This is a genomic window from Nocardia sp. NPDC052254 (assembly GCF_040679495.1).
Classification (GTDB): Bacteria; Actinomycetota; Actinomycetes; order Mycobacteriales; family Mycobacteriaceae; genus Nocardia.
On record NZ_JBFAUW010000004.1, the window covers coordinates 338,134 to 395,804 of the forward strand.

54 protein-coding genes (2 of these 54 only partly in view) are annotated in these 57,671 nt (G+C 67.7%); 30 read left to right on the forward strand and 24 right to left on the reverse strand.

The window, feature by feature from the left end:
• Positions 1-14 carry the 3' portion of an MHYT domain-containing protein gene (locus tag AB0L57_RS13575; RefSeq protein WP_364961093.1) on the forward strand. Its footprint begins 862 nt before the window's first position, so only the last 14 of its 876 coding nucleotides appear in the window; its start codon lies off the left edge, out of view; the stop codon is at positions 12-14.
• 45 nt (positions 15-59) lie between these two features.
• Here the strand turns inward: AB0L57_RS13575 and AB0L57_RS13580 are convergent, their stop codons facing one another.
• From AB0L57_RS13580 to AB0L57_RS13590, 3 genes are all read right to left on the reverse strand, one after another.
• Entirely contained in the window at positions 60-335 is a 276-nt protein-coding gene (locus AB0L57_RS13580) for a hypothetical protein (RefSeq protein ID WP_364961095.1), read from the reverse strand.
• A gap of 171 nt (positions 336-506) precedes the next feature.
• Positions 507-1,070 (reverse strand): C40 family peptidase, encoded by a 564-nt coding sequence (locus AB0L57_RS13585; protein WP_364961097.1) that lies wholly within the window; start codon positions 1,068-1,070, stop codon positions 507-509.
• A 159-nt stretch (positions 1,071-1,229) separates the two neighbouring features.
• Positions 1,230-2,693, reverse strand: coding sequence for an amino acid permease (locus AB0L57_RS13590; protein ID WP_364961099.1), 1,464 nt, complete (start codon positions 2,691-2,693; stop codon positions 1,230-1,232).
• 158 nt (positions 2,694-2,851) lie between these two features.
• On the opposite strand from AB0L57_RS13590, the gene AB0L57_RS13595 reads away from it, so the two are divergent.
• The 4 genes from AB0L57_RS13595 to AB0L57_RS13610 all read left to right on the forward strand — a co-directional run bounded on the left by AB0L57_RS13595 (position 2,852) and on the right by AB0L57_RS13610 (position 7,385).
• Entirely contained in the window at positions 2,852-4,072 is a 1,221-nt protein-coding gene (locus AB0L57_RS13595) for a cytochrome P450 (protein WP_364961101.1), read from the forward strand.
• Positions 4,069-4,644, forward strand: coding sequence for a helix-turn-helix domain-containing protein (locus tag AB0L57_RS13600; protein ID WP_364961103.1), 576 nt, complete (start codon positions 4,069-4,071; stop codon positions 4,642-4,644). The genes AB0L57_RS13595 and AB0L57_RS13600 overlap by 4 nt, the downstream gene beginning before the upstream one ends.
• 76 nt (positions 4,645-4,720) lie before the next feature.
• On the forward strand, positions 4,721-6,514 hold the full coding sequence (locus tag AB0L57_RS13605) for an acyl-CoA dehydrogenase (protein WP_364961105.1): 1,794 nt from the start codon (positions 4,721-4,723) through the stop codon (positions 6,512-6,514).
• 76 nt (positions 6,515-6,590) lie between these two features.
• Positions 6,591-7,385 carry an RNA pseudouridine synthase gene (locus AB0L57_RS13610; RefSeq protein ID WP_364961107.1) on the forward strand — a complete coding sequence of 265 codons (795 nt, stop codon included), beginning with the start codon at positions 6,591-6,593 and terminating at the stop codon, positions 7,383-7,385.
• Between the two features lie 70 nt (positions 7,386-7,455).
• Here the strand turns inward: AB0L57_RS13610 and AB0L57_RS13615 are convergent, their stop codons facing one another.
• Entirely contained in the window at positions 7,456-7,980 is a 525-nt protein-coding gene (locus tag AB0L57_RS13615; protein WP_364961109.1) for a PadR family transcriptional regulator, read from the reverse strand.
• Between the two features lie 77 nt (positions 7,981-8,057).
• Between AB0L57_RS13615 and AB0L57_RS13620 the strand changes: the two genes are divergently transcribed.
• On the forward strand, positions 8,058-8,828 hold the full coding sequence (locus AB0L57_RS13620) for an alpha/beta hydrolase (protein WP_364961111.1): 771 nt from the start codon (positions 8,058-8,060) through the stop codon (positions 8,826-8,828).
• A 53-nt stretch (positions 8,829-8,881) separates the two neighbouring features.
• Here AB0L57_RS13620 and AB0L57_RS13625 read toward each other — a convergent pair whose 3' ends face one another.
• The gene (locus tag AB0L57_RS13625) at positions 8,882-9,541 is read right to left on the reverse strand and encodes a dihydrofolate reductase family protein (RefSeq protein ID WP_364961113.1); all 660 of its coding nucleotides are present in this window, start codon (positions 9,539-9,541) and stop codon (positions 8,882-8,884) included.
• An 89-nt stretch (positions 9,542-9,630) separates the two neighbouring features.
• On the opposite strand from AB0L57_RS13625, the gene AB0L57_RS13630 reads away from it, so the two are divergent.
• The 6 genes from AB0L57_RS13630 to AB0L57_RS13655 all read left to right on the forward strand — a co-directional run bounded on the left by AB0L57_RS13630 (position 9,631) and on the right by AB0L57_RS13655 (position 16,441).
• A complete protein-coding gene (locus tag AB0L57_RS13630) occupies positions 9,631-10,143 on the forward strand; it encodes a helix-turn-helix domain-containing protein (protein ID WP_364961115.1) in 513 nt (170 codons plus the stop codon).
• Positions 10,144-10,353: 210 nt separating this feature from the next.
• The gene (locus tag AB0L57_RS13635; RefSeq protein ID WP_364961117.1) at positions 10,354-11,133 is read left to right on the forward strand and encodes a metallophosphoesterase; all 780 of its coding nucleotides are present in this window, start codon (positions 10,354-10,356) and stop codon (positions 11,131-11,133) included.
• 67 nt (positions 11,134-11,200) lie between these two features.
• Entirely contained in the window at positions 11,201-12,673 is a 1,473-nt protein-coding gene (locus tag AB0L57_RS13640; protein WP_364961119.1) for an NAD(P)/FAD-dependent oxidoreductase, read from the forward strand.
• A 38-nt stretch (positions 12,674-12,711) separates the two neighbouring features.
• Positions 12,712-14,817, forward strand: a complete 2,106-nt coding sequence (locus AB0L57_RS13645) for an ATP-binding cassette domain-containing protein (RefSeq protein ID WP_364961120.1) — start codon at positions 12,712-12,714, stop codon at positions 14,815-14,817.
• Positions 14,814-15,545, forward strand: coding sequence for an energy-coupling factor transporter transmembrane protein EcfT (locus AB0L57_RS13650; RefSeq protein WP_364961122.1), 732 nt, complete (start codon positions 14,814-14,816; stop codon positions 15,543-15,545). Before AB0L57_RS13645 ends, AB0L57_RS13650 begins: the two co-directional genes overlap by 4 nt.
• 230 nt (positions 15,546-15,775) lie before the next feature.
• Entirely contained in the window at positions 15,776-16,441 is a 666-nt protein-coding gene (locus AB0L57_RS13655; RefSeq protein WP_364961124.1) for a DUF6861 domain-containing protein, read from the forward strand.
• 46 nt (positions 16,442-16,487) lie between these two features.
• Here the strand turns inward: AB0L57_RS13655 and AB0L57_RS13660 are convergent, their stop codons facing one another.
• From AB0L57_RS13660 to AB0L57_RS13675, 4 genes are all read right to left on the reverse strand, one after another.
• Positions 16,488-18,821, reverse strand: a complete 2,334-nt coding sequence (locus AB0L57_RS13660; RefSeq protein ID WP_364961125.1) for an ATP-dependent DNA ligase — start codon at positions 18,819-18,821, stop codon at positions 16,488-16,490.
• Between the two features lie 91 nt (positions 18,822-18,912).
• Positions 18,913-19,191: an antitoxin gene (locus tag AB0L57_RS13665; RefSeq protein WP_364961127.1), complete on the reverse strand. Its 279-nt coding sequence runs from the start codon at positions 19,189-19,191 to the stop codon at positions 18,913-18,915.
• Positions 19,192-19,223: 32 nt separating this feature from the next.
• A complete protein-coding gene (locus AB0L57_RS13670) occupies positions 19,224-20,360 on the reverse strand; it encodes an MBL fold metallo-hydrolase (RefSeq protein ID WP_364961371.1) in 1,137 nt (378 codons plus the stop codon).
• 14 nt (positions 20,361-20,374) lie between these two features.
• On the reverse strand, positions 20,375-21,100 hold the full coding sequence (locus AB0L57_RS13675) for an enoyl-CoA hydratase (RefSeq protein WP_364961129.1): 726 nt from the start codon (positions 21,098-21,100) through the stop codon (positions 20,375-20,377).
• Between the two features lie 76 nt (positions 21,101-21,176).
• Here AB0L57_RS13675 and AB0L57_RS13680 point away from each other — a divergent pair, with 76 nt between their 5' ends.
• A complete protein-coding gene (locus AB0L57_RS13680; RefSeq protein ID WP_364961373.1) occupies positions 21,177-22,505 on the forward strand; it encodes an NAD(P)-binding domain-containing protein in 1,329 nt (442 codons plus the stop codon).
• Between the two features lie 9 nt (positions 22,506-22,514).
• Here AB0L57_RS13680 and AB0L57_RS13685 read toward each other — a convergent pair whose 3' ends face one another.
• Positions 22,515-23,369 (reverse strand): aldo/keto reductase, encoded by an 855-nt coding sequence (locus AB0L57_RS13685; protein WP_364961131.1) that lies wholly within the window; start codon positions 23,367-23,369, stop codon positions 22,515-22,517.
• Between the two features lie 380 nt (positions 23,370-23,749).
• On the opposite strand from AB0L57_RS13685, the gene AB0L57_RS13690 reads away from it, so the two are divergent.
• Positions 23,750-24,193, forward strand: a complete 444-nt coding sequence (locus AB0L57_RS13690) for a hypothetical protein (protein WP_364961133.1) — start codon at positions 23,750-23,752, stop codon at positions 24,191-24,193.
• A 27-nt stretch (positions 24,194-24,220) separates the two neighbouring features.
• Here AB0L57_RS13690 and AB0L57_RS13695 read toward each other — a convergent pair whose 3' ends face one another.
• The 5 genes from AB0L57_RS13695 to AB0L57_RS13715 all read right to left on the reverse strand — a co-directional run bounded on the left by AB0L57_RS13695 (position 24,221) and on the right by AB0L57_RS13715 (position 31,038).
• Positions 24,221-25,816, reverse strand: coding sequence for a carboxyl transferase domain-containing protein (locus AB0L57_RS13695; RefSeq protein WP_364961135.1), 1,596 nt, complete (start codon positions 25,814-25,816; stop codon positions 24,221-24,223).
• A gap of 91 nt (positions 25,817-25,907) precedes the next feature.
• Complete coding sequence (locus AB0L57_RS13700; protein WP_025347065.1) at positions 25,908-26,510, reverse strand: ATP/GTP-binding protein; 603 nt, start codon at positions 26,508-26,510, stop codon at positions 25,908-25,910.
• The gene (locus AB0L57_RS13705) at positions 26,491-26,865 is read right to left on the reverse strand and encodes a DUF742 domain-containing protein (RefSeq protein ID WP_227984471.1); all 375 of its coding nucleotides are present in this window, start codon (positions 26,863-26,865) and stop codon (positions 26,491-26,493) included. The genes AB0L57_RS13700 and AB0L57_RS13705 overlap by 20 nt, the downstream gene beginning before the upstream one ends.
• 7 nt (positions 26,866-26,872) lie before the next feature.
• Positions 26,873-27,286 (reverse strand): roadblock/LC7 domain-containing protein, encoded by a 414-nt coding sequence (locus AB0L57_RS13710; protein ID WP_011207200.1) that lies wholly within the window; start codon positions 27,284-27,286, stop codon positions 26,873-26,875.
• Positions 27,283-31,038 carry an ATP-binding protein gene (locus AB0L57_RS13715; protein ID WP_364961137.1) on the reverse strand — a complete coding sequence of 1,252 codons (3,756 nt, stop codon included), beginning with the start codon at positions 31,036-31,038 and terminating at the stop codon, positions 27,283-27,285. The genes AB0L57_RS13710 and AB0L57_RS13715 overlap by 4 nt, the downstream gene beginning before the upstream one ends.
• A 327-nt stretch (positions 31,039-31,365) precedes the next feature.
• Here AB0L57_RS13715 and AB0L57_RS13720 point away from each other — a divergent pair, with 327 nt between their 5' ends.
• From AB0L57_RS13720 to AB0L57_RS13740, 5 genes are all read left to right on the forward strand, one after another.
• The gene (locus AB0L57_RS13720) at positions 31,366-33,444 is read left to right on the forward strand and encodes an AMP-binding protein (RefSeq protein WP_364961375.1); all 2,079 of its coding nucleotides are present in this window, start codon (positions 31,366-31,368) and stop codon (positions 33,442-33,444) included.
• A 109-nt stretch (positions 33,445-33,553) separates the two neighbouring features.
• Complete coding sequence (locus AB0L57_RS13725; protein WP_364961139.1) at positions 33,554-33,949, forward strand: hemophore-related protein; 396 nt, start codon at positions 33,554-33,556, stop codon at positions 33,947-33,949.
• A 73-nt stretch (positions 33,950-34,022) separates the two neighbouring features.
• Positions 34,023-34,736, forward strand: a complete 714-nt coding sequence (locus tag AB0L57_RS13730) for a response regulator transcription factor (RefSeq protein WP_364961377.1) — start codon at positions 34,023-34,025, stop codon at positions 34,734-34,736.
• A 22-nt stretch (positions 34,737-34,758) separates the two neighbouring features.
• On the forward strand, positions 34,759-36,138 hold the full coding sequence (locus AB0L57_RS13735; RefSeq protein ID WP_364961141.1) for a HAMP domain-containing sensor histidine kinase: 1,380 nt from the start codon (positions 34,759-34,761) through the stop codon (positions 36,136-36,138).
• A gap of 74 nt (positions 36,139-36,212) precedes the next feature.
• A complete protein-coding gene (locus AB0L57_RS13740) occupies positions 36,213-37,379 on the forward strand; it encodes a hypothetical protein (protein WP_364961143.1) in 1,167 nt (388 codons plus the stop codon).
• Between the two features lie 69 nt (positions 37,380-37,448).
• On the opposite strand, the gene AB0L57_RS13745 is transcribed toward AB0L57_RS13740, so the two are convergent.
• The gene (locus AB0L57_RS13745; protein ID WP_364961145.1) at positions 37,449-37,811 is read right to left on the reverse strand and encodes an FKBP-type peptidyl-prolyl cis-trans isomerase; all 363 of its coding nucleotides are present in this window, start codon (positions 37,809-37,811) and stop codon (positions 37,449-37,451) included.
• Positions 37,812-37,948: 137 nt separating this feature from the next.
• Here AB0L57_RS13745 and AB0L57_RS13750 point away from each other — a divergent pair, with 137 nt between their 5' ends.
• Together AB0L57_RS13750 and AB0L57_RS13755 are read left to right on the forward strand one after the other, a co-directional pair.
• Complete coding sequence (locus AB0L57_RS13750; RefSeq protein ID WP_364961147.1) at positions 37,949-38,752, forward strand: RNA methyltransferase; 804 nt, start codon at positions 37,949-37,951, stop codon at positions 38,750-38,752.
• A complete protein-coding gene (locus AB0L57_RS13755) occupies positions 38,749-39,051 on the forward strand; it encodes a DUF2537 domain-containing protein (RefSeq protein ID WP_364961148.1) in 303 nt (100 codons plus the stop codon). Before AB0L57_RS13750 ends, AB0L57_RS13755 begins: the two co-directional genes overlap by 4 nt.
• A 30-nt stretch (positions 39,052-39,081) precedes the next feature.
• Here AB0L57_RS13755 and AB0L57_RS13760 read toward each other — a convergent pair whose 3' ends face one another.
• The 3 genes from AB0L57_RS13760 to serC all read right to left on the reverse strand — a co-directional run bounded on the left by AB0L57_RS13760 (position 39,082) and on the right by serC (position 42,681).
• On the reverse strand, positions 39,082-39,816 hold the full coding sequence (locus tag AB0L57_RS13760) for a hypothetical protein (protein WP_364961150.1): 735 nt from the start codon (positions 39,814-39,816) through the stop codon (positions 39,082-39,084).
• A gap of 298 nt (positions 39,817-40,114) precedes the next feature.
• On the reverse strand, positions 40,115-41,257 hold the full coding sequence (gene sepH / locus AB0L57_RS13765) for a septation protein SepH (RefSeq protein ID WP_364961152.1): 1,143 nt from the start codon (positions 41,255-41,257) through the stop codon (positions 40,115-40,117).
• A gap of 299 nt (positions 41,258-41,556) precedes the next feature.
• Positions 41,557-42,681, reverse strand: a complete 1,125-nt coding sequence (gene serC, locus AB0L57_RS13770; protein WP_364961154.1) for a phosphoserine transaminase — start codon at positions 42,679-42,681, stop codon at positions 41,557-41,559.
• Positions 42,682-43,157: 476 nt separating this feature from the next.
• Here serC and AB0L57_RS13775 point away from each other — a divergent pair, with 476 nt between their 5' ends.
• Complete coding sequence (locus AB0L57_RS13775) at positions 43,158-43,574, forward strand: hypothetical protein (RefSeq protein WP_364961156.1); 417 nt, start codon at positions 43,158-43,160, stop codon at positions 43,572-43,574.
• Between the two features lie 30 nt (positions 43,575-43,604).
• Here AB0L57_RS13775 and AB0L57_RS13780 read toward each other — a convergent pair whose 3' ends face one another.
• Both AB0L57_RS13780 and AB0L57_RS13785 read right to left on the reverse strand, forming a co-directional pair.
• Entirely contained in the window at positions 43,605-44,501 is an 897-nt protein-coding gene (locus AB0L57_RS13780; protein WP_364961158.1) for a polysaccharide deacetylase family protein, read from the reverse strand.
• Positions 44,502-44,596: 95 nt separating this feature from the next.
• Positions 44,597-45,739 carry a citrate synthase 2 gene (locus tag AB0L57_RS13785; RefSeq protein ID WP_364961160.1) on the reverse strand — a complete coding sequence of 381 codons (1,143 nt, stop codon included), beginning with the start codon at positions 45,737-45,739 and terminating at the stop codon, positions 44,597-44,599.
• Between the two features lie 293 nt (positions 45,740-46,032).
• On the opposite strand from AB0L57_RS13785, the gene pdxH reads away from it, so the two are divergent.
• The 5 genes from pdxH to AB0L57_RS13810 all read left to right on the forward strand — a co-directional run bounded on the left by pdxH (position 46,033) and on the right by AB0L57_RS13810 (position 51,713).
• Positions 46,033-46,683, forward strand: coding sequence for a pyridoxamine 5'-phosphate oxidase (gene pdxH / locus AB0L57_RS13790; protein ID WP_364961379.1), 651 nt, complete (start codon positions 46,033-46,035; stop codon positions 46,681-46,683).
• Positions 46,684-46,822: 139 nt separating this feature from the next.
• Positions 46,823-48,115 carry an MFS transporter gene (locus AB0L57_RS13795; protein WP_364961162.1) on the forward strand — a complete coding sequence of 431 codons (1,293 nt, stop codon included), beginning with the start codon at positions 46,823-46,825 and terminating at the stop codon, positions 48,113-48,115.
• Positions 48,116-48,297: 182 nt separating this feature from the next.
• Entirely contained in the window at positions 48,298-49,632 is a 1,335-nt protein-coding gene (locus AB0L57_RS13800) for a citrate synthase (RefSeq protein ID WP_364961164.1), read from the forward strand.
• 406 nt (positions 49,633-50,038) lie between these two features.
• Positions 50,039-51,259: a GNAT family N-acetyltransferase gene (locus AB0L57_RS13805; protein WP_364961166.1), complete on the forward strand. Its 1,221-nt coding sequence runs from the start codon at positions 50,039-50,041 to the stop codon at positions 51,257-51,259.
• Positions 51,260-51,323: 64 nt separating this feature from the next.
• Entirely contained in the window at positions 51,324-51,713 is a 390-nt protein-coding gene (locus tag AB0L57_RS13810) for a YccF domain-containing protein (RefSeq protein ID WP_364961381.1), read from the forward strand.
• A gap of 4 nt (positions 51,714-51,717) precedes the next feature.
• Here the strand turns inward: AB0L57_RS13810 and AB0L57_RS13815 are convergent, their stop codons facing one another.
• Positions 51,718-52,155, reverse strand: a complete 438-nt coding sequence (locus tag AB0L57_RS13815; RefSeq protein ID WP_364961168.1) for a MarR family transcriptional regulator — start codon at positions 52,153-52,155, stop codon at positions 51,718-51,720.
• Positions 52,156-52,218: 63 nt separating this feature from the next.
• Between AB0L57_RS13815 and AB0L57_RS13820 the strand changes: the two genes are divergently transcribed.
• Positions 52,219-52,455: a DUF2530 domain-containing protein gene (locus AB0L57_RS13820; protein WP_364961170.1), complete on the forward strand. Its 237-nt coding sequence runs from the start codon at positions 52,219-52,221 to the stop codon at positions 52,453-52,455.
• 99 nt (positions 52,456-52,554) lie between these two features.
• Complete coding sequence (locus AB0L57_RS13825; protein ID WP_364961172.1) at positions 52,555-53,181, forward strand: TetR family transcriptional regulator; 627 nt, start codon at positions 52,555-52,557, stop codon at positions 53,179-53,181.
• Position 53,182: 1 nt separating this feature from the next.
• Here the strand turns inward: AB0L57_RS13825 and AB0L57_RS13830 are convergent, their stop codons facing one another.
• Both AB0L57_RS13830 and AB0L57_RS13835 read right to left on the reverse strand, forming a co-directional pair.
• A complete protein-coding gene (locus tag AB0L57_RS13830; protein ID WP_364961174.1) occupies positions 53,183-55,963 on the reverse strand; it encodes an ATP-binding protein in 2,781 nt (926 codons plus the stop codon).
• Positions 55,964-55,983: 20 nt separating this feature from the next.
• Positions 55,984-57,210 carry a DUF3027 domain-containing protein gene (locus AB0L57_RS13835; protein ID WP_364961176.1) on the reverse strand — a complete coding sequence of 409 codons (1,227 nt, stop codon included), beginning with the start codon at positions 57,208-57,210 and terminating at the stop codon, positions 55,984-55,986.
• Positions 57,211-57,227: 17 nt separating this feature from the next.
• Here AB0L57_RS13835 and AB0L57_RS13840 point away from each other — a divergent pair, with 17 nt between their 5' ends.
• Positions 57,228-57,671: the 5' portion of a glutaminyl-peptide cyclotransferase gene (locus AB0L57_RS13840; RefSeq protein WP_364961178.1), read on the forward strand. The gene runs 339 nt beyond the window's last position; only the first 444 of its 783 coding nucleotides appear in the window; it begins with the start codon at positions 57,228-57,230; its stop codon lies off the right edge, out of view.

The following is a 57,671-nucleotide window of genomic DNA, read 5'->3' on the forward strand; positions in this document are numbered from 1 at the left end:
CTCCGCACCGGTAACCACGACATCCGGCGGCCGGCCGAGCACCACGAGGGAGGGGCAGCTCAGCCGGCCGTTTTCCGGATCCACTCGTCGGCAGCCGATCTGGCATCGGCGACCGACCGCGCGCTGACCTCGCGCACCATCCGTCCATCGGAATCCGTGATCCGCCACGCGCACGTCGTGCGAGTGGTGGGCTGGACCGAACCGCGAGCGGAACCGAAATCCTTGACCAGCCACCACTTCGACGCATCACCGGCCAGGTCCCATCCGTCGACCGCGTCCGAGGGACGGATCGGTCCGAACGGGTCGTCGTCGCCGTGCACCGGGGTGTCGGCCACCGGCCCTCCTCCACGATTCGCGTTGCCGGGCAAACGGTGCCGACAGATACTGCGGGACAATTATGAGTAACCTCGCGTCACATTGTCGCGCACCATATCCCCGCAACGGATTCGAACCGTAGATCTCATACCCGGCCCGCGTGGCATGACCGTACCGGACCCCGTACCGGTTCAGTAGCGCCGGGCCCCTGTCACCGGCATCTGCGAAATGGGTGAACGCACCACGCCGGAACCGCTTCCGGCGGCATGCACCACGGTCCCGTCACCGGCGTAGAGCGCCGAATGACCGCCCCCGTAGAACGACACCAGATCGCCGGGCCGCAGCGCATCGGTGTCCACCGGCGTGCCGGCGGCGAGCTGGTCGTAGCTGGTGCGGGGAAGGTCCACCCCCACCTGCCGATATGCCCACTGCACCAGACCCGAGCAGTCGAAGGAGTCGGGGCCGGCCGCACCCGAGATGTAGGCCGATCCGAGCTTGGTCTCCGCCGCCGCGAGCGCTCGCTCACCGATCGATTGAATCGGTGCTGCCGGCGGCGGATTTCCTGGGAACAGTCCTGGAATTGTGAAGCCGGGCGGCAGAGAAATTCCGGGTATGACCGGGGCGGGTAATGGTGAATCCGCCTGCGCCGCGCCCGCAAATCCCGTCACGCCGGGGAGAACGATCAGCGCTGCCGCTGCTGACCAGGCGAAACGACGCGCAATACGGGTACATCGACCCTCATCGGTTCCTGCCATGATGCGTTCCTCCGAATCTCGTATCGAGAGCAGATTGAGCAAACACCACGGTGATCAGTCGATCGTCGAATCCGGGGAGCAATGATTCGCCAGGAACGCGCGTAAACCAAATACGAACACACCAATTCGTATAACGAACCGATAAATATGAGAAAACTGTCAGATTTCTCTTGTATCTCGATACAATCCCTGATCCAGAGCGGCTTCCGGCCGGTCCGCGGCACGCACGGCCAGCAACGAGTGCCGGCGGCTGTAGGCGAAGTAGACGACCAGCCCGATGGCGAACCAGATCGCGAATCGCAACCAGGTGGCCGGCTGCAGATACGTGACGAGCCAGATCGAGAACCCGATGCCGACCAGTGGCACCACCGGCATCCCCGGGGTACGGAAGGCGCGGGGCAGATCGGGCCGGCGGTAGCGCAGCACGATCACCGCGACGCAGACCACGATGAACGCCAGCAGGATTCCGATATTGGTCAGCTCGGCGGCCTGGCCGATCGGCAGCCAGCCCGCGATCGCCGCGGACGCGACCCCGACGATCCAGGTGATCCGGGTGGGCACCTGCCGGACCGGGTGGGTCTTGGCGAACCACGCGGGCAGCAACCCGTCTCGGCTCATCGAGTACCAGACGCGGGTGGCGCCGAGCATGAAGGTGAACAGCACCGTCATGATGCCGACGATCGCACCGGCGGCGATCAGGCTGCCCAGTCCCGGCAGGCCGACCGAGGCGAAGGCCGAGGACAGTCCACTCTCCGGATCGATTTCGGTGTAGCGCTGCATCCCGGTCAGCACCAGGCACACCAGCACGTAGAGCACCATGGAGATGGCCAGCGACAGCAGAATCGCCTTGGGCAGATGCCGTTTCGCGTCCACCGCCTCCTCGGCGGCGGTCGACATGGCGTCGTAACCGAAGACCGCGAAGAACACCGTCGCCGCCCCGGTGACCGCGCCGGACGCACCGAACGGGAAGTACGGGTGATAGTTCGCGGTATCGATGTGGAAGAACCCGACCGCGATCACCACCAGCACGACCGCGATCTTGATGCCCACCACGAAGGTCTCGAACCGCGCCGCCGCCCGGATCCCCAGGTTGAGCAGTGCGGCGATCAGCAGGCACAGCAGTGCCGCGAACAGATCCACGACGTGTCCGTGCCCGGTTCCCGGCGCACCCAGCATCCAGTCCGGGAGCGCGACATCGAACTGCCCCAACAGGAATTGGATGTAGCCGGAGATACCGATCGCCACCACCGACACGATCGCGGTGTACTCGAGCAGCAGATCCCAGCCGATGAACCAGCCCACCGGCTCACCCAGAACGGCGTATCCGTACGTGTAGGCCGATCCGGCGCGCGGGATCAGGCCGGCGAATTCGGCATAGGACAGCGCGGCGGCCGCACTGGCCACACCGGCGATCAGAAAGGACAGCAGTACCGCCGGCCCCGCGGTGTCGTGGGCGACCGAACCCGCCAGCGCGAAGATCCCGGCCCCGATGATGCCGCCGACACCGATCGCGGTCAGTTGCCACAACCCCAGCGTGCGACGCAGATTCGCCGGGGCCTCCTCGGTGATCTGGTCGATCGGCTTGCGCCGGAAGAATTCTCGCAGAGCGGGGCCGCTTCGCATGGGCGCTCCTTGTCCTCCGGGCGGCGCGGATGGACTCACAGTACCCACGGCCGTCCCGGGTCGCGCGGCGGTCGAGCGGACGTCGGCATCCCGGGCTCGATGCCATCTGACTGAAACAAGTTCTAGACATATACCTTGATTTGTCTTACATTCGATACATGAGCACCGCAATGTCTCATCCAGCTCATTTCACGCTGCGCTCCGGGGACACCTGGCGCGACCCGTGGCCGATGTACGCCGCACTCCGCGAATCCGACCCGGTCCACCGTGTGGTGCCGGCACAGCGGCCGGAGGACGACTACTACGTGCTGTCCCGGTACGCGGATGTGTATGCGGCAGTGCGTGATCCGGAGACCTTCTCCTCCGCGCAGGGGCTCACGGTCGACTACAACAACCTCAGCGAGATCGGGCTCGGAGAGAATCGCCCCTTCGTCTTCACCGATCCGCCGGAGCACACGGTCTTCCGCCGCCGGGTCGCCAAGGGATTCACGCCCCGGCAGGTGCAGGAGATCCGGCCCGCGGTCGAGAAGTTCGTGATCGAGCGGCTGGAAAGTCTGCGCGCGGCGGGTGGCGGCGATATCTCGGTGGAGCTGTTCAAACCACTACCGACCATGGTGGTGGCGCACTACCTGGGCGTGCCCGAGGCCGACCGGGCGAAGTTCGACGGCTGGAGCGAGGCGATCGTCGCGGCGTCGGCCACCGGCGGTATCGCGCACGCGCAGGACGCGATCGGCGAGCTGTCGCAGTACTTCATCGCCATGATCGACAAGCGCAAACTCGAACCGGCCGACGACACCGTCTCCCACCTGGTGGCCTCGGGTCTCGGCTCGGACGGTGATGTCGGCGAGATCCTGCAGATCATCGGCTTCGCCTTCACGATGATCACCGGCGGTAACGACACCACCACGGGCAACCTGGGTGGCGCGGTGCAACTGCTGACCACCGAACCGGAACAGCGCCGGCGCCTGCTCGACGATCCGGACCTGATCCCGGGCGCGGTCGACGAATTCCTGCGGATGACCTCACCGGTGCAGGGGCTGGCCCGTACCACCACCCGCGATGTGGAACTGCACGGCGTCACCATCCCCGCGGGCCGGCGCGTACTGATGCTGTACGCCTCGGCGAACCACGACCAGGACGAATACGGCTCGGACGCGAGCACACTCGATGTCACCCGGAATCCGAGGAACATCCTCACCTTCGGCAACGGCAACCATCACTGCCTGGGTTCGGCGGCGGCGCGTATGCAATCCACCGTCGCACTGCGGGAACTGCTGACCCGCTGCCCGGATTTCACGGTGGACCTCGACGCGGTGCGCTACACCCAGGGCAACTACGTGCGCTGGCCCGTCAGTGTCCCGTTCGTCCCGGGCGCATGACCGGCGGGCGGGACTGGCTGGCTCAGCCACGGTCGATGCAGGCCGCCGAACGTGTTCTCGACGCCGCGGCCCGGCTGTTCGCCGAGCAGGGTGTGGCGGCTACCCAGATGGGCGACATCGCCAAGGCGGCGGGCTGCTCACGCGCCACGCTGTACCGCTATTTCGACAGTCGGCAGGCGGTTCAGCTGGCCTATGTGCACCGCGAGGCACGGCGGGTGGGCGCCACCGTGGCCGCCGATATCGCGACGATCGGCGATCCGGGCGAGCGCGCGGTGGCCGGGGTGCTCGCGAGCCTGCGCGCGGTGCGCTCCGATCCCCTGCTGATCGCCTGGTTCCGGCCCGACGATGCCGGGCGAACGCTGGAGATGGCGCAGACCTCCCAGGTCATCGAGGCCATGGGCCGATCCCTGTTCGATCCGGAAACTCTGCCGGGAGCACGTGATTCGGCCCTGCTGGCACGCTGGCTGACCCGGATCATCGTCTCACTGCTCACGGTACCGGGGCAGAACGAGAGCGAGGAACGTGCGATGCTCGAGCTTTTCCTCGCACCGCTACTGGTCCCGCACCGCTGACCGGCAGGAAGCCGTTCCCGGAATCGGCGTCACCCGGTCCCTTGCGCACGGCGTCCCGGCCCACGAGGCTGGTGGTATGGATTCGCTCATCATGTCCGCGCGCGATCTCGACTTCCTGCTCTACGAGTGGCTCGACGTGACCGGGCTGACCGAGCGCGAGCGCTACCGCGAGCACAGCCGGGAGACCTTCGACCAGGTCCTCGCACTGAGCCGGGAACTGGCCGAGAAATACTTCGCCCCGCACAATCGCGAGGGTGACCTGCACGAACCCACCTTCGACGGCGAGAAGGTGCACATCATCCCCGAGGTGGCGGCGGCACTGTCGGCGTTCGGCGACGCCGGATTCGTCGGCGCCGCGATGGACGAGCGGATCGGCGGCATGCAGTTGCCACACACCGTCTTCACCGCCTGCATGTCCTGGTTCTATGCCGCCAATGTGGCCACCGCCAGTTACGCGCTGCTGACCATCGGCAATGCGAATCTGCTGGCCGCGCACGCCGATCCGGCACAGATCGACCGCTTCGTGCGCCCGATGCTCACCGGACGCTGGTTCGGCACGATGGCGCTGTCGGAACCACAGGCCGGCTCGTCGCTGGCCGACATCACCACCAAGGCGGTGCCCGCCGGTGACGGCAGCTACCGGCTGTTCGGCCGCAAGATGTGGATCTCCGGGGGCGATCACGATCTCTCGGAGAACATCGTGCATCTGGTACTCGCCCGCATCCCGGGTTCGGATACCGGCACCCGGGGCATCTCGCTGTTCATCGTGCCGAAATACCTTCCCGCCGAAGATGGTTCGCTCGGCGAGCGCAACGATGTGGTGCTCGCCGGGATCAATCACAAGATGGGCTGGCGGGGCACGGTCAACACCGCTCCGGTGTTCGGCGACGGCGCCTTCACCCCCGGTGGCGAATCGGGTGCGATCGGCTATCTGGTGGGCGAGCCCAATCGCGGGCTCACCTACATGTTCCACATGATGAACGAGGCCCGGCTGGGCGTGGGCCTGGCCGCCACCGCACTGGGCTACACCGGATATCTCAAGGCCCTCGACTATGCCCGCAATCGGCCGCAGGGCCGGGCGGTGGCGGCGAAGGGCGGCGGGCAGATCCCCATCGTGGCGCACCCCGATGTCCGGCGAATGTTGCTGGCGCAGAAGGCCTATGCGGAGGGCGCGCTGGGCCTGCAACTGTACTGCGCCACCCTGATCGACCGGCAGCGCAGCGCCCGCGACGCCGAGGAGACCAAGTACACGGGCCTGCTGCTGCGGGTACTGACCCCGATCGCCAAGAGCTGGCCGAGCCAGTGGTGCCTGGCCGCGAACGACCTCGCCATCCAGGTGCACGGCGGCGCCGGTTACACCCGTGACTACGACGTCGAACAGCACTACCGCGACAACCGGCTCAACCCGATTCACGAAGGGACACACGGTATTCAGAGCCTGGACCTGCTCGGTCGCGCGGTGACCGCCGACGGCGGGGCGGCGCTGACACTGCTGCTGGACACCATGGGCGAAACCGTCGATCGGGCCCGCGCCACCGGCGACGCCGAACTCGGCGACTTCGCCGATGCGCTGGCCGCGGCGGCCGGCCGGATCGCCACCACCACCGCGACGGTCTGGCGGGATGCGAACCCGGAAGCGGCGCTGGCCAATTCGTCGGCCTACCTGGAAGCGTTCGGACATGTGGTGCTGGCCTGGATCTGGCTCGAGCAGGCGGTGGCCGCGAGCGGCGGGACCGAGGACTTCCATCGCGGTAAGCGGGTCGCGGCGCGCTACTTCTATCACTGGGAATTGCCGCGCACCGCACCACTTTTCGATCTTCTGGACGGAATGGACCGCACCACCCTGGACCTGGACGACGCCTGGCTCTAGCACATCGGCACGGTCGCCGTACCGCCTCCTGGCGACAATCGGACATTGCGACGCCCTCTAGTCTGGCCTGGTGGAGATGGGATGGACGCAGCTGGCGCAGCAGTGCCTCGTCGAGGAGGACGAGGCGATCATCGCGCTGAACAAGCCCGCCGGCATCGCCGTGACCGGGGAACGGCACGACACCGATATGGTCGAGCTCGCCGCGGCCGAGGGCCGCACGCTGTATCCGGTGCACCGGATCGACAAGGTCACCTCGGGCCTGGTGCTGTTCGCCAAGGAGCTCAGCGCACACGGCAGCCTGACCAGGCAGTTCAACAAGCAGACCGCCGAGAAGCGGTATCTGGTGATCACCCCCGCCACCGATGTACCCGATACCGGCGTCATCGACCTGCCGCTGAGTGTGGGCCGCAAGAACCGGGTGCGCATCGCGGCCCCGCGCGAGACGATCCGCCGCGAGAACGACACCTGGACGGTTGCCGACGGCGATCTGCTGGCAGGGAAGAACTATCCGTCCCGCACCGAGTTCCGCACGATCGCCCGCACGGACCGGCACACGCTCGTCCTGGTCCGCCCCATCACCGGCCGCCGCCACCAGATCCGAGTGCACCTGGCCTGGATCGGATACCCCATCGCCGGCGATCCGTTGTTCGACAAATCCGATGCCTACTCGCGCACCCACCTGCACTCCTGGTCACTGAGCCTCGAAGCCCCCTGGCGCACCGACCCGAACCTCACCCTGCTCGCCACCCCGGGCGAGGATTTCTTCGGCACTCCCGCGGGCCCGATCGTCGACGACCCGGCCGCCCTGCTCGAAGGGATCACGAACGACCTCGGTGCGGTGGCCGGGAATCACCGATCCGGAGACCGCTGATCCGCGGCGCCCGCTCCAGCCGGCACGCCATCGAATCGCGGACCGGGAACAGCCCGAAAAGCCGCCCGCGTCAATCGATTTCCGCTTCCAGCTCCGCGATCTGGGTGCGCAACCACTCTTTGTCGGCGCGGCGGGTGGCGGCGCCGAGGGTGAGCATGCCGCGCCGGAACCGATCGGTCATATCGGCCGCCCGAAGTGGCCGTCCCTGCTCGTAGAACCAGCTGGCGGGCTGCTCGTAGAAGGTGAGCCGCCGCCGTAGCACCGCCACCTGCTCGGCCGGATCGGTGAGGTAGCCGAGAAAAGCGAGCAGGACGAAGAAGTTGTTTCGATCGGTGATCTCCACCTCGGACGGGTCGCGCAGCCGCCGCAACAACTCCGCGCGCCCGGCCTCGGTGAGCACGAGCAGCTGCCTGGCGCTTCCGGCGTCTGCCTGTTTGTCGACCATTCCGGCCGCGCGCAGCCGGTTGATGGCGGGATAGAGCGCACCGTCACTGACCGGCCGGATGTGCCCCGACAATCCGGAGATGCGTTGCCGCAGCTCGTAGGCGTGCATCGGCTGCTCGTAGAGAAAGCCCAAGATGCTCAGCTCCAGCATGCGCCCACCCTACTCTCTAATCGACATATCTCTAAAAGAGTTGCCTCGATTAGAGAGTCTCGATTAGAGTTAGTCGCATGAGCGATTACTTCACCACCCCCGATGGCGTCCGGCTGGCCTACGTCGATTCCGGCGGGCCCGGCAGTCCGGTGCTGGCACTGCATGGTGTCTACGGCCGGGGGCGCGGCTGGATGCCGTTGGCGCATCGGCTGAACCGCCGAATCATCGCCGTCGACCAGCGCGGCCACGGTCTGTCCGACAAGCCCGGCGACTATTCGCGCACGGCATTCGTGGCCGACACCGCGGCCGTCATCGAAGAACTGGGCCTGGGCCCGGTGCCGATCATCGGCCATTCCCTGGGCGCCATCAACGCCTACCAGCTGGCAGCACAGCGCCCGGACCTGGTCGAATCATTTGTGGCCCTGGACTTTCCGGCGTTCGCGGGCGTATTCGACGATCCCTGGCTGGACGAGCTTCCCGACCGGTTCTCCAGCCTGACCGAAATGCGGGACGCCATAGGGCGATTGCGACGGCCCGACGCGATACCGCACTTCCAGGAAAGCGCCGTGGAAGATGAGCGCGGCTGGTATTTCCTGTGGAACGCACCGGATATGCGGGCGGCCAAGCGCGGCGTCACCGGCGACTGGTGGCCGGACTGGACCGGCAGCTCACACCGGGCGTTACTACTACTCGGCGGCGACAGCCCGGTGGTACCGCCGGAGCACGCCCGGGAAATGATCCGGCGGCGACCCGGCACCGAACTGGCGGTGATCGACGGCGCCGGACACGATCTCTACCTGAGCCACGTGGACGAGACCGCGGAGATCATCGGCCAATTCCTGGCCTGAAGGTCGATCCCGCGGCCGCCGGGCACGATGCCGACACCGTCCGTGGCGGAACGCTATTCGCCACTGCGTCCGTGACGGTTCCAGAACTGGTGCACGACCCCGTTCGGCGTTGCCACCGACTCGATGTCGAATCGCTCGTGGATATTGCCGAGCCCTGCCCACAGCGAGGTTCCACCGCCCAGAACCACCGGCACGATCGCCAGGTGCATGAAGTCGACGAGGTCCGATTCCAGGAACTGGCGCACGGTCGACGGCCCGCCACCGATACGGATGTCGCCGCCGTCGGCGAGTTCGGTCGCGTGGTCGAGTGCCCCGGCGGCATCGGCGTCGACGAAGTGGAACGAGGTCCCGTTGTCGAAGGTGATCGGTTCGTGGGCGTGGTGGGTGAGGACCACGACGGGAGTCCGGAACGGCGGCTCGTCACCCCACCAGCCACGCCACCCGTCGGCGGGCCACGGACCGCGCTGCGGCCCGAATTTCCCGCGGCCCATGATCTCCACGCCGACACCCTGCCCCCAGACGCTGGTGAAGGTGCGATCAGCGGTGATCGGCGCATCCGCGGTGTGGACGCCCGCGATGACCCGGCCGTCGAATGTGCCGAACAACTCGCTCGCGCCACCGATCGGTTCATCGAAAGTGACGGTGCTGCCGGCGGCGTAACCGTCCAGCGAGACGTTGAGCAGATCGACACGAACTCTGGGGCGGCGCGACATGGTTCTCCCTAAGTGGTTGCGTTTCACAATCGCTTTACGGAGCATAGGGTAGTGGAGTTGTGTTTCGCAATCACTGTGGAGGTGGAGAGATGTTCCGGAGCCCGCGCTCGGGCTGCGCGATCAATGCCGCCGTCGAAGTACTCGGCGATCAATGGACGATCATCGTGTTGCGCGACATCATCTTCGGCGGACGCCGGCATTTCCGGGAACTGTTGTCCCGCAACGACGAAGGCATCGCGTCGAACATCCTGGCCGATCGCCTGCAGCGACTGGCCGCCTCCGGATTGCTCACCCGCGACGACGCGGTACGCGGACAGAAGGCCGCCTATCGGCTCACCGCCGCGGGCATCGACACCGTGCCGATCATGGTGGCACTGGGACGATGGGGCGCGCAGTACCGCGACACCACACCCGAGCTCACGATTCGCGCACAGCTTCTCGCCGATTCACCGGAATTGACCGCCGACCTCATGGATGAGCTTCGCGAAATCTACCTGGGCGTTCCACTCCCCCACCCCCAGCAGCAGCCGGCCTCCACCCGGCTGACCGACGCGTACGAAGACGTGCTCGCACGGCAGAGCGGCACCGGAACGCGAGCGTGATCCAGCAATACTTCACCGCTATAAGACGTGGCGAGCGTCATGCAGACTACACACCGTGATGCTTCTACCCTGAATAGGTGCCCCGGTGGCACGACAGGCGACCGATGCGAACGGCTCAGAGCCGCTGCCGCAGGGATTTCACGCGGGTTCGCGCACGGCCGCAACCCGGTGACGGGCGCAACGGTGCGATCCCACGAGAAAGCGGACGCCATGATTCTGTTGGCACAGATCAGCGATACCCATTTCGATCTGACCCCGCGTAATGCCGAACGTGTCGCCACGGTGCTCGGCTACCTGGAGCGATTACCGCGCCGGCCGGACGCTGTCCTCGTCACCGGCGATCTCACCGATTCCGGCACGCTCGCCCAGTACGAACAGGCCCGCAAGGTACTCAGCACCGATATTCCGATGTACGTACTGCCGGGCAATCACGACGATCGCACGAATCTGTGCCTCGGCCTGCTCGATGCGCCGGCGCCGGAGGGGCCGATCAACCAGGCCGTCGAGGTCGGCGGACTGACGGTCGCGATGCTGGACTCCACCATTCCGGGTTCCGGGGGCGGGGCGCTGGGTGAACGGACCTATGCCTGGCTGGACCGGCTGCTGGACCGCACACCCGCACACGCCCCGGTATTGATCGCGCTGCATCATCCGCCGATGCCGATGTTCTCCACGGTCGTCGATCCGATCCGGCTGGCCGATCCGCAGCGACTCGAACACCTGATCGCGAACGACCGCCGGATCCTCGGTGTCCTCGCCGGACACATGCATGCCATGGGCACCACCCTGTTCGGCGGGCGCCCGCTGGTGGTGGCGCCCAGCGTCGCCTCGGCGATCGGCGGCGCCTGGGAGGTCCGCACCCCGGGAGAGGTCCCGATCGACTACGCGCCGGACCCCTCGGTGCTGCTGCACGCCGTGGACGACGGGCGGCTCACCACCGTCGTGCGGACCGTGCCGATGGGCGGGCGGATCGCGGTCCAGCCCTGCTGAACCGGCCTCCCGGCCGGTGGCACGCGCCTACAGTGAGAGATACATTTCTCGAGCTCGAGGAGCGCGTATGTCCACGCCGTCGGTCATCGTCGTCGGAGCAGGCTTCGGTGGCCTCGGTGTGGCAATCGAGCTGCAGCGCAACGGATTCGACAAGATAACCATCCTGGAACGGGCCGCCGATCTGGGCGGGGTGTGGCGGGAGAACACCTATCCGGGCGCCGCCTGCGATGTGCCGTCGACGCTGTACTCGTTCTCCTACGAACCGAAGCCGGATTGGCCGCATCGCTACTCCGGGCAGGCCGACATTCTCGGCTACCTGCACACGGTGGCGGTGAAATATCGACTGCTGGATCGGATCGTCTTCGACACCGAGGTCACCGAGGCCCGGTTCGACGAATCCGCGCAGCGCTGGACGGTCCGCACCGCGAACGGCGCGGACCGCACCGCCGATGTGCTGATCTGCGCGGTCGGTCAGCTCTCCCGGCCGCGGATGCCGGATATCGCCGGAATCGACACGTTCACCGGTCCTTCCTTCCATTCGGCACAGTGGGATCACAGCGTGGAGCTGACCGGCAAACGGGTCGCGGTGATCGGAACCGGTGCCAGCGCAATCCAATTCGTGCCCGCCATCGCGCCGGAGGTCGAGCGGCTGACCCTGTTCCAGCGCACCGCGGCCTGGGTGGTGCGCCGCACCGACCGCAACTATCGACCGATGCATCACGCACTGTTCCGGCATGTGCCCGGACTGCGGCTGGCCCAGCGGCTGTGGGTGTGGTGCTTCCTGGAATTCTTCTCCTTGGGACTGACCGCCATCCCGCCGATCCGGCGCATCGCGACCTGGCTGGGCACCCGGGCCCTGCGCGGTGACATCCCCGATGCGCGACTGCGGGAGAAATTGACCCCGGACTATCCGGTGCTGTGCAAACGGGTGCTGTTCTCCAACGAGTACTACCCCGCACTGGTACGCCCGAATGTCGACGTGGTGACCGAACATATCGCCGAGGTGGTGCCCGAGGGAGTCCGGACCGCCGACGGCACCGTCCACCCGGCCGATGTGATCGTCTACGGCACCGGTTTCAAGGGCAGTGAATTCCTTTGGCCGATAAAGGTGTTCGGGCGCGAGGGCGTCGAGCTCGACCGGATGTGGGACGAGGGTGCGCGCGCCTATCTCGGCATGGCGGTACCCGGATTTCCGAACATGTTCCTGATGTACGGCCCGAATACCAATCTGGGCACGGGCTCGATCCTCTACATGATCGAATGTCAGGCTCGTTACATCCGCCAGGCCGTGCGCTATCTGAGCGACCACCCCCACTCCCGGCTGGAGGTCCGCCCGGAGACGGCCGCCGCATTCGACGAACAGCTCCAGCGGCGCTTGCTGCGTACCCCGTGGACCGCCTGCTCGAGCTGGTATCGCAATGCCGCCGGCCGCATCACCAACAATTGGCCGGGCACCGTCACCGCCTACCGGCTGCGCACCCGCACCCTCGATCCGGCCGACTACCTGACCGGCCTCCCCGATTCGATCGGCATCCGATGACCCGTCCCCGGCGCTGCCGGTGCTGGCAGACTTGAGCCGTGACCGCGCCCTCCAGCACCGGCGACGAGCCGTATCGCCATCACGGCTCGCTACGCCCCATCGAACTCGCCACCGCGGCGGTCCTCGGCGGGGTGACCGTCGGTTTGGTGACAATCGGTTCGGTGGTGCCCTATGCCGCCGCGCTGAACATGGTCGCGGCGGTGCCGATGGGTCTGCTCGCCCAGCGATACCGGCTGCGAGCCACCGTCGGTGCGACGATCGCGGCCACTCTGGTGAGTTTCGTCGCGGGTGGGCTGGTCCCGGCCGCCACCCTGGTCGGTGCGGCGACCATCGGCGGCATCATCGGCACGGTGAAACGCCGGCACCGCGGGCTGTTCATGGTGCTGTTCACCGCCACCCTGGCCGGTCTGTGCTGGGCAGCGTTCTCGGTCGGGATGTTGTTCCTGTTCTCGGCGTCGCGGCGGCTGGTCTTCGACAATGTCCGCAACATCGCCGATGGCATCGACCACGTACTGACCCAGCGAGCCCACCTGGAATCGCTGGGCCGGCTGGTCATCACGGTCACCGACAGCGTGCTGGCCTGGTGGTGGCTCTACATCGGCGTGGCCGTCTTCGTGGGCATCGTGCTGACCGCGTTGTTGTCCTGGTTCGTTCTCGGCTCGGTACTCGACCGCCTGGAATGGCTGCCCGGGCGCGACAAATTGGACGCACCCGCGGACGATCGGCCGATCGCACCGCTGCCCGTGCGGCTGCGCGGTGTCTCGTTCCGGTATCCGGGTGCGCACGCCGACGCACTGACCGACGTCGATCTGACCGTCGAGAACGGGGAATTCGTCGCGGTGGTAGGCCACAACGGGTCCGGTAAATCCACCCTCACCCGGCTGCTCGCCGGGCGCCCGCCGACCGGTGGCGTCGTCGAACGCCCGGGTTCGGCCGGGCTCGGCCGGATCGGCGGCACCGCTCTGGTCCTGCAGCGGCCGGAGAGCCAGACGCTCGGCGTCCTCGTCGCCGACGATGTGGTGTGGGGGCTGGCACCCGAGGAGGCCCGCGCGGTCGATATCGACGCCCTGCTGTGCGAGGTCGGGCTCGGCGGCCTCGGCGGTGCCGAGACGACGTCGCTGTCCGGCGGTCAGCAGCAGCGCCTGGCGGTCGCGGCGGCGCTGGCCCGCAATCCGGCACTGCTGGTCGCCGACGAGGCCACCTCCATGATCGATCCGGACGGCCGCCGCGATCTGGTATCGCTGCTGTCCGGTCTGCCGGCCCGGCACGAGATGGCTGTCGTCCTGGTCACCCATCACGAGGCCGATGCGGCCGCGGCGGATCGGGTCATCCACCTGTCCGGCGGGCGCCAGGTCGAGCGCCTGCCGAGCTGGCCACGTCCGGCCCACAGCCTGCGCAGCCGCCCGATCGGCGAGCCGGTGCTGGAACTGCGCGGGGTCACCCACACCTACAACCGAGCCACCCCGTGGGCCGAAACAGCTCTGCGCGGTGTGGACCTCACCGTGTATCGCGGCGAGACACTGCTGGTCGTGGGCGGTAACGGCTCCGGTAAATCCACACTCGCCTGGATCATGGCCGGATTGGTGGTACCGACCTCGGGCGGTTGCCGGGTGCGCGATCATTCCGGCACGCGACCGGTCCACAGACGCATCGGCTCGGTCGAACTGGCCTTCCAGCATTCCCGGCTGCAACTGCAGCGCCAGACCGTGGGCGCGGAGATCGAGGACTGGGGCGGCCACGGCACCGGCTCCGGTGCGGTGGGCCGCGCGCTGGACGCGGTGGGACTGGACCGTGCGATGGCATCGCGTTCGATCGAGGAACTGTCCGGCGGTCAGGCCAAACGGGTGGTGCTCGCCGCGATCGTCGCGAGCCGCCCCCAGGTGGTGGTACTGGACGAGCCGCTCGCCGGACTCGACCCGCAGGGCCGCACCGAAGTGGTGGAACTTCTTGCCCGGCTACGTGATTCGGGACTGACACTGATCGTCATCTCACACGACGTGGCCGATATGGAGAATGTCTGCGACCGCACGGTTCACCTGCGGTCGGGGCAGATTCTCGAGACGATGGCCGCCACGGACCCCGTTCCGGCACCGCCCGTCACCCCGCGCCGCGAGCGCGGCGACGCACTGGGAGGTGCGCGATGAGCGTCGTGTTGTTGCGGGTGGTTCCGGTCGACAGCCCGATCCATCGATTGTGGGCCGGTACCAAGATGATCGCCGCGTTCGGAATCAGCGTACTGCTGATGTTCCTGCCCTCGTGGCCGGTACTCGGCGTGATGGTGGCGTTCGTGGTGATGATCGCTGTGCTGGCGCGTTTGCCGCTCGGCACACTGCCCCGGTTCCCGTGGTGGTTCTGGGCGCTGATCCTGCTGGGTGGTCTGCTCACCCTCCCCACCGGTGGCGCGGGAGTGCTGCGCTATGTCCAGATCACCGTGTTCGCGCTGATCATGCTCAGCACCTCGTTCCTGATCACCTGGACCACACCCATGAGCGAAATCGCGCCCGCCCTGGCGAAATTGGGGGCGCCGCTGCGCCGGTTGCGAATCCCGGTCGACGAGTGGGCCGTCGTGGTGGCGCTGACGCTGCGCGGGTTGCCGCTGCTGATGGATGAGATCCGCATTCTGCGCGCGGCCCGCCGGCTACGCCCCAAGGACGGCAATCGCGCATCGGCGAATCCGCTCGTGGACATCCTCACCGCGGCCATGGCGGTGTCGACCCGCCGAGCGGGCGAGCTGGGCGAGGCCATCACCGCCCGCGGCGGCACGGGTGAGCTCACCGCCCATCCGGCCACGCCCGGCCGCGCCGATTTCGTGGCTCTGACCGTGGTGATCGTGGTCTGTGGCGGCGCCGCGGCGCTGGCTGTTCTGCTGTAATCGAGCCACCCGCAAACAGTCGGCGATCAACGCTCGAAACGGGCAAACTCGCTCGACTTTTCGAATCACCTAGTCAGAGACATGAATTCGCTGAACTTTATGACCGGGTGAAGGTACGGTTACCTCCGTGAGTTAGCCGGACCACGGTTTCACGCGCACTTGTGTGTTGACGTCGGGGGTTTGTGGGTTCTCTGCGCGCGTCGTCTACGGCTGCCCGAATGTTCTTTCTGATGAAGATTGGAACCGGAATGATTCTGCGCAAGTTCGCTGCCGTCGTTCTGCCGGCAGTGGTGGCCGTTGCCCTCGGGGCAGGAACCGTCCACGCCGATAGCGGCACCCCCTCGGTGCACTACCGGACCGAGTTGATCGGGAACACCGTCGAAACCACGCTGGACGGTGGCTTCTTCCGGATCGGCACCGACGGCCGGACGGTCGATATCACCGATACCGCCGGCCATGCTCTGGTCACCCTTCCCCTGTCCTTCCGGCAGGATGGACTGGAATACCCACTGCCGCACCAGATTCGCGACGATGCGCGGGTCCTCGATCTGACAGCGGTGAAGGATTCGGCTCGAGCCCATCCCGTGCAGCTCACACCGGTGGCATCACTGGTCGAGAACCAGAGCGCGATGAACGCGTTCGCGACACAGTTCGGGATCGCCACCGCCATCGGCGGATTCGTCGGAACGGCGATCGGCGCGGCGATCGGCTTGGTGGTCGGAGCCTTGGCGGGCGGAATCGGCGCGATTCCGGGATTCATCACCGGCGCCAGTGTGGGCGCCATCATCGGGACCGTCGTGGTCGGGGGACCGACCCTGGTCATCGCCGCCATGGACCTCGTCGACACGCTCAACGCGGCGCCCGGAACGAGTAAGTGGAGCGGGCTCACCTACTGAGCTGCCCGCCCGGCGACCGGCACGGCGTCCACGCGGCGCCGTGCCACTACCGACCTGATTCCTTGTCCGTGCCCAACCAGGCCGGATGCCACAACCGCCCCGACTCCGTCCAATTCATGTACCGCACGGTGCCGGTCACCTGCGGAGTCACCCAGACCGCATCCTTTCGCTCGTCCGCGGTGAGCTCATTGGCGAACGGACTGGTGTCACGGCGCATCTCGCGCAGCCGAGCACTCAGCTCCGCCATCTCGCGATCGCCGAATCCGGTGCCGACCCGGCCGATGTAGTACAACTGCCCCTCGTGCCGCACGCCGACCAGCAGCGAGGCGAATTCCCTTGCGGCACTGCGTCGCCAGCCGCCCACGAGAACGTTCTGGGTGCGCCAGTTCCGCGTCTTGATCCACGCCTGCCCGCGCCGCCCCGGCAGGTAAACCGAATCCTTGCGCTTGGCCACCACCCCCTCGAGCCCGTGTTCGCGGCTGTACGCCAGCGCGTCGACGCCCGGCCCCGGCAGCTGCGGCGGAACGAAGAGCGCCGGTGAGCGCTTCGCCAGGGCCTCGAGCACCTGCCGCCGATCGGTGTAGCGCTTGCGCAGCAGCGAGGTGCCGTCCAGATACAGCACATCGAACGCGACCAGTACCGCCTGCGCCGCATTCGATTGCAGCAGTGCGAGATTGGCGACACCGCGCTCGTCGAACACCACCGCCTCACCGTCGAGGACGATTCGGTGCTCACCGAGCTCCCGGCCGAGCGCTGCCAGCCGAGGATAGCGATCGGTCACGGTGTTCCCGGCCCGGCTGCGCACCACGAGCGCACCTCGGTCGATCTCGGTGACGATCCGGAATCCATCCCACTTCGTCTCGAAAACCCATTCGCGCCCATCGAGTTTCGTCACATCACCGGGGGTCGCGAGCATCGGTGCCAGACCGCGCGGCATCGCGGCGGCGGCCGCACGGGCGCCGCCGCGCGTCCCGGTCCCACCGCCCACGGCCTCCGCATCGTCGGCGGGCGCATCGTGGCCCACGACGTCACCGGGGTCGTGGACCTGCGCCTTCATCAGATGCATCAACCACTGCGTACCGCCGGTGCGGATGAACGCGTACCGCCCGCTCAGCCGCCGGCCGTGGAATCGCACGATGACCTCGTCCGCACGCCACTTCTCGGTCTCGTAGGTGCCCGAATCCCAGATCGTCATCCGACCGGCGCCGTACTCACCGCGCGGAATATCGCCGTGGAAGTCCAGATATTCCAGCGGATGATCCTCGGTGTGCACGGCCAGGCGGTTCTCCGACGGCACCGTCGGTGGGCCCTTGGGCACCGCCCACGACACCAGCACACCGTCACGTTCCAGCCGCACATCCCAGTGCAGCCGCCGTGCGTGATGCTCCTGCACGACGAAACGATCCCCCGGTCCCGGATCGGGCCGGCCCGCCGGAACCGGTTCGGGGGTACGGTCCGCATCCCGCATCGAGCGATAGGTACCCAGCGGATCCGGCGGCTCGGCATCGGCATCCGGCGGCCGATCCAGACCGGACAGCAGATCGCCGTCCGCGCGCCACCGCTCGAGCACTTCACCGAAGGTCAAGTGGCGCAGTCGTTCCCGATCCTCGATCTCGTCCCAGCTGCGCGGCGCCGCGACGGTGGGATGCTCGCGGCCGCGCAGTGAATACGGCGCGATGGTGGTCTTCGACGGGTTGTTCTGACTCCAGTCGAGGAAGATCTTGCCGGGCCGGGCGGCCTTCGCCATCGTCGCGGTCACCAGCTCCGGATGCAGCTGCGCCAAACCGGTGGCCAGCTGTTTGGCGACCGTGGACGCACCACCGGAACTCAGCACCCGATCCAATGGCACATAGACGTGAATCCCCTTGCTCCCGCTGGTCACCGGATACGCGTCCAGTCCGGCATCGCGCACGGTATCGCGAATCCACAGGGCCACCACCGCACAATCGGCCAGTCCCACCCCCGGCCCCGGATCCAGATCGAACACCAGCCGGGTCACCGGCCCGGGGCGAGCGCCGGCGAAACGCCATTGCGGTACATGGATTTCCAGCGCCGCCTGCTGCCCGATCCAAGCCAGCCCCGCCACCGAATCGATGAGCGGATAGGTGACCCGGCGATCGGAGTGCTGGATCTGGCGGCGCGCGAGCCAGGCCGGGGCGTGCGCGGCCAGATTCTTCTCGAAGAACGACGACGCGTCCACACCGCTCGGCCACCGCTTGCGCGTGACCGGGCGATCGGCGATATGGGGCAGCAGCGCCGGGGCGATGGTGGTGAAGTAGTCGACCACCTCCCCCTTGGTGGTGCCGGTCGCCGGATACAGGACCTTGTCGAGGTTGGTCAGACCGACCTCGATACCCCCGTAATCGCGGCGCGCCGCCATATCCGCAGTGTAAAGCGACAACGGGCCCCGCCGGAGGAATGAACCTCCGAAACGGGACCCGTCATGAATCGGTGGGGCGACTCCGCCTCGCTCACGCCTCCGGCGGCTGCGGTGCCTGCGGCGGAGTGGCGGGTGGAGTCTGTGGCGGCGCGGCGGGCGGTTCGGCGGGCGGAGTGCTGCCGCCCTGCTCGGGAATGCCCTTCTTGATGGCGTCGGTGCCTTTGCCGATCTTGTCGGAGTACTTACCACCGGTCTTCTCGTCGATGAAACCGCCGGCCTTGTCGACGGCTCCGTGGATCTTCTCGGCGTTCTCGGAGGCGGCATCGCGCCCCTTACCCACCAGACCTTTCAGCGTGTCCATCAAACTCATGAGGCCCACTCCTCCACTCGTAGATTGAGTTTCTAACGCACATCTTCCCACCACGGGACCTGCGGTGATACCGCATTGGTATCTATCCGCTCCCCGGGAATCGGCACTGCTACCGGAGTACCCGCCGCATGGGCCGCCGACACAAGCCGGCGCACCGGTTCCGACCAACCGTGGAAGGCCAGATTGAAGGTTGCCCAGTGAATGGGGACCAGCGTCCCATGATGTGCGTCGCCGACGCAGACGTCGGCATGAGCGCGCACGGCCTCCTCCGGATTCATGTGCACATCGGGCCAGTGCACGTCGTAGGCACCGATCGGCAGCAGGGTCAGATCGAACGGACCGTAGGTCGCGCCGATCTCGGCGAAGGCTTTGGTGTAGCCGGTGTCGCCACCGAAGTAGGCCCGCCGATTCGGCCCCGCGAATACCCACGACGCCCACAGCGTGGTGTTGCGGGTGAGGCCCCGGCCGGAGAAATGCCGTGCCTCGGTACACGTCACGGTCAATTCCTCACGACCGGGCCGGGTGATGGATGTCGATGCGCCCCAATCCAATTCGATGATGCGCGATTCGGGCACCCGCCACTTGCGCAGATGCGCGCCGATGCCGATCGGCACCACGAACGGCGCCGTCTGACTCGTCACCAGCGCGCGCACGGTCTCGCGATCGAGGTGGTCGTAGTGATCGTGCGAGATCACCACCACGTCCACCGGCGGCAACGCCGACAGCGGCACCGGCACCGGATGCAGCCGCGCCGGGCCGACCAGCGGCGACGGCGACACCCGCTCACTCCACACCGGATCGGTGAGAACGCGATAGCCGTCCACCTCGATCAGTGCGGTGGCGTGGCCGAACCAGGTCACGGCCAGATCCGCCGCCTGTTCCGGATAACCGGCCGTGGCCAGGGGGATATCGGCCGGTGGCCGCCCCACATCGCGCCGGGTGAGCGCCGACAGCAGCAGCGACAGCCCGGAGCCGGCGACGATCTGCGAACTCGGCTCGGTGTTGTGGAACTGCCGATTGCGATAGCTCGCCGATCCGGCGGCCAGCGGCGCGACGGCGGCGGCGGATGCGCCCATCTCAGCGGGAATCCGCCAGGCCGCGCGGGCCACCCAGCGCAGTCCGACCACCCCGGCCGCTGCCAGCGCGGCACGGCGGGCCGCGGCGACCATTCCGGTGGCCCCCATCAGCGCCCCACGAACTTCGCCGAGCGCTTCTGCTCCCGTGCCAGCCGAGCTTCCTCTGCGTCGGCGCTGCGCCATGCGGCCTCCAGGGCATCTCGCTGTTCGACGGTGTCCGCCACTCGGGTGCCGTCGTCGTTGAAAACCAGTTTCAGATGCCGCAGCGACAGCGGCGCGAGCTCAGCGATGGACTTCGCCCATTCCTGCGCGTCGGCGAGGGTGCCGATGCGGTTGGCGAAGCCGAAAGTGTATGCGTCGGAAGCGGTCACCTGCTCCGCGCCCATCAGCATCGTGCGCGCGGGGCCACCGCCGATCAGCGCGGTCAGCCGCCGGATGGTCCAGCCGTCCACCGAGATGCCCAGCTTCGCGGCCGGTACCGCGATATAGGAGTCCGGGGTCATCACCCGCAGATCGGCGGCCAGCGCCAACTGCACACCCGCGCCCAGCGCACCACCGTTGATCGCGGCGACGACCGGCACCGGCACCGTTTCGACGGTCGCCAGCAGGTCGCGCAGCGAGTCCAGGAAATCCTGCGAGTACACGCCCGAGAGATCGGCGCCGGCGCTGAAGATCGGCCCCTGCCCGGTCAGCACGATCACCCGCGCATCGACCGCCGCCGCGGTGACGGCCTCCCGCAGTGCGGCCACCAACTCGTCGTTGAGGGCGTTGCGGCGCTGCGGGCGCTGCAATTCGATGGTGACCACGTCACCATCCCGGCTCACTGCCAGCATCCTGACCTCTCCCCATTCGCGCGGTGTGTTCGATCCGGCGGCACTCGATACGCACCCGCCGGTCGGTATCCACTGTATGCGTCGCGCGGTTGCCGCAGCGCACCCGACGCGTACTGTGACGGCGGTGACCGCACCCGATTTCGAGATAGTGGTGATCGGCGCCGGCCAGGCCGGTCTGTCGGTCGGCTATCACCTGCGCCGGCTCGGTCTGCGACCCGAACGCGATTTCGTCATCGTCGACCATTCCCCCGGCCCCGGCGGTGCCTGGCAATTCCGCTGGCCCTCACTGACTTTGAGTACCGTGAACCGGGTTCACGACCTGCCGGGTATGTCGTTCACCGAAACCCTGCCACCCGGTTCGGATTCGGTCTCGGCCGCGACCGCGGTGCCACACTATTTCGGACTGTACGAAAAGCAGTTCGACCTGCGGGTTCAGCGCCCGGTTTCGGTCCGGGTGGTGTGCGACCGGGCCACCAGCGCAACGTGTCCGGACGGCCAGGTGGACGGCCTGCTGCACGTCGAGGCCGAAGGCGGCGAAAAGCCTTCGGCAACAACGGCTTCCGTACCGGTGGAGCGCCCCGAGGCAACGGCTCCGGAGCCCGGCACGCATCCGGCGGACCTGGCACCGAGTGGATCGGGTGAATTCACCGAGCGCGCACCGTCCGACGACGTGACGAGCGACACGACACTGCGCACCCGCGGGCTGATCAACGCGACCGGCACCTGGGAGAAGCCGTTCATCCCGTACTACCCGGGCGCGGAGACCTTCGCCGGGCGGCAGTTGCACGCCCACGACTACCGCAGCGCCGCCGAATTCGCCGGCAAACACGTCGTGGTCGTGGGCGCGGGTATCTCCGCTGTCCAGCTACTGGATGAGATTTCCCAGGTCACCAGCACGACATGGGTGTCGCGGACCGAACCGGGCTGGCGCGAGGGCCCGTTCGATCCCGATGCCGGCCGGCGCGCGGTCGCGTTGGTCGAGGATCGGGTGCGACGCGGTCTGCCGCCGCGATCGGTGGTGTCGGTCACCGGACTGCCGGTCGACGACCGGATCCGTGCCGCCCGTGCCCGTGGCGTGCTGACCTGGCATCCGATCTTCGACCGCATCGAACCCGACGGCGTGCGCTGGTCCGACGGCACCTTCCGGCCTGCCCAGGTGATCCTGTGGGCGACCGGTTTCCGCAGCGCCCTCGACCACCTGGCACCGCTGCGCCTGCGCGGCCCCGGCGGCGGGATCACCATGACCGGTCGCCTCGCCACCCAGGTCGCCGCCGATCCGCGCATCCACCTGATCGGATACGGCCCCTCGGCGAGCACCATCGGCGCCAACCGCGCGGGCCGTGCGGCCGCGGTCGAGCTCACGCGCCATCTCGGGCTGGGACACTCCCCGCCCGCCAGGAGCTAGACGACCAGGTCAGTCCAGGCCGACCGCGAACGTATCGGGATCGGGCCCCACCCGGGTTCCGGTATCGAGCGCGTTGATCGTCGTCATCTGATCGGCGTCCAGTTCGAATCCGAAGACATCGAAGTTCTCCCGGATCCGGTCGGCGTGCACCGACTTCGGAATCACGATGTTGCCCAGCTGCAGATGCCAGCGGATGAGCACCTGCGCGGGTGTGCGGCCGATCTGCGCGGCGATGGCGCCGACCGTGGGATCCTTCAGCTCCTGGCCCTGCCCCAGCGGGCTCCAGGCCTCGGTGGCGATGCCGTTCTCCGCATGGAATGTGCGCAGTGTCGTCTGCGCCAGCGCCGGATGCAGCTCGATCTGATTGACCACCGGCACCTCACCGGTCTCACCGATCACCCGCTTCAGATGTTCGGGCTGGAAGTTCGAGACACCGATGGACCCGATCCGCCCCTGTGCCTTCAATGTCTGGAATGCGCGGAAGGTATCGACGTAACGGTCGGCCGTCGCGACCGGCCAGTGGATCAGATAGAGATCCAGATGGTCGAGCCCGAGCTTCGCCATGCTGGCGTCGAACGCCCGCAGCGTCGAGTCGTACCCCTGATCGGCGTTCCACAACTTGGTGGTGACGAACACCTCGTCCCGGGGCAACCCGGACTCGGCGATGGCCCGCCCCACCTCGGCCTCGTTCCCGTAGGCCGCCGCGGTATCGATACTGCGATACCCCGCCGCCAACGCCGAGGTCACAGCCTCGAAGGTCTGTCCCTCCGGTACCTGGAACACCCCGAACCCCAACCGAGGAATCAGATGACCGTCATTCAGGATCACCGACGGGACTGGGCCGCTCTCGCTGCGAAAGGTCACCGTTCCGACGGTAGAAGCGCTGGGCCGAAGCGTCAACGACGAGGTGAGGCGTGTTCGCGCCCAACCGTCTCCCACCAGGCCCGAGCTGCGCTCGTTGCCATTCGGACGGCCGTTGCCCCCCATTGCCCGCAGGGTAGCGACAGGCGCCGAGCAGGACTTCCATCCGGAGCCGCCGAGATGATCACCACCGGCCAGACGGTGTCCGCTCGCGACATCCACGACGAGGTCTGCGGCCGGGCACAGCTCGCGATGCCCGCAGCAACGCGCTTTCCAGCCACGAGAAACGTAAGCAGCTGTCGGTCAAACGGATTCGATAGTGTCGTCTACTGGACGGCAGAGTGGATGCCCGCGGGGGCGTTGTGCGGGAAGGACGTCAGCAGATGACGATGCGGCGGACGATAGCGAGATTCCTGGTATCGGCAGTGGCCGGAGTGCTGTGCTTCGGAATGGGGGCGACCGCGGCACAGGCCGATCCGCTGCCGCAGTGGGCGCCGTTCGGAACGACCTTGTACACCTTCGGTGACGCGAATTTCTGCACGGGAACCATCGCGGTGGGGGTGGAAGCCGCCCCCGGCATGCCGGGTCATGTCCTCGCACATGTCACCCCGTTGGGATATCAGCGGGGACCGTGCGGTAATCACGTGATGTTCGGCTGGGTGGGTTCGGCCGGGGCTCGGCACCAGGATGTGTATGTACGCACCGACGCCGCACCGGGCGCGACGGTGACGGTGGATCTGTGGATCGGAATGGGACCGGCCAAAATCATGGCCGATACCTGGCCGATACAGGGACCGTTCACGGAGTGGTATCTGTACGTCCCCTGATTCGGGATCGTGGACGGGCGCCCTCGTTCACCCCGGAAGTCCCAGCCGCCGATAGCGGTGGCGACGGTCGGCCCGCAGGGATTCGACCGGCTCCGCACGTAGCGCGGACAGTTCCGCCGCGATGACGGCGACCATGCGCCGCGCGAAATCGATCGGTTCCACCGCCGCATCGGGATACTCCGGGACGACACGATCGACCACACCGTCGGCCAGCAGGTCCGCGGACCGGATGCGTTGAGCCGCAGCCAGTTCGGGAGCATGATCGGTATCCCGGAACACGATGGCGCTGGCTCCCTCGGGTGGCAGCGGAGCCAGCCAGCCGTGCGTGGCGGCCAGGACTCGATCCGCGGGCAACAGCGCCAGTGCCCCGCCGCCGCTGCCCTGACCCAGCAGCACCGACACCGTCGGGGTGTCCAAGGTGACGAGATCGGCCAGACAGCGCGCGATTTCGGGGGCGAGGCCGCGTTCCTCCGCCTCCTTCGACAGGGCCGCACCGGCGGTGTCGATCACCAGAACCAGCGGCAGACGCAGCTCCGCGGCCAGATGCATGCTGCGGCGAGCCTCGCGCAATGCGGCCGGACCCATGGTGTTCTCACTGTTCCGGCCTGAGCGATCGTGGCCGAACACCACACACGGTTCGCCACGCAACCGAGCCAGAGCGTGCACCACCGTGCGATCGGATTCGCCCTGGCCCGTGCCGCTGAGTGGCACGCGATCGGTGACCTGCCGAAGTAGCTCGCGGATACCGGGACGAGTGGGATCACGGGAGATGCGGACCGACCGCCAGGCCGCGTCCGACCGGGAATCGGCGTCAGCGGAGCCGGTTTCATCGACCGACCCCGGCCCCGGACCGTTCGTGACGGCCGAATCCGATTGAATCACAGCGGATATCGACTCCACGGCCGCACGCTCACTTCCCGCCGATTCGCCGGCGAGTGAAACTTCCCGGCGCGCAGCCGAAACCGTCACATTCAGCACCCGGTGCGCGATCCGCCGGAACACCCGCACCGGAACGACCCCGTCGATGACTCCGTTGCGATACAGATTCTCGGCGACCTGCACCCCCTCCGGGAACGGCCGGTCGTAGAGGGCCTCGTACACGCGCGGACCGAGGAAGCCGATCAGCGCCCCCGGTTCGGCAAAGGTCATGTGCCCCAGCGAACCCCAGGACGCGAACACCCCGCCCATGGTCGGATTGCGCAGATACACCAGATAGGGATGGCCTGCCGACTTGTGCGCGGCGACCGCACCGGCGATCTTCACCATCTGCACGAAGGCAATCGTGCCCTCCTGCATACGGGTACCGCCGGAGGTGGGCGAGGCCAGCAGCGGCAGGCCCGCCGATGTGGCCCGCTCGATGACGGTGACGATTCGCTCGGCGGCCGCCACACCGATGGAGCCGGCGAGAAAACCGAATTCACACGCGATGATCGCGACCCGCCGGCCGCGCAACAGCCCCTCGCCGGTCAGCACCGATTCGTCGGTGCCACCGCGTTCGGCGGCAGCGGCCAGTTCCGAACGGTACTGCAGCGAGACGGCGATCTCGATCGGTTCTCGATCCCAGCTGTGATACGAACCGGGATCGAGCACACCGTCGAAAAACTCACGCGCGGAGATCTTCACGCTCCGAGCGTAACCACGTCAGCCCCCGCGACCGCTGCCGTGGCATCGTTCACCGACGCGACCGCCACGCATGCGGCCGGTCATCGGCGACTCAGTAGCCCTGGACCACCTTGCGCAACGCGTACTCGGTGACCGAGACCAGCGCCTGCTTCACCGGCTCGCGCCGGCGTGCGTCGATCGACATGATCGGCACGTCCGCCGGAACGGCCAGCGCCTGGCGGATGTCCTCCAGGGGATACCGCGGTGCGTCGTCGAACTCGTTGATGGCCACCAGGAACGGCAGCCCACGAGCCTCGAAGTAGTCGACGGCAGCGAAGCTGTCTTCGAGCCGTCTGGTGTCGATCAGCACTACCGCCCCGATGGCGCCGCGAATCAGGTCGTCCCACATGAACCAGAATCGGTACTGGCCGGGGGTGCCGAACAGATAAAGCACCAAATCATCGGCGAGGCTGATCCTGCCGAAGTCCATGGCCACCGTGGTGGTGGCCTTAGTCGGCACGGCTGCCAGGCTGTCCACGCCCACACTGGCGTTGGTCACCAAGGCCTCGGTGCGTAGCGGAACGATCTCCGATACGGCACCGACCAGAGTCGTCTTACCCACGCCGAATCCACCGGCGACCACGATCTTCGCGGAAGTCGGTTTGGCGCTACGGGTATCGACCTGGGCCGTCGAATCAAATACGCCGGAGTCCACTGAGAACCCTTTCGATCAGCTCGCGACGTTCATCGTCGCTCGAATCGTCTTTCAATGTCGCCGAAACTCGCACATGTCCCGCCTCGATGAGGTCGGCCACGAGCACTCGAGCCACCCCGATCGGAATACCCAGTCGGGCGGCCAGTTCCGCAACTGAGGGCGATTCTCGGCACAACTCCACGATTGACGTCTCGATATTGGTCAGTTCGAACTGCCGCTCGAAAGCGACCGGATGCGATGCGACAAGCGCCTCCAAAGCCAACTCGACCGTCGGCCGGGTACGTCCGGCCGTCAGCGAGTACGGCCGGACGAGGCTGGGCTCGGCGCTCCCCACGTGCTGGTTGTCTATGTCCATCCCACTATCAGGAACCCATCGTGACGCGAGGTGTGGCCTGGACTGTCTGGCCCACCCGCTCGACCAGTAGTGCCATTTCGTAGCCCACCTGGCCGATGTCGCAGGAAGTATTGGTCAGTACGGCCAGATAGGAACCGTCACCGACTGCCATGAGCAGTAGGTAGCCGTGTTCCATCTCGACCACCGACTGCAGCACGGTGCCGCCTTCGAACAGGTTCGAGACGCCGACTGAGAGGCTGGCCAAACCTGCGGTCACGGCCGACAGCTGCTCGGCACGGTCGACGGGCAATTGAGCGCTCGCGGCCATCAGCAGGCCGTCCGCCGAAACCAGCACGGCATGAGCGACGCCCGGGACCTCGTTGGCGAAGTTCGAAACCAGCCAATCCAGCTGACGGTTCGTACCACCTAGATCGGGGTTCATCGGTCTCCTTTATCTCCGGTTAGGTTCATTGCTCCCATTGCGCGGCCATCCCGGACGCCCTGCTGGTGACGACTCAGACTTGACCTGATCGACTCTGGGTCGCGGCTCGCCGTCCGATCAGCCCTTCCGGTGACACCACCGGGAACCAATCGGTTACCCGGATCGCGCTGAGGCAATCCGGCCGACGTCCGTTTCTCCGACGAGACCTCCACCGCCCGCCGGGCAGCCTGCCAACCTTCGTCACCTGGGGATTCGAAGGCGGCGGCGACTTGGGACCGGTCCGGATTCGGATCCGAGAGCCACGCCGACATCATCTCGGCGAAAATCGGGCTCCCTCCTTCCGACGGGCCGGCTTCGGCTGCGGGCTGCAGCCGGGTCTGGAAGAAGGAGGCTGTTTTCTCCGTGTTGGACCGGTAGCTGTGGCGACCGCGTTCACGACCGTCACCGCCGACGGCCCCCGAGTTCGCCTCTTCCGTGGAGCTTTCGTCCTGGGCGGCAGCGCGCCCCGGCAAGCTGAGCCCCGGTGTGGGTTCCGGACGCGGCGGCAGATCCGCACCGGGCCGACGCTGGGGCAGCCCGCCCGCGGCCGAACCGCGCTGCGGCAGACCACCGTTGCCGGAATCCCGCGGCGGCACACCGTCCGCCGATTCCCGCTGCGGCAGACCACTCGGGCCACTCGGGCCACTCGGGCTGCTGCCCGAATCCCGCTGTGGCAGACCACTCAGGCTACTCAGACTGCTGCCCGCGTCGCGCCGCGGCAAGCCGCTGTCCGAATCCCGCTGCGGCAGGGCACCGCCCGAATCACGCTGCGGCAGACCATTTCCGGAACCACGCTGCGGCAGCCCGGTGCCGGAGTCACGTTGCAGCCCGGTGACGCCGGAGTCACGTCCGGGCACGCTGTTGGCTCCCGGCATGCGCTGCGGCAGACCCCCGCTACCCGCGTCGGGCATCCGGGTGGTGGCGTCACCACGCTGCGGCAGGCCGTTACCGTTCGACGACTCCCGCTGGGGCAGACCGCCGCTCGCGGACTCGCGCTGCGGCAGACCAGCGTCCCTCGACGGTGCGCCGTTGGTTCCCGGCGTGCGCTGCGGCAGACCGTTGGCACCGAGCTCACGGGCGGGCGGTTTCGGTGCGGACTGTTCGTCGCCACCGGCCGATCCCGCGCCACGCTGCGGCAGGCCCGATCCACCGCGCTGCGGCAGACCGCCTCCCGGCTCACGCGGAGGCACGCGCGATCCGGAATCACGCTGCGGCAGCCCGCTGCCGCTCGGCGGCCGCTGTGGCAGGCCGGTCGGGCGGCCCGGACGCTGTGGCTGGCCAGCCGCACCCGGCTGGCGCTTGAGCATGTTGGCTGCCAGGCCCGAGGTCGGCGCCGGCGGCGTCGATCCACCGCGCTGCGGCAGACTCGTGGTCGGCTGCGCCGTCGGCGCCTGCGGTCCGTTGGCGCCCGGTTCACGCTGGGGCAGCCCCGACATACCCGATTCCGACATCCGGGCGGTGGCATCGCCACGCTGCCCGGGTTCGGCATCGGCCAGCGGATGCCGCGTGGACGGGCCGTTCGTACCGGGCTGGCGCTGCGGCAGTCCGCCCGGTACCGCGGCACCCGGCTGACGTTGCGGCAGGCCACCGGAGGCCGAACCGTTCGCGGTGCCATTGGCGCGCACCGTGCGGTCGTCACTCGAATCCGCGGGCGGCGACACCGGTATCGGTCCGCTCACCCCCGGATCCACGGTGACCATCATGTTGCCGCTCGGCGTCCGGGTGACCCCGCGCATCTGCATCGAGGACGGTGCGGACGGCGCCGGCGCCGGACGCTGTGCCGACAGTGCCGCCTGCTCACCGGACTGCTCCGGCACCGAAACCGTTCCACCCGAGGGGGCGACGATGATCGCCTTGGGTACGTGCACGGTGACGGTGACACCCGGATCACGGGCGGTGTCGAAGGTCGAGCGCAGCCGCACATTGAGGCCGTGCCGCTCGGCGAGCCGGCCGACCACGAACAGACCCATGTGACGTGCGGTGTCCGCGCCGACCTCGGCGGCCGACTCCAGCCGCTTGTTGATCGCGGCCATTTCCGCCGGCGGCATACCGATACCGCGGTCGGCGACCTCGATGAGCAGACCCTGATCGTGGGCCTGGGCGAAGGTGAACTTGACGTCGGTCTCCGGCGGCGAGGCCCGCAGCGCGTTGTCGAGCAGCTCGGCGAACAGGTGCGCGAGGTCGGATGCGGCCGGTTCGGTGACGGCACCACGCGGTGTGGCGCCCAGCTTCACACGCTCGTAGTCCTCGACCTCGGAGATGGCCGCACGCAGCACGTCGGCGATCTCGACCGGTGCGGACTTGCTGCGCCGCTGCCTGGTACCGGCCAGAATCAGCAGGTTGTCGCCGTTTCGGCGCATACGGGCGGCGAGGTGGTCCAGCCGGAAGAGGTTCTCCAGCAGACGTGGGTCCTTCTCGTCGTACTCCATCGCCTCGATGAGCGAGAGCTGATGGTCGACCAGCGACTTCGACCGCCGCGCCAGGGTCTCGAACATATCGTTGACCTGGGTACGCATCGCGGCCTGATCGGCCGCCAGGCGCAGGGCCTGACCGTGGATGTCGTCGACCGCGCGAGCGAGCTGACCGACCTCTTCCTCGGTGTGCACCGGCATCGGTTCGAGCGGCACATCCTCGGGGCTGGCGCCGTCGCGCAGTCGCGAGACCTCGTAACCGAGGTCGTGCTCGGCGACGCGCAGCGCGGCCAGGCGCAGTTTACGCAGCGGGACGATCATCGCCCGGGCCACCAGAACGGCGAAGATCAAGGCGGCCAGGATCGTCAACACGACGATGACCGCGTACTGGATGGCACCGGCGCGCGCGCTACCGGCCAGGTCATCGACCTGCTTGGTGATATCCCCGGTGGAGGCGTTGACGATCTTGGTGTATCCGGCGAGGCTGTCCATCAGCGACTGCCGGATATCGAGAATGGGCAGCTGGCCGACCTCGGCCTCCGGGCCGCTGGTCATCTCGATCCGCTTGTCCAGCAGGCTGTTCAGTTCGGCGATCGTGGGATCGCCGTCGGGCAAGCGCTTGGCCAGCAGGCCGAGCATGTACTTCTCGGTGTTGGCCGCGATCTGGAACTCGTGCAGGCCCTCTTTGGGATCACCGGTGAGGAACTTGGCGGCCGCGGCGACCTGGGAAACCTCCACCGCGCGGGTGTTCAGCGCGTCGACGAGGCGCAGCTTGGCGTTCTCGACACCGGGATCGGAGACCTGGGACACGATCTCCTCGACCGTGCGGACGCTGTTCTGCCGGATCGACTCTTCTTGATTGATCGCGTCCGCGATGATCGGCGAGGGCTTGGCACCCTGGTCTCGGACCGCTTGCGCGCCGACGAGCATCTGCTCGAGCGCATCGCGCGCGCCGGGCACGCCGTCGAGCTTGCCGGCGGCCTTCTTCGCGGTCTGGATGGCACCGTCCAGTTTGGTCAGATCGGCGTCCTGCACCAGCGATTGGGTGGGGCTGATCGCCGCCATCTGCTCACCGGCGACCGTCGCCGAGGCACCGCTCAGACCGGTGACGGCCGGAATCGCCTCGACATGGTCGACGGACTGATTCAGCTGACTCGAGTCACTGAACTCCGACGCGATCCTGGAAGCACCGAGCACCACTGCGACGAGCAGTGGCACGGCCAGCACAGCCGTAACCTTCCAGCGCAGGTCCCAGTTGCCGAGCGCCCAGCGCCTCCCAACGGGCCTAGCGGCGTCACGCATCTCCAACTCACTTTCCAAACTGGCCCCAGCCACGCGCCGACAGCAAGCCTCCACGATCGCACGCGCGGCTCGATAAGCAGAACGGGCCGGGAACTGCGGCTGGCCGATAAATTGCGTCCATGACGGCCGAAATATGTGACATGCGATTCTAACGGATCAATAACTTCTTGTGCGACCTTTCGGTAACCATCAGCCGTTGACCTGGCTGTTCCAGCCAAACTCAAAGGTCGCGGCGGCCGCCCGGACGTCGCGTGAAGTCTGCCACAATCAGGCAGATCTATCGAGGCGGGTATCGAGGCGAGGCAGGGAGTCGTACGGTTGAACGCGATGCAGGAGTACCGGCCCACCTACCAGACCAGCCTGGTCGACCCATCGGACTTCTGGCGCAGCGCGGCCGAAGCGATCAGCTGGGACGTTGCGCCCACTCAGATCCTCGACACCACGGCGCGGCCGACGGCACGGTGGTTTCCCGATGCTCGCCTCAACACCTCCTACAACGCCCTCGATCGCCATGTGCTCGATCTCACAGTGGAACCGGACTCGACAATCGACGATACCGGGGCCACCGCCGAAGCGGTCAATTCCGAAAAAACGGGCGGCCGAGCCGACCAGCCCGCACTAATATACGACTCCGCTATGACGGGCGCCACACGCGTCTACACCTACGCCGAACTCCTGGCCGAAGTCGCGCAGTTCGCGGGGGCCATGCTCCGGATCGGGGTCCGCACCGGTGACCGCGTCGTCATATATATGCCGATGATTCCCGAAGCCGTGATCGCCATGCTGGCCTGCGCGCGGATCGGAGCCGTCCACTCGGTGGTCTTCGGCGGTTTCGCCGCCCACGAACTCGCCGCCCGCATCGACGACGCGGAACCGGTACTCATCGTGACCGCGTCCGGCGGCCTGGAACCCGGCAAGCGCCTGGAATATCCGCCGATCGTGCTGCAGGCCCTCGACCAGGTACAGACCGCCGCACCGCGCACGGTCGTCGTCAAACAGCGCGAGGGCTTCCCCACCATTCGGTTCTCCCCGCCCCAGCCGGCCACCGACACCCTGCCCGATTCCGCCGCGACGATCGCCGCACGCTGGCTGGACTGGGAGGACATGGTGCGCGACGCCGAACCCGCCGATCCGGTATCGGTGGCCGCGACCGATCCGCTCTACATCCTCTACACCTCGGGGACCACGGGTAAGCCCAAGGGCGTGGTCCGCGACAACGGCGGCCACGCCGTGGCGCTCGCCTGGTCGATGCGCAACATCTACGACGTGGCCGGCGGGCAGGTCATGCTGACCACCTCCGATATCGGCTGGGTGGTCGGCCATTCCTATATCGTCTACGCCCCGCTGCTGGTCGGCGCCACCACGATCCTGTTCGAGGGCAAACCGATCGGTACGCCGGATTCGGGCACCTACTGGCGGCTGGTCGAGCAGTACGGGGTGCACGTCATGTTCACCGCGCCCACCGCCCTGCGCGCGATCCGGCGCGCCGATCCCGATGCCGCCCTCTCGCGGCGCCACGATCTGTCCTCGTTACGGGCGCTCTTCTGCGCCGGCGAACGCCTCGATCCCGCCACTTACGACTGGACCCGCGAGACCGTCCTCGCCGGACTACCGGACTGCCCCGTGGTCGATCACTGGTGGCAGACCGAAACGGGCTGGCCGGTCTGCGCGAACCCGCTCGGACTGCAGGAGTTGCCGATCAAACCGGGTTCGGCCTCGGTACCGGTGCCGGGTTACCGGCTGCGGGTGCTGGACTACGAGGGCGATGCCGTCACGGCGGGCTCGGAGGGCAACATCGTGATCGGCCTGCCGTTGCCACCGGGATCGCTGACCGGTCTGTGGCGCGCCGACGATCGCTTCGCGCGGTCCTATCTATCGGGCTACCCCGGTCACTACCTGACCGGTGACTCCGGATATTTCGACGAGGACGGCTACCTCTACGTCCTGGGCCGCAGCGACGACGTGATCAACATGGCCGGGCACCGGCTCTCGGCGGGCGGTATCGAAGCGGCGATATCCCGTCATCCGGCGATCGCCGAGACCGCGGTGATCGGAGTCCCGGACGAGCTCAAGGGTCAGCGGCCGATCGCCTACGTCGTCCTCAAGACCGGGGTGGACATCGAACCGGCGGAACTGCGCACCCAGCTCGTCGCCCGGGTCCGCGAGCAGATCGGTGCCATCGCGACACTGCACGACGTGACCGTGGTGCGCGCGCTACCGAAGACCCGCTCCGGCAAGATCCTGCGCCGCACGATGCGCCAGATCGCCGCCGGCGAAAGCTGGGAGATGCCGGCGACGATCGAGGATCCCGCCGTGCTGATCGCCCTCGAGGACCAGTTGCTGGCCGGAACCGATCCCACCTCCGAGAACACGGCGACGCCGGACGGTTCGAGTATCGGCTCCTGAGCGGGCACTGCTCCGCTGCGCTCATGATGTTCTCAGGATCGGTTCACAGCCGTCCCAGACTCCGGCGATACGGTGCCCGAACGCACGTGCCGATGCACAGGGAGAGAGAATGATGCGAATTCGTCCGATGAGCCGCCGGATCACCGGAGCCGCCCTGACCGTGGCGGGCCTCGCCGCCGGGGCCGCCCTGCTCGTTCCCACCACCGCCTCCGCGGATCCGACCGGACTGGTTGGGCCACTGCTGAATTCGAGCTGCAGCTTCGCCCAGGTCGATGCCGCCCTGCACGATCAGGCACCGCAGCTGGCCTCGATCCTCGACTCCAACCCCGACCAGAAGGCCGAGCTGAAGGCGAAATTCGATCAGCCGGTGGAACAGCGCCAGGCCGAATTCCAGCAATACCTCGCCCAGCATCCCGACGAGGCGCAGCAGGCCGAACAGGACCCGCGCGCCTCCGGTCTGAGCCAGACGATCCAGCAGGTCGCCGACACCTGCCACAACTACTGAGCCACGTCACGACGACTCGCCCGATCGCGCGCCGCCGCCGTGCAGGCCACGGCGGCGGCGCGGCCAAATTACACTGCACACCGTGACGAGCAGCGAGACTCCGACGGTGCTGGTGGTCGACGACGACGAAGATGTGTTGTCCTCGGTGGAGCGCGGCCTGCGACTGTCCGGGTTCCGAGTGGTCATCGCTCGCGACGGGGCGGCCGCGCTGCGCAGTGTCGCAGAGGAGTCCCCGGATGCCATCGTTCTGGACATGAACATGCCGGTGCTCGACGGCGCGGGCGTGGTGACGGCGCTGCGCGCGATGGGTAACGAAGTGCCCATCTGCGTACTGTCCGCACGCAGTTCGGTCGACGATCGCATCGCCGGACTGGAGTCCGGCGCCGACGACTATCTGGTGAAGCCGTTCGTCCTGAAGGAGCTGGTGGCGCGGATCAGGGCACTGCTGCGCCGCCGCACCGACACCACACCGGCCACCGCCCCCGGCTCGATCACCGTGGGGCCCTTGCACATCGATGTGGCCGGCTATCGCGCCCTGCTCAACGGCAACGAAATCGAGCTCACCAAAAGAGAATTCGAATTGCTGTCCACACTGGCCCGCAATGCCGGGGTGGTCCTGAGCCGGGAGCGGCTGCTGGAGCTGGTGTGGGGCTACGACTTCGCGGCCGACACCAATGTGGTGGACGTCTTCGTCGGCTATCTGCGCCGCAAACTGGAGGCCGACGGCACTCCCCGGCTGCTGCACACCATTCGCGGCGTCGGATTCGTGCTTCGGATGCCGAAATGACCTGTCGGATACGGGAATTCACATGATCGACGCTCAGCCTCGGCGCCCCCGGCCCGGCCGCCTGCGCCGGTCGTATTCGCTGCGCACCAGGGTGGCGGGGGCGGCGGCACTGGGCGCGATCATCATCACCGCCGTGCTGAGCTGGGTGTCGGTGGTGGCATTGGGCCGCACCAATCTGGCGCAGGCCGATCAGGAACTGACCATCGCCTCGCGCATAGTGCTGATGCAGCCGATCATCGCGGTCGGAGTGCTGTCGCTGGTCAGCCCCAACAAGGATATGGCCGTGACGGTCCGCGACCACGGCGACATCGTGGCCTCGACCAGCGTCCGGATCCCGGCCGAGGAACCGGGATCGCGCACGGTCACGTTGGAGGGCACCCCGTTTCGTGTCCTCACCACCACCGACAATCAACCCGAGGGCCGCACGGTCTCGATCGCGATCCCGTTGACCGACGCTTATCACACCATGTCCGCACAGCGGCGATGGGTGCTGTTCGCGGCCGGGCTGGCCGTCGCCGCCGCGGCCGGGCTGGGCTGGATCTTCGGTGGCCGCGCGGTCCGCCCCATCCGCGATCTGACGCGGCAGGTGAGCAGACGCAGCGGGACCAGCAGGGCCGAGGTAGGCGTCGACGGATCGGGTGTGTGGGAGGCCGAAAGACTTTCCGACGCGGTGAACTCACTTCTCGAACGAGTGCAGGACGCTCAGGCCGAAACCGCCGCCGCACTCGAGACCGCACGCGACTTCGCCGCCGTCTCGGCGCATGAACTGCGGACCCCGCTGACCGCCATGCGCACCGATCTCGAGGTCCTGCGCACCCTCGATCTGGACGAGCAGCAGCGTGCCGAGATCCTCGACGATCTGCATCGCAGTCAGGGCCGGGTGGAAGCCACGCTGGCCGCCCTGGAACGGCTGGCCGCGGGTGAGCTCACCGACGAACGCGACCATGTCGAAACCGATGTCGGGGATCTGGTCGACCACGCCGCGCACGATGCGATGCGGCACTTCCCCGAGTTGACTGTGCGCATCGACACCGATCGGGAGCTGATCACTCGCGGACTACCGACCGGCTTACGCCTGGCGGTGGACAACGCGCTGACCAATTCCGCGCGCCACGGCGGCGCCACCCAGGCCCTGGTGTCCGCACATCGGCGGCCCGGCGGGCTGATCGTGATCTCCGTCGACGACAACGGTGCGGGAATTCCGGCCGGCGAACGCGATCAGGTCTTCGACCGTTTCATCCGTGGCGCCAACGCCCACAAGGGCGGCTCCGGTCTGGGACTGGCCCTGGTCGCGCAGCAGGCCCAATTGCATGGTGGGCGAGCCTATTTCGACGACGGTACGCTCGGTGGTGTGCGGCTGGTCCTGGAGCTACCGGATCGTCCCGTACCACCGATCCCCTGAACTGCTGCGATCCTCACAGAACCCTCAGATTCCCGCCAGCGATACCGTATTCACCGTCGCTAGCGTCGAACGACGTGGCGCGTAGACGATTTCGATGGACGGTTTTCACAGCGGCGACCCTGGTGGTCGCCGCTGCCGTGGCGGGCGCGGTGGTCGCCACCCACCGGGGTGGCGCACCCGGCGATATCGCGATCGTCAACGCCGATACCGGTCCGACCGGTGCGCGGATAGTCAAGGCCCTTCAGGCCGACAACAGCGGCCAGTGGACGATCGCCGAAGCCGGCGCGAGCACCGACGATCACGCCGCTGTCATCACCCTGCCCGCCGACCTGAGTTCGTCGCTGGCGACTCTCACCTCGGCACAACCGCATCGCGCTCAACTCACGGTGGCGACGAATCCGCATGCCGACACATCGATGGTCGATGATGCCGTCACCACGGTGACCCAGCGGATCTCGGCCGCCGGCGTGGATCAGACCCTGGCCGCCATCACCACCGCCCGCGGATCGATGCAACAGGCGGCCTTCACATCACAGCTGCTGGATGCGGGCGTCCGGACGGCGTCCGATGTCGCCGGCGAGTTCAGCGGCAGCGCAGACCAGATGCTGGGATTCCTGGATACCGCGAAATCCGAAGCGAGCACGCTCACCGCACAACTCGGTGCGGTGCACACCACACTCGGACAGGCGAGGACACAGGCCGTCGATCTGGCCGGTGCCTTCGATGCGACCGGATCGACCATCGGCCAGATCAGCAACAGCGCAACCGCATTGAGCAGCGGCCTGGATCAGGTCCTGCCGCTGTTGCGAGCCCTGCCCTTCGCCGCGGATCCGCGATTGGCCGATGCCATCGGCAAACTCGACGCACTGCGCGGTATCGCCGGCCAGGCTGATGCGCAACTGTCCGGTCTCACTCAGCTGACCGGCAGCAATACCGATCCGAACACCGGCATCGGCACCATTCTGCGCGATGCGGCCGGTCGGCTGAACGTTGCCGCCACCCAGCTCGACCAGGGTGCGGCGCTGGCCGGGCAGATTCCGCAACTCGCCGACCAGGCGACCACGCAATTGCGGGGCGCACTGCAGACGGTGGGCACCGGCGTCACCCAGATGGGCCGGATCTCGGCGAACCTCACCGATCAGACCGGGAAGGCCCTCACCGCACTTCCGGCGAACGCCACGTCCCAGCAGTCACTGCTCGCGACGAACCTGTCCGATCCCGTCGACGTGGTCCGCCGATGAGGCCACGCCGACGTGCCCGCCGCGGGGTTCGAACCGCGGCGTCCACCCGACCCTTCGTAGTTCCCGGCGCTATGCGCCGACGTTGATGAGATCGATGATGAAGACCAGGGTCTTGCCCGACAGCGGGTGGCCGGACCCCTCGGGACCGTAGGCCAGCTCCGGCGGAATGGTCAGCTGGCGACGGCCGCCGACCTTCATGCCCGGAATGCCGTCCTGCCAGCCCTGGATCAGGCCACGCAGCGGGAAGGTGATGGATTCGCCGCGGCTCCAAGACGAATCGAATTCCTCGCCGGAGGCGTATTCGACACCCACGTAGTGCACCTCGACCGTGCCGCCCGGCACCGCCTCGGCACCTTCACCCTCGACCAGATCCTTGATCACCAGCGTGGTGGGCGCGGGGCCGTCCTGGAACTCGACTTCCGGCTTGGTCATGCGTCCTCTTCCGTAGATGGATAAGTCGTCCTGTAGATAAACCAATGAAGAGTTCACCATAGCGTTGCTCGCCAAACCGTGTTCCCAACGACAGTTGAATCGGCCGGTACCGGAGCGAGGGGGCAGGATAGGTGTCCGTGGCTCACCTGATCGATATCGCCGACCCCGGCGACCCACGGGTCGCGGACTTCCGCGACCTCAACTCGGCGGATCGCCGCCCGGACCTTCCCGGTGGAAAAGGCCTGGTCATCGCCGAGGGGGTCGTGGTCGTGCAACGCATGCTGACCTCCCGATTCCAGCCGTTCGCACTGCTCGGAGTCGGTCGCCGATTCGACCAGCTCGGGCCGGACCTCGCCGGCGTGGACATCCCCTATTACCGGGTGGATTCCCAGGTGATGGCCGAGATCGTCGGCTTTCATCTCAATCGCGGCGTCCTTGCCGTCGCATACCGCCCACCGGAACTGCTGCCCGAGGAGATCCTGCCCACGGCACGTACGATCGCCGTCCTCGAAGGCGTCAACGATCACGAGAACATCGGCTCGATCTTCCGCAATGCCGCCGGGCTCGGCGCCGACGCCGTGCTGTTCGGCGATCGCTGCGCCGACCCGCTCTACCGGCGCGCGGTGCGGGTGTCGATGGGACACGTGCTGCGGGTGCCGTTCGCCGCGCTGCCGACCTGGCCCGACGGCCTGCACACGCTGCGTGAAGAGGGGTTCCGGATCATCGCGTTGACTCCCGATCCGGCGGCGGTGAATCTGGCGACCGCGATGACCGGCGAGCGGGTGGCCCTGCTGCTGGGTGCGGAGGGCCCGGGCCTGACCGAGGCCGCCATGCGCGCCACCGATATTCGTGCCCGGATTCCGATGACACCCGGCACGGATTCGCTCAATGTCGCGACCGCGGCCGCGATGGCTTTCTACGAAAGGGTGCGTACCTCGTGAGCCGACCAGGTGCCGTCCCGGACCCGCCCTCCGGCGAACCCACGCCGTGGGCGACGGGGGTGGCCGTCGCGATATTCGTCGCCGCGCTCACCGCGGCGGGTATCTATTCCTTCGGCGCCGCACTCGCACAGGTGCATTGGACGCTCGCGGTCGCGGTGAACGTGATCGCGGTCGCGGGCACCACCCCGACCGTCTGGCGCTGGCGCAGGACCCCGGTGGCGCGCTGGATACTGAGCGGAGTCGGCGCCGGAGTACTGATCGGCTGGCTGATTCTGCTCATAGCCGCTGTCGCACAGTGACTTTCCCGTCGACAGCGACGTCACCGGCGATCACGGCATACCGTCGCGGCCCCGGAACCAGTTGAGCCAGCGCTTCCCGGCGGGTACCGACATCGCGGGTTCCCGCGGCGGCGCCGATGCCGGGGCCTGCCCGGCGGGGAACAGGCTGAAGCCACACACGGCGATCTCGTCCGGTCGCAGCGTGTCCTCGGAAGTGCTGTCGCGATAACGGAATCCGAGCCACCGCTCGTTCGCGGCATCGGCGAATTCCGGGGGTTCGAACGGCAGAATCTGCGGATCGGGAACATCACCGGGGCGCAGCCGAACCGGATGGTCACCGGCCCAATACGTGCGCTCCCAGACCAGCGGTAGTCCTTCGTCCTCCACGATGTGCACCCGCGTCGCACTGAACGAGCGACGGAATTCGCCTCGCTCCCAATGCGCGAACGCACCCCAGCCGAGCGGCACATCGTAGGCGACCAGGTAGGTGTTTTCCGAGGCCAGCGGGCGGATCAGCAGTTCCGGCAGGCTCATCGGATGGCTGCGTGCGGCTTGTACCGTGCAGACCACGGTGACGCCCGGAAAGCATCCGATGTACATCGAGCCGGGATCCGGCCCGGCCCAGACCTTCAGTGAGCCGGAGGCGGCAGGTACGACGTCGTGATCGGGATTGAGCTGTTTGGCCAGTGCGAAGGCCGCCTCGGGATCCGGATCCCGATTCGCGTGCAGTACGGCCACCGGATCGGGCGCATCGATGTACCAGATCGACGAAGCTGTGGACGGCATTCGCGACACCTCCCGAGCTCGAACGGGTAAGCCTGGTTACTCCCGGGCAACCCGCGGGAACCGGACCACATCCGCTTCCGCGGTCTGCTCGCAGCGCACCCGACGCGAATCGGGCGCTTACCGAAAATCTACTCCCCCAACAGCGGAAACAACGACGGTTCACACATCGGCCGCGCGTGTCAAGGCCGCTTGCACATCGGCACGACCGCGCGGCGCGTCGATCGGATTCCGGCTCCGGAAACGAATACGCGGCGGAGACCCTCGGTCTCCGCCGCGCACCTGGCTCGTTCTCGCCGGATCAGTTCCCCGAACTGCGCACCCCGAGCAGCACATCCTCCCAGGACGGCATCGGCGCCTTACCGCGCTTGGCGCGGGCCGGCTTCTGCGCAGCGGGCTTGGCCTCGGATTTCGCGGCCGGCTGCTTGCCGGCCGACTTCGCGGCCGGCGCAGCGGTTTCCGGTTCGGGTGCGGCCGGTGTCTGCTCCGGAACGGCGGGCTCGACGGAGGCAGCCGGGGCCGTGACGGTCGGAACCGCGGGCGTGGCGGGCGTGTTCACCGCCGCGCCACCGGCATTCACCGGAGCACCGCCACCTGCCGTCACGGCAGCCGCACCACCGGTCGCCGCCGCGGCGCCACCGGTGGTGTTCGCCGCGCCGCCGCCCGTGGAACTCGGCGCCGACTTCGCCGCGACCGGAACCGGAGTACCGCCGACGGCGGCCCGCTGCTCGTAGTACTCGTCGAGGCCGGCCTGTCCGGCCTCCGCAGCCACCGGTGCCTGCACCGGAGCGGACGGAACCGGTTCGACCACGGGTTCGGGGGCGGACTCCGGAAGGATGGTGGCCAGTCCGCGCAGCGCCCGGCCGAAGTCGGGATCGATCAGATCCGAGGCCGGATCGTCGAGCGGCGACACCGAACCGCCGTGCGCATCCGGCTGGTAGCGCCAGTGCGCGGCGATCACCGAACGACCCGCCTGCCACTGCAATTGGGCCACCCAGTAGTTCTTCTCGTCCTTCCAGGCATCCCATTCGGCGATGTCGATGTTGTGCCCGCGCTCGGCGAAGGCGGCCGAGACGACCTCGATCAGCGTCTCCACCGCGGGACCGTCCTTGCGCACCGGATGCGCCTTCTGCGCCAGTTCGGCGGCGCGGGCGCGCTCGAGCAGCACAGGGTAGGCGAAACGCTCCACCCGGCTGGCCGGCATACCGGATTCTTCGGTGACCTGTTCCACGGACGCACCGGCACGAATACGGGCCTGGATATCGCGAGGACGCATGGTCGCCTCCGTTTCGATCTCGATCTGGCCGAATCGGGCAAGGTCTCCACGCGCGGCGGCACGCAGTTTCTCGTCGGCGGCGAGCCGGTACTTCTGACCGGTCTCGGCATCGACGCACACGATGTGCGCGGAATCGGGCGTCAATCCGATCACTCGAAGTTCACGCACCGTTACCTCCTTTTCGCTGCGTCGTTCACAGCTGCGCCGAGCATCACTGGCTCGCGACACCGCCCACGTTCTGGAACAGTAGTGCACTTCTGAGATTCGTGTGGCAAGACACGCGGCACTGAAATCTACCGCCGACATGGCGGAGACGGCTAATCTGCGGTGTTCTCACCAGCTCGACGCCTACCCCCAGCAAACTTTCGGCACGAGTTCGGTTGGCGCGCACCGCATCAGCGTAAACGGCGAAGCCGCGGAATTCCCGGAGGAATTCCGCGGCTTCGGCGAACTTCGCGATCTTCTGATCAGCCGATTTGCTGGACCACCCAGTCGATGCTGCGGGTCAGCTGCGAGACGTCCTCGGGATCGATGGCCGGGAACATGCCGACGCGCAGCTGGTTGCGGCCCAGCTTGCGGTAGGGCTCGGTGTCGACGATGCCGTTGGCACGCAGGATCTTCGCCACCTGCGCGGCATCGACCGACGGATCGAAGTCGATGGTGCCGACCACCTGCGAGCGATGCGCCGGGTCGGCGACGAACGGGGTGGCGAATTCGCTGGACTCGGCCCACGAGTACAACCGCGACGACGAGTCGAGGGTGCGCTTGACGGTCCAGTCCAGGCCGCCGTTGCTGTTCATCCACTCGATCTGGTCGGCGAACAGCAGCAGAGTGGCCAGGGCCGGGGTGTTGTAGGTCTGATCCTTGCCGCTGTTGTCGACCGCGATCGGCAGCGACAGGAATTCGGGGGTGTAGCGCCCCGACTCCTTGATCTCGGCGACCCGCTCGAGCGCCTTGGGGCTCATCAGCGCGATCCACAGACCGCCGTCGGCGGCGAAGCACTTCTGCGGCGCGAAGTAGTAGACATCGGAATCGGCGACATTCACCGGCAGACCGCCCGCGCCGGAGGTGGCGTCGATGGCGACCAGGGCGTTGTCGGAGCCCGCGGGCCGCCGCACCGGAACCGCCACACCCGTGGAGGTCTCGTTGTGCGCCCAGGCGATCACGTCGGCGGCCGGGTCCGAAACGGGTTCGGGGGCGGTGCCGGGATCGGTGGAGACCACGATCGGGTCACCGATGAACGGGTTCTTCTTCGCGACGGTGGCGAACTTCGAGGAGAACTCACCGTAGGTGAGGTGCAGCGAGCGCTCCCGGATCAGACCGAAGGCCGCGGCGTCCCAGAACGCGGTGGTGCCGCCGTTGCCCAGCACGACTTCGTAGCCGTCGGGCAGCGAGAACAGATCGCGCAGGCCCCCGCGCACCCGAGCCACGACGTCTTTGACCGGCTTCTGCCGATGGCTGGTACCCATCACGGAGGCACCGACCTCCACGAGGGAACGCAGCTGTTCGGGCCGGACCTTGGACGGGCCGCAGCCGAACCGGCCGTCGGCGGGCTTCAGATCGTCGGGGATGCTCGGAAAGGCAGCGGTCATGGACACAAGCCTAGAGCGTGATGTGGGTCTCGCACGTGGGTGGGTCGAGTTGCCCGAGCGGGGCCGACGCCGCCCGGAAGAATGTGTATCCAGCCGTATCACCGTGTCACAGCCGCTGGTCCGGTTACCGTTTAGCAATGAGTACGCCAGTACCGGATCGACCGGAAGCCGCAGCCGTCACGGCCGCCGGCACACCGCGCCCGTCCGGCATCGCCGGGTCGGCGGCCGCGAGTTCGGCTCGCCTGATTCGGTCCGGGCTGCTGTCCCGGCTGGCACAGCACCTGGAAAGCCGCATTTTTCCCCTTCGGACCGGTGCACTCTCCGCGAGCGCACGGCATGAGCTGCTGATCCGCGGGCGCACCGGGACCGCGACCGTACTGGGCATGCGACCGACGCGAGGCCCCGCGGGACCCGGGCGTTGGCACCGGATCTGGGTTCGGGTCCGATGCGACGATCTGCCGGCGTATGAAACGCGGGTGCGGCAACAAGTGAGCGACGCCGATCTCGAACTGATGCAGCCGGGCGATGTCATCGGTTGCCGGGTCGATCCCGGCAACCGGGAGCGGTTGGTGCTGTACGTGCCGGGTATCGCGGAGGCGACCCGGGTCAGTATCGCCAAGATTCTGTCCTCGGGCCGACGCGCCGACGCCACCGTGCTGGCCGCCGCCCCGATCGCGGCCGACTACTCCGGGCGGGACGATCCGGTCCTGCGACTGGACCTGGAATTGCGGGCCTGGGACGAACCGGATGCGTGGCGGGTGCGCATCGTGCAACCGGTCCCGCTGCCGGCGATCGAACTGGTGGATCTGGGGCGGCACCTCGAGGTCGCGTTCTTCGCCGTGGACCGCGGTGAATCGGTGGCCGTGGACTGGGAGGCGTCGGCGCAGGGGTGAGAGCCGGCCCGCACGATCGCGATTCCCGCGTCAGGGCAGTTTGACGAATTCGAAACCGCGCGAACGTAATACCGGCAGCACCACCGACATCCCTTCGGCGGTACCGGATTTCGGGCGATGCATGTGGGCGATCGTGATCGCCCCCGGCCGCGCCTTCGCCATCGCGGTCCGGACCTGCGCGGCCGAATAGGTGGCCCCGGCGTCACCGTTGATACTGAAGCCCACCGGCTGTTCACCGAGATCCCGCACGATGGCCACGGCGAGATCGTCGTAGTGTGCGGTGCCGGCGCGAAAGAACCGTGGTGGATGTCCCAGCAGTCGGGTCAGCCGCTCGTGATTGCCCCACACCTCGTCGACGGCCTCCTGCGGAGAATGCGTACCGCTGATGCCATAGGCCGCGCGGCCGGTGACCGACACCGGGCAGTGCCGGGTGCCGTGATTGGCGAGCTCGAACAGCGGATTGGCGGCCAGCTTCTCGGCCCGCGCCGGATCGGCGTCGATCCAGCGCTTGTTCAAGAACAATGTCGCCGAAATATTGTGAGTTATCAGATAATTCATCAACTCGGAGTTGATCTCGTCGTTGCCCGGACCACCGCAGGCATCGAAGGTCAGCGCCATCCGGTTGTTCTCCGCGGGCACCGTGGTGATGATGCCGGGCAGATCGGTCCCCCATGCGGTGGGCTTGCGACCGGCGTAACGCGCGGCCACAGCGGCGGGATCGGGCTGCGGTGGTGCTACCGCGGTGACCGGGCGAGCCGGGGACGCACTCGGCTTCGGCGGGGTCGTGCCCGAGATCCGGGCCGCCGCGGTGATCGTCACCGACGACGATTTCCCTTCTGCCACAGCACATCCGGCCGACATGAACCCGGCGGCCACCGCCGCCCCCGCTACCAGAATGCGACGCCGTGACAGTCCTGCACCACCCACGCGAGCAGATGCTACGGGACAGATGGGCCGGGCGCCTCCGCGACGATCATCGCGGCGGCGCCCGAATTTCGCTGTGGCCGAGCCGGTCGAATGACCTACCCGACGACGGTCTCCCAGCCGGGCACGCTTTCCGGCATGCGCGGCGCCGGACCGGTGTAGATGGCGGCCGGGCGGACCAGCTTGCCCAGTTGTTTCTGCTCGAGGATGTGGGCACACCAGCCGGCGGTGCGGCCACAGGTGAACATCGCAGGCATCATGTGCGCCGGAACCTCGGCGAAGTCCAGGATCACCGCGGCCCAGAACTCGACGTTGGTCTCGATGGCGCGGTCGGGCCGGCGCTCACGCAGTTCGGCCAGCGCGGCCTGCTCCAGGGCGGCGGCCACCTCGTAGCGCGGTGCGCTCAGCCGTCTCGCGGTGGCACGCAGCACTCGGGCGCGCGGGTCCTCGGCCCGGTAGACCCGGTGGCCGAAGCCCATCAGCTTCTCCTTGCGGTCCAGGATGCCCTTGACCAGAGCGCGTGCGTCACCGGTCCTTTCCACCTCTTCGATCATCGGGAGCACCCGCGCCGGGGCGCCGCCGTGCAGCGGACCGGACATGGCACCGATCGCACCCGACAGGCTCGCGGCCACATCGGCGCCGGTGGAGGCGATGACCCGGGCGGTGAAGGTGGACGCGTTCATCCCGTGCTCGGCGGCCGAGACCCAGTAGGCGTCGATGGCCTCGGTGTGACGCGGATCCGGATCCCCCTTCCACCGCCGCATGAAGCGCTCGGTGATGGTGACCGATTCGTCGATCTGCTTCTGTGGCACCGCCGGCTGATGGATACCGCGCGCGGACTGGGCGACATAGGACAGCGCCATCACCGAGGCGCGAGCGAGATTCTCGCGGGCGGTGGCATCGTCGATGTCGAGCAACGGCTCGTATCCCCAGATCGGCGCCAGCATCGCCAGCCCGGCCTGCACATCGACGCGGACATCGCCGGTGTGCACCGGCAGCGGGAACGGCTCGGCCGGCGGCAGCCCCTGTCCGAAGCGCCCGTCGACCAACAGGGCCCACACATCACCGAAGGTGACGTTGTTACCGACCAGATCCTCGATGTCGACACCTCGGTAGCGCAGTGCGCCACCGTCCTTGTCGGGCTCGGCGATATCGGTGGTGAATGCCACCACGCCTTCCAGGCCACCGACGAAGTCGGGGGGTACCGCCGGACCGGTCGGAGCCGCAGCGCTGGTAGTCATGTCGTGACTCTCCTTGCAAATCGGGCCGCTCGATCCGTGGGCGGCCACGCAGGTGTTCCTCCCGGCTCGGCCGGGTGATGCGACGTCGGCGCGGCCATATGCCACTCCGGGCGATCACCTGCAACCTTATCCCCCCAATACTGGGGAGTAACGTCTGGATCATGCGCGAGCAGCAGAATTCACTCCGCCCGGCCGCGGGCGAAACTGGTCTTCCGGTCGCGAACGCAATGGATTCCACGGGGTATCCCGACCGTCTCGACGCCGCCGCACGCGTGGATCTCGACATCGCCGCGATGCGCGCCGAATACGGCGGCGAGGCCGATCTGTCCGAGAGCTGGCTCGACGACGGCTGGGAATCGCTGCTGCGCAACTGGATCGAGTTCGCCACCGCCGCGGGGATCACCGAACCCAACGCCATGGTGCTGGCCACCGTCGAGATGACAGACGGCGGCCCGCGACCGGCCTCGCGCACCGTGCTGTGCAAGGGACTGTCGGCCGACGGTGTGACTTTTTACACGAATTACGACTCCGACAAAGGTGAGCAACTCCACGCCGTGCCCTATGCGGCGAGCACCTTCTCCTGGCCGAAACTCGGGCGGCAGGTGACCTTGCGCGGGCGCGTGGACGAGGTCCCCTCGGAGGTGACCACGGTGTACTGGCGCTCGCGGCCCCGCAATTCGCAATTGGGCGCCTGGGCCTCGCACCAGTCCCGGACGGTGGCGTCCCGCGCTGAACTCGATAGGGCGTTGACCGACGTCATCGCCCGTTTCGAGGGTGTGGACCAGATTCCGGTACCGGCGAATTGGGGCGGTTACATCCTGCGGCCGGAGACCGTCGAATTCTGGCAGGGGCGGCGCAGCCGGCTGCACAACCGCATCCGGGTGACCCTGCCCGGCGGCGCCGCCGCGACCGAGGCGGCGCGGGTCGAACGCCTGCAACCCTGAGCGCTCCCGCGAGCATTCACAGCATCCGGTGATGCCCGATTCATTCGAATAGCGGATATCGCGGCACCGGTTATATTCATGGGATGATTCACCGAAGACGGTTCCGGGCCGGTGCGCCCGCACTCCCCGCTCCGACATCGTGAAGGTCCTCGCCGACGTCGCACCCCTGCGCAATCTCGACTACCGGCGGCTGTGGGTCACCAATATCGTCACCGTCATCGGGGCCCAGCTCTCGGTGGTCGCGGTACCGCAGCAGATCTTCCAGATCACCGGCAGCTCCGGCTATGTCGGGCTCGCGGGCGTCTTCGGCCTGGTACCGCTGATCATCTTCGGCCTGTGGGGCGGTGCGGTCGCCGATGTGATGGACCGCCGCACACTCCTGCTGATCACCAGCGTCGGTACGGGACTCACCTCGGTGGCGTTCTGGTTGCAGGCCGCCGCGGGTGTGCACAACGTCTGGCTGATCCTCGGACTGTTCGCGGTGCAGCAGGCGTTCTTCGCCATGAATCAGCCGACCCGCGCGGCGATCATCCCGCGCCTGCTGCCGGGAGATCTGCTGCCGGCCGCGAACTCGCTCAACATGACGGTCATGCAGTTCGGCGCCATCGCCGGGCCGGTGCTGGCGGGCGCGCTGATTCCGGTGACCGGGCTCTCGACGTTGTATCTGCTCGACTCGATCGCTCTGCTCGCCACCTTGTGGGCGGTCTGGCGACTGCCGGCCGTGCCGCCGACCGGGGCCGTGCGCCGGGCCGGACTCGGCACGGTCATCGAGGGGTTCGGTTATCTGGCGACCCAGCCGATCCTGCTGGCCTCGTTCGCCGTCGACATCATCGCGATGGTGTTCGGGATGCCGCGTGCGCTGTTCCCCGAGATGGCCCACGAGACCTTCGGCGATCCCGTCACCGGCGGCGTGGCACTGGGCCTGCTGTTCGCCGCGATGTCGGCGGGCGCTGTCGCGGGCGGCGTGTTCTCCGGCTGGTTGAGTCATGTGCGACGACAGGGCCTGGCCGTGGTGGTGTGCATCGCGCTGTGGGGTGTGTCGATGATCGGGTTCGGCCTCGCGGTCGGAGCCACCGGCCATCAGCTGAGCATCGGCGTGGGCCTCTGGATCGCCTTGGTCTGCTTGGCATTCGGCGGCGCGGTCGACATGTTCTCCGCTGCGCTGCGCACCAGCATGCTGCAGGAAGTGGCCACCGATGACATGCGCGGGCGGCTGCAGGGCGTATTCACCGTCGTGGTCGCGGGTGGTCCGCGCATCGGTGATGTTGCCCACGGTTTCACCGCAGCGGCCATGGGTACCGCGGTGGCCGCGGCCGGCGGCGGCGTGCTCGTGGTGATCGGTGTGGTGATCGCCGCGGCGGTCTTCCCGGCCTTCGTCCGCTACCGAGTTCCCCGCGCCCACGCCGAGATTCCCGCCGAACAGCCCCAGTGATGGCGGCAGCGGCCGATAGCACGTTCGGCCCGCTGATCTCACATCGTGAGCAAGTGACCGTGAGGTAGCAATTGCCGACCCTCACGAACCGACGCTACCGACGAGCGGCTAGCGTTGAGACAAGTGCGCCGGACGCCGACCGCGCCCGACGCCTACGGCTCTAGCCTGAGAGGGATCCTTCCGTGCCCGCTGAGAACATCACTTCGGACGCCAACGGCGACGCCAAGCCGGTACTTTCCTACCCTGGCGGCGAATACGCCATGACCGTGGCCCAGGCCGTCGAGGGTAACGACGGAATCGATCTGGGCAAGCTGCTGGCCAGCACCGGTTACGTGACCTACGACCCGGGTTTCACGAACACGGCCCCCACCAAATCGTCGATCACTTACATCGACGGTGAGGCCGGAATCCTGCGCTACCGCGGCTACCCGATCGAACAGCTGGCGGGGAGCTCGACCTTCATCGAGGTCAGCTACCTGCTCATCTACGGTGAGCTGCCGACCCAGGCCCAGCTCGAGGATTTCACCGACCGGATCCGCCGGCACACCCTGCTGCACGAGGATCTGAAGCGGTTCTTCGACGGCTTCCCGCGCAACGCGCACCCGATGCCGGTGCTGTCCTCGGCGGTCAACGCGCTGTCGGCGTACTACCAGGATTCGCTGGACCCGCGCGATCCCGAACAGGTCGAGCTGTCCACCATCCGCCTGCTGGCCAAGTTGCCCACCATCGCCGCCTACTCCTACAAGAAGTCGGTGGGCCAGCCGTTCCTCTACCCGGACAACTCGCTGAGCCTGGTGGAGAACTTCCTGCGGATGACCTTCGGCTTCCCGGCCGAGCCCTACGAGGTCGACCCCGAGGTCGCCGCCGCGCTCGACATGCTGCTGATCCTGCACGCCGACCACGAGCAGAACTGCTCCACCTCGACCGTGCGCCTGGTCGGCTCCTCCGACGCCAACCTGTTCACCTCGGTGTCCGGTGGCATCAACGCGCTGTGGGGTCCGCTGCACGGTGGCGCCAACCAGGCCGTGCTGGAGATGCTGGACGGCATCAAGGCCAACATCAACGGTGGCACCGTCGATGCCGCGGTCAAGGACTTCATCCGCAAGGTCAAGAACAAGGAAGACGGGGTGAAGCTCATGGGCTTCGGACACCGCGTCTACCGCAACTACGACCCGCGGGCGACCATCGTCAAGAAGACGGCCGACCAGATCCTCGGCAAGCTCGGCGTGCAGGACCCGCTGCTCGATATCGCCAAGGCCCTGGAAGAGGCGGCCCTGACCGACTCCTACTTCGTCGATCGCCGCCTGTACCCGAACGTCGACTTCTACACCGGCGTGATCTACCGGGCGATGGGCTTCCCGACCCGCATGTTCACCGTGCTGTTCGCGATGGGCCGGCTGCCCGGCTGGATCGCGCACTGGCGCGAGATGCACAGCGAGCCGCTGAAGATCGGCCGTCCGCGCCAGATCTACACCGGCTACGGCGCCCGCGACTACAGCGATATCGGCGGTCGCTGATCCCGATTCGCCGAGGCCCGCTTCCACTGGAAGCGGGCCTTTTCGTTGCCCGGGGCCGCTGTGGGTACGAGCCTTCATATCCGGCCGGATATCACGAAAGGGACGGTCGCCGAGCATGTTTCGGGCGACAAGCACACGTTAAGCCGATGACTGGCGTACCCCGGCAACATAACTGTCGTGGCCAGGGCCCACACCCCGGCCACCGGAGAGCCGGGCCTGCCTCGGAGGGGAGGGCAGGCCCGGATCTCCGTCCACCGGCGCATGCCGAACCGAGTCCGGGACGATCCAGTACGCCCGACGACGCGCGTATGACAACGACGTCCGGATCTGCCCGGGCTCGCGGTCCGCGCCGACACGCGGCGGAAAACCCGATGCGTTCTCGCCGGGCCCGTGAAAAAGTCGAATCATGGTTGCACCCACCGGAATTGCGCTGCCATCCGGAATCACGCTGCGCACGGCCACCGAAGCCGACCGGCCCGCGGTGAATGTGCTGCTGGCCGACGCCTTCGGCGGGCCGCCCCAGCGCGATCCCGTGGTCGCCGACCAGAGTGCGCAGCTGTTTCCACTCGATCGCACGATCGTCGCGGTACAGGGCGATCGCGTGGTCGGTCACACCAGAGATACGACCATGACGGTGACGGTGCCCGGCGAGCGCACCGTCGAGGCCTGCGGGGTGGCGGGGGTCGCGGTGGCCCCCACCCATCGCCGGCGCGGAATTCTGCGCGCGATGTACCTCGAACTGCATCGGCGCATCGAGGACGCGGGGTTGCCGCTGGCCATCTTCACCGCCAGTCAGGGCGGTATCTACCGGCGCTTCGGATACGGGCCCGCTGTTGTCGAACACCGGGTCACCATCGATCGCCGGTTCGCCGAATTCCTGCCCACCGCACCGGATCCCGGCGGTGTGGAACTGTCCTCCCTCGACGACGCGATCGCCGGTATTCCGCCGATCTACGAACGCTGGCGGCGCCAGGTTCCCGGCGCCCAGGAGCGGCCACGCACGGCGTGGCTGATCCAGCTGGTCAGCGCCGGTGGACAGGCGGCACTGTTCGCTCTCACCCATCCCGACGGGTACGCGCTGTATCGCTACGACAAATCCGATCCGCACAATCTCACCGCCGAGGTGGTCGAGTTGCGTGCGGTCACGCCGGAGGCGCATGCCGCCCTGTGGCGGACGTTGCTGGGACTGGATCTGACCCGGACCGTCACCGCGACGATCAGCGCGGACGATCCGCTCCCGCATCTGCTCACCGACTCGCGGCTGGTCCGCACGATCAGCCGCCACGACGGGTTGTGGGCTCGGCTCCTGGACGTCCCCGCCGCCCTGTCCGCCCGGGACTACCAGTCCGATCTGGATATCGTCATCGCCGTCGACGATCCGTTCCGTGACGCCGGCGGCACCTTCGCGCTGCGCGCCCACGACGGCCGCGCCGACTGCGAACCCAGCACCCGCGCACCGGATGTCACGCTCGGCATCGATGTTCTCGGCAGTCTCTACCTGGGTGCCCACTCCGCTCGTACCTTCGCGGCCGCGAACCGCCTGCGAGCCGGCAGTTCCCGCGTCCTCGCCGATCTGGACCACGCCTTCGGCTCCGCTCGCGAGCCGGTCCTGGGATGGTTCTTCTGAAGCGCCGGACGCCGCTCCGCTGGCCCCGCGGCACCGGCACTGGCATGCTTGACAGGTGACCCTCATCCGGTTCGTCCTGAACGTGCTCTGGTTGGTTTTTGCCGGGTTCTGGCTGGCGATCGGCTACTTTCTGGCCGGGATCATCTGCTGCATCCTGATCATCACCATTCCGTTCGGGATCGCCTCGTTCCGGATCGGCGCCTACGTGTTGTGGCCGTTCGGCCGGGAAGTGGTGCAGAAGCCGGATGCGGGGGCGCCGTCACTGGTCGGCAACGTCATCTGGGTGATCTTCGCGGGCTTCTGGCTGGCGATCGGGCACCTGGCGACGAGCATTCCGCTGTTCATCTCGATCATCGGGATCCCGTTCGGCTGGGCGAACCTCAAGCTCATCCCCGTCTCACTGATGCCGCTCGGTCGCGAAATAGTCTCCAGCGACCGCGCTTTCGGCAGCTGAACACCTACTCCGACGCCGCGACCAGCTGCTTCATGATCGCGACCGCATCGGCGAGTACGCGCAGCTGATCGGGGGTCAGCCCGGACAGCTGATCCGACATCCATGCCTCACGCGCGTTGTTCTCGTCCTGGATCAGCGCCTTGCCGGCATCCGACAGCGACACGATGACCTGGCGGCCGTCGGTGGGATGCGGATCGCGCCTGACCAGCTGCAACTCCGACAGGGAAGCGATCACCCGGGTCATCGACGGCGGTTGGACACGTTCCTTGGCGGCGAGTACGCCGGGAGTCATCGCCCCGTCCCGGGCCAGGGTGGCCAGCGCCGACAGCTGAGTGAGCGAGATCTGGGCGTCGCTGCGGCGGCCACGCAGATGTCGCGTCAGTCGCACGACCGCCAGGGACAGTTCACCAGCGAGCGCGCGGATATCGGAAGGCGTTGTCACAGAGCCAAACGATACGTGACGCCCGCATATCACTTACGACGTTCCCGCCGCTATCGTTGTGCTGTGACACCCGATGCGCCCGAGATCCCGCCGCGGCTCACCGATCCGCGGCCTGTGCTGGCGATCGGCAGCCTGGTGTGGCTGGTGGCGACGGTCGTGGTCTGGTGCGTCGACAGCTGGGCGGACGCGCGGCCGATCTGCCTGATGGGGCTCGCGGTGGGGCTGCTCGGCTACACCATTTTCGTCATTCAGCGCCGCGGGTCGCGGCGAGGAGACAAAGGCGCGCAGAAAGGATTGTGACGTTCCGGCGATGACGCGCCGGAGCACGCCACGCGAAACCGCGCCGACTTTACGGTGTGCAAATTGACTGCACGCCGTCCTGCGGCTTAACTCGCTTGCGTGTCCTCCCGATTGAGCGTCGAAGAACGACGAGCCCACCTGATCGAGGCGGCTATAGGCCTCGCCGAGAAAAAGGGCGTGGCCGGGGTAACCACGCGCGATGTCGCGCAGGCCGCCGGGGTATCGCTCGGTGTGGTGCATTACTGTTTCGAGAACAAAGATGCACTGATGACCGAACTGGTCAAAGCCTTGTCGATGGAATTGCGCGATTCCGTCGAGACCAATGAAACGGTGTGGCAGGGCGTCGGAAGTGGAAAAGAATCCCTTCAAAACCTGGTGCGCGCGAGTCTCGAACTGCTGTGGGTGAACATCGAATCCACCCCCCATCGGCAACTGCTCACCTACGAGACCACCACCTACGCATTGCGCGAAAGTGAGCAGACTCCGGCGAAACTCGCGATCGCTCGCGAACAGTACGTTTTCAACGACTCCACGGTCGCCGACGTCCTCGAACACGCTCGCGTCGCCACCGGAACGGAATGGCGGGTGCCGGTTCAGACGCTGAGCCGATTCACCCTCAATGTCATCGACGGTGTCGTCCTGCGCTGGCTCGTCGACGACGACAGCGCTTCCGTTCGTACCCAACTCGACGTGCTCGCGGAGATGATCACCACCTACGCGAAGTAGGTCAGCGCGGGATCGGCTGCCGCTGGACGTGCGTGGTATCGCCCTCGCGCCACCACGGCACCGCCACGGTGGCCTCGTAGGCGCCGGTGAGTCGTACCTCGAGGCGATCGTGCAGGACCAGCTCACCGGTCAGCGGCGGCAGCCCGAACTGCAGTCGCAGCAGCACACCCAACGGCTCGGCGGCCCAATCGGTCCGCTGCCCGGGACCGAGGACCTCCGCGTGCACGGCCTCGGAGGCCGCCGACACATCGAGCAGGGTGGCCAGGTCGGCGGCGTGTTCGATATCGCCGGCGACCAGCCGGTCCGGTGGTAGCGCCAGCCCGAGCCAGGGGCGGTCGAGGACGAGTGCTCGCTCCGGATCGATCACCACACCGGAGAGGGCGCGCACCCGCTCCGGCACACCGATCTCGTCGAGATCCAGCTGCGGCACGGCCGCGGCCAGCCGCCGGTGGATCTGCGAAACCGCTTCCGGTGAGGTGGTTCTCGCCGGATCGGCGAGAGCTTCGAGGAGCGCGACCGCCAATTGGCCGGTGATGGTGGCGGGATCGGCCAGCACCGCGGCCAGCGCCGCCGAATCCACCTCGGAGAATCCCGGTAGTTCCGGCAGGAGGCCGGCGAACACCGGGTCCGAACCCGCGCGGAACACACCGAGCGGGCGATCGCCGATATGGGCGTGCCGACGCAACCACCAGGCGGTGTAACCATCTCGATCGGCCAGTAGGCGACGGGTGGCGGGCTCGCTCAGCAGCAATCGCAGAGCCTGCGGCCAGGCCTCGTCATCGACCAGATCCAGATCCCGCACCGCGGCGAAGCCCGGCGGATCCTCGGGCAGCCCCTGCCACCAGCGATCCTCATCATCGAGATCGTGGTCGGGACCGGTCGGATCGGTTTCGGTGACGACGGTGAATCCCCAGCCGACGCCGATCGCCCGCAGGGCCGCGGCCGAATGACGTTGCGCCACCTCGGCATCCAGGGTTCCGAACGGAGAATCGGCGATCAGCACCCCGGCCAGCGGGGCATCCGGCAGCAGCAGCTCGTCGGCGGGCCGCGAATCTCCGGTGTCGTCCGGAAGTTCGAGGGTCCCCAGCCAGGTCGGCAGGGTGGTATCCGGCGGCAGATGCGCGGCCAGCGTCAGGACGGCATCGCGCAATTCCTCGTCGTCGGGCCGGTGATCCAGCTCCGCACGCAGCGCCGGGTCGGTGAGCAGATCCGAGACGTCGGCCTGCCGCGCGCCGAGCCGCGCGAGCAGTTCGTGTGCCGCCTCCGGATGAACCAGCCGCGCCCAGGGCACGGCCACGACGTCGTCGAGCCGATCGTCGAAGACCACCGTGCGCGGCCCGGTGACGAGGCGGCCGTCCGACAGTGGCACCGCCAGCGCACCCAGTTCCTCGGCCGCCAGCGGATCGCTCACGAACGGCTCCAGGGCGTCGTAGAGCGAATACCACCATTCGGGCGGGCGCGACACGCTGCCGGTCAGTTCGGCGATGCGGGCCAGACCGATTCGGTGCACATCCACCACGGCGAGCAGCTCCGCGGTGGACCGGCCGGAAAGCTCGGCGACCACCAGCGGCCCCAGGAACTCCGCGAGCATGGCAGCGAGGTCGGCTGTGGCGCCGAGGAATACGCTCGCTCGCACCGGGGCCGCGACGGCATCGTCCGACGCCGCATCGTCGGTGACGTCCGCGGTGGCGACCACCGGCAGCCAGGGCCGGTCCCGAAGCTGCGCCACGAGGGCCTCCCGCAGCACACCGTCGGCCTCGCTGCGGGCGAAACCGGGTGCCGGAATCAGGGCGGGCCGGTCGGCCGGAGGTAGTGCGCGGGCGAAATCGGCGTAACCCGCTGCCAATTCGGCGACCCTGGCACCCGGCATCAGCCGGCGCCGATCCGGTTGCAGGGCGATATCGGCGATGACCAGAGCCGGAAGCGACAATTCCTCATCGGTACGGGTCGGGGCGCGCAACACGTCCGCCGGCGCGGGCGCCGCGTGGCCGTCGTGTAGTGGTAGCAACCAGCGCGCCCGTTCGGTGGTGTACTCCCACCAGCGATGGTCGGTGCCGGACAGATCGGTCACGCACACCTGCCGCAGGCCGCCGGCGTGATCGTCCACGGCCCGCCAGGCCTCGTCGTTCTCGATGCGAATCGAATGCAGGCCGGGAAGTTCCAGCAACAGGTCCGTCGTCTCGGCGCGCATCGCCGCGAGCAGCGCCGCGGCATCGACGTCCGCGCGCAACCACACCACGATCTCGCTGTCGAACCCCTCCTCCGGCGCGGCGGCGACCGCCCAGGCCAGCCGGAGCACCGGAACACCCGCACCGTCGAGGTCGGCCGGGATCTCGATTCCGTGCTCGCGCAACTCGGCCCGGGTCTGGGCGCGCGAGAACCGTAATGAGCCCGTGGTGGAACGGAATTCGATCTCCTCACCGGCCGACAACACTGCGGTGAAACCCACGCCGAAGCGCCCCACCGCGGTTCCGGTTTTCCCCGAGGCGCGCAGCGCGGTGAGGGCATGCACGCCGGAAAGATCCAGCGGCGCACCGGTATTGGCGACATGAAGCGCCCGGCCGCGCAATCGTACCGAAATCCGGCCGGCGACACCGGCCTTGACCGCGGCATCGGCCGCGTTCTGGGCCAGTTCGGTCAGGAGCCGATCGCGATATCCGGCGGCGGCCAGATCCGCCTCGGTGGCCGCGTCCTCACGCAGCCGGGTGGGTGAATTCCGCCAGGCGGTGAGCACCCCGGCACGTAGCTCGGAGGTTCCGAACGGATCCTGCGTCTCCCCCACAGGCCCCCCGGCCGCGTCGGTCAGTGCTCCGCCGCTCCCGACTCGCCCGGGCGAACGCGCACCGCGGAAATCCCCCAGGCATCGCTGTAGGCGCTCCCCGGATCGGACTGCGGTGCAACGTTTTCGGCGTCCCGCGCACTCGACGAGCTGGTAGCGGAATCCTCGGTGACATCGCCCTCGGCCGACGAAACGCTCCCGGGAACATCGGAATCCACACCGCCGGCAACCTCCGGACCGGACTCGGCGCCCTTCGCGCGGACATCGGAGCCCGGCACGTCCGGCCCGGCCTCGGCGGAGTCCGCCGATTCGGAAATGTCGGCCGGACCGTCCACCCCGGCAACGGGTGTGGTCCGGGCGGGGGCGTCGGCCTTCGCCGTCTCGCCGGAGTCGGTGCTCGCGGACGCCTCGGCCGCCGCGTCGCCTTCCGACCCGGTCGTCTCGGAATGGGCGGGTGACGAACCGGTGTTCTCCCTGTCGGCCAGCGCGTTCGCGGGGGTGGGACGCGGGGCCGGAATCACCTCGACGGCGGCATCGTCGTAGGCCTCGTACAGCGGGGAACCCGCGCCGGTCGGCAGCTCGGTATCGGAGTGCGCGCCGCAGCCGTACCGCACGTGCACGACGCGGCCGTCGGCGCCCATCGAGTTGGCGCAGACGCCGAACGCGGCGCGCATGGCACCGGCCAGGGGAACGAAGAAGCCGCACACGCCACAGGTGCCGGGCGCCGAGCGGGCCATATCGGTATCCGGGCCGAATTCCGAGTACCAGCGCTCGGCGGCCTCCGAGCGGCCCTCGCGGCTGAGTACCTGGCGACGGCCCAGGCCGATGTCCTCGCACACCTCGTCGGCGGCCGGATCACCGGACTGCAGATATCCGGGTACCAAACGCTCGTCGTCGACTCGCGGCGCCAGCAGATCCCCCGGGGCCAGATCACCGGGCCGCACGCGCTGATCCCAGGGCACGAATTCCGGCGCCACCAGAGCGTCCGGCCCGGGCAGCAGCGCCGACTCACTCACCGTGGCGTATTCCGCCTCCGGTGCGGCCGCGACCACGACCGCCCACTGCCAGCCGCGGTAGCCCGGCAGGGTCGCCGCGAAACGGTGGGTGGCCGCACACTCGTCCTCGCCGGTCACACCCAGATGTTCGCCCACACCCGTGGGCTGCAACTCCAGGAGCGCACGACGTGCCAGGTCGACCGCCTCCGCCAGGATCGGTCGCACACCGGACTCCGAAACAGACACTGCGCTCACGTCCTACATTTTGCCGTATGACACGCCAACGCCGTGCGGCGGCCGCAGCACTACTGCTCGCAGCATCCACAATGCTGTCCACAACGGCCTGTACCGAGGACGACGATCACACTCCGCAATGGCGCGTCGAAGTGGTCGCCACCCTTCCACACGACCGGGGTGCGTTCACCGAGGGACTGGAGATCGACGGAACGACTCGCTACGAGAGCACCGGCATGAAGGGCGGATCCGGAGTGACCGCGACCGACCTGGTCACCGGATCACCGATCGCGAAAGCCACACTCCCCGGCAACCTCTTCGGCGAGGGCGTCACGCTGGCCGGCTCGACCCTGTGGCAGCTCACCTGGAAGGACGAAACGGCGTTCGCCCGCGACCCGCGGACCCTCGCCGAGAAGGGCCGGGTTTCCTACGACGGCGAGGGCTGGGGCCTGTGCACGCGCGGTGACCGGGTGGTGATGAGC

Excerpts from the sequence above, each read along its gene's own strand:
- AB0L57_RS13585 (WP_364961097.1), bottom strand. The coding sequence starts at position 1,070 with ATGGCAGGAACCGATGAGGGTCGATGTACCCGTATTGCGCGTCGTTTC.
- AB0L57_RS13590 (WP_364961099.1), bottom strand. The coding sequence starts at position 2,693 with ATGCGAAGCGGCCCCGCTCTGCGAGAATTCTTCCGGCGCAAGCCGATC.
- AB0L57_RS13595 (WP_364961101.1), top strand. The coding sequence starts at position 2,852 with ATGAGCACCGCAATGTCTCATCCAGCTCATTTCACGCTGCGCTCCGGG.
- AB0L57_RS13600 (WP_364961103.1), top strand. The coding sequence starts at position 4,069 with ATGACCGGCGGGCGGGACTGGCTGGCTCAGCCACGGTCGATGCAGGCC.
- AB0L57_RS13605 (WP_364961105.1), top strand. The coding sequence starts at position 4,721 with ATGGATTCGCTCATCATGTCCGCGCGCGATCTCGACTTCCTGCTCTAC.
- AB0L57_RS13610 (WP_364961107.1), top strand. The coding sequence starts at position 6,591 with ATGGGATGGACGCAGCTGGCGCAGCAGTGCCTCGTCGAGGAGGACGAG.
- AB0L57_RS13615 (WP_364961109.1), bottom strand. The coding sequence starts at position 7,980 with ATGCTGGAGCTGAGCATCTTGGGCTTTCTCTACGAGCAGCCGATGCAC.
- AB0L57_RS13620 (WP_364961111.1), top strand. The coding sequence starts at position 8,058 with ATGAGCGATTACTTCACCACCCCCGATGGCGTCCGGCTGGCCTACGTC.
- AB0L57_RS13625 (WP_364961113.1), bottom strand. The coding sequence starts at position 9,541 with ATGTCGCGCCGCCCCAGAGTTCGTGTCGATCTGCTCAACGTCTCGCTG.
- AB0L57_RS13630 (WP_364961115.1), top strand. The coding sequence starts at position 9,631 with ATGTTCCGGAGCCCGCGCTCGGGCTGCGCGATCAATGCCGCCGTCGAA.
- AB0L57_RS13635 (WP_364961117.1), top strand. The coding sequence starts at position 10,354 with ATGATTCTGTTGGCACAGATCAGCGATACCCATTTCGATCTGACCCCG.
- AB0L57_RS13640 (WP_364961119.1), top strand. The coding sequence starts at position 11,201 with ATGTCCACGCCGTCGGTCATCGTCGTCGGAGCAGGCTTCGGTGGCCTC.
- AB0L57_RS13650 (WP_364961122.1), top strand. The coding sequence starts at position 14,814 with ATGAGCGTCGTGTTGTTGCGGGTGGTTCCGGTCGACAGCCCGATCCAT.
- AB0L57_RS13655 (WP_364961124.1), top strand. The coding sequence starts at position 15,776 with ATGAAGATTGGAACCGGAATGATTCTGCGCAAGTTCGCTGCCGTCGTT.
- AB0L57_RS13660 (WP_364961125.1), bottom strand. The coding sequence starts at position 18,821 with ATGGCGGCGCGCCGCGATTACGGGGGTATCGAGGTCGGTCTGACCAAC.
- AB0L57_RS13665 (WP_364961127.1), bottom strand. The coding sequence starts at position 19,191 with ATGAGTTTGATGGACACGCTGAAAGGTCTGGTGGGTAAGGGGCGCGAT.
- AB0L57_RS13670 (WP_364961371.1), bottom strand. The coding sequence starts at position 20,360 with ATGGTCGCCGCGGCCCGCCGTGCCGCGCTGGCAGCGGCCGGGGTGGTC.
- AB0L57_RS13675 (WP_364961129.1), bottom strand. The coding sequence starts at position 21,100 with ATGCTGGCAGTGAGCCGGGATGGTGACGTGGTCACCATCGAATTGCAG.
- AB0L57_RS13680 (WP_364961373.1), top strand. The coding sequence starts at position 21,177 with ATGCGTCGCGCGGTTGCCGCAGCGCACCCGACGCGTACTGTGACGGCG.
- AB0L57_RS13690 (WP_364961133.1), top strand. The coding sequence starts at position 23,750 with ATGACGATGCGGCGGACGATAGCGAGATTCCTGGTATCGGCAGTGGCC.
- AB0L57_RS13705 (WP_227984471.1), bottom strand. The coding sequence starts at position 26,865 with ATGGACATAGACAACCAGCACGTGGGGAGCGCCGAGCCCAGCCTCGTC.
- AB0L57_RS13710 (WP_011207200.1), bottom strand. The coding sequence starts at position 27,286 with ATGAACCCCGATCTAGGTGGTACGAACCGTCAGCTGGATTGGCTGGTT.
- AB0L57_RS13715 (WP_364961137.1), bottom strand. The coding sequence starts at position 31,038 with ATGCGTGACGCCGCTAGGCCCGTTGGGAGGCGCTGGGCGCTCGGCAAC.
- AB0L57_RS13720 (WP_364961375.1), top strand. The coding sequence starts at position 31,366 with ATGCAGGAGTACCGGCCCACCTACCAGACCAGCCTGGTCGACCCATCG.
- AB0L57_RS13725 (WP_364961139.1), top strand. The coding sequence starts at position 33,554 with ATGATGCGAATTCGTCCGATGAGCCGCCGGATCACCGGAGCCGCCCTG.
- AB0L57_RS13735 (WP_364961141.1), top strand. The coding sequence starts at position 34,759 with ATGATCGACGCTCAGCCTCGGCGCCCCCGGCCCGGCCGCCTGCGCCGG.
- AB0L57_RS13745 (WP_364961145.1), bottom strand. The coding sequence starts at position 37,811 with ATGACCAAGCCGGAAGTCGAGTTCCAGGACGGCCCCGCGCCCACCACG.
- AB0L57_RS13760 (WP_364961150.1), bottom strand. The coding sequence starts at position 39,816 with ATGCCGTCCACAGCTTCGTCGATCTGGTACATCGATGCGCCCGATCCG.
- serC (WP_364961154.1), bottom strand. The coding sequence starts at position 42,681 with ATGACCGCTGCCTTTCCGAGCATCCCCGACGATCTGAAGCCCGCCGAC.
- AB0L57_RS13785 (WP_364961160.1), bottom strand. The coding sequence starts at position 45,739 with ATGACTACCAGCGCTGCGGCTCCGACCGGTCCGGCGGTACCCCCCGAC.
- pdxH (WP_364961379.1), top strand. The coding sequence starts at position 46,033 with ATGCGCGCCGAATACGGCGGCGAGGCCGATCTGTCCGAGAGCTGGCTC.
- AB0L57_RS13805 (WP_364961166.1), top strand. The coding sequence starts at position 50,039 with ATGGTTGCACCCACCGGAATTGCGCTGCCATCCGGAATCACGCTGCGC.